At 45.5% G+C, this 55008-nt stretch carries 66 protein-coding genes, 11 tRNA genes, 3 rRNA genes and 1 other annotated feature (1 of these 81 only partly in view); of the genes, 77 read left to right on the plus strand and 3 right to left on the minus strand.

Translation table 11 applies throughout. The annotated features are described in order from the left end of the window. From cysS to CEF21_RS02505, 60 genes are all read left to right on the plus strand, one after another. Window positions 1-522 carry the 3' portion of a cysteine--tRNA ligase gene (gene cysS, locus CEF21_RS02210; protein ID WP_123913205.1) on the plus strand. It extends 876 nt beyond the left edge of the window, so only the last 522 of its 1398 coding nucleotides appear in the window; its start codon lies off the left edge, out of view; it ends in the stop codon at window positions 520-522. Between the two features lie 4 nt (window positions 523-526). After that, window positions 527-946, plus strand: a complete 420-nt coding sequence (locus CEF21_RS02215) for a Mini-ribonuclease 3 (protein WP_123913206.1) — start codon at window positions 527-529, stop codon at window positions 944-946. After that, window positions 943-1689 carry a 23S rRNA (guanosine(2251)-2'-O)-methyltransferase RlmB gene (rlmB, locus tag CEF21_RS02220; protein WP_123913207.1) on the plus strand — a complete coding sequence of 249 codons (747 nt, stop codon included), beginning with the start codon at window positions 943-945 and terminating at the stop codon, window positions 1687-1689. The genes CEF21_RS02215 and rlmB overlap by 4 nt, the downstream gene beginning before the upstream one ends. Window positions 1690-1694: 5 nt before the next feature. Continuing rightward, complete coding sequence (locus CEF21_RS02225) at window positions 1695-2204, plus strand: NYN domain-containing protein (RefSeq protein ID WP_123913208.1); 510 nt, start codon at window positions 1695-1697, stop codon at window positions 2202-2204. Window positions 2205-2270: 66 nt separating this feature from the next. After that, on the plus strand, window positions 2271-2927 hold the full coding sequence (sigH, locus tag CEF21_RS02230) for an RNA polymerase sporulation sigma factor SigH (protein ID WP_123913209.1): 657 nt from the start codon (window positions 2271-2273) through the stop codon (window positions 2925-2927). 82 nt (window positions 2928-3009) lie between these two features. Beyond that, a complete protein-coding gene (gene rpmG / locus CEF21_RS02235; protein ID WP_123913210.1) occupies window positions 3010-3159 on the plus strand; it encodes a 50S ribosomal protein L33 in 150 nt (49 codons plus the stop codon). A gap of 153 nt (window positions 3160-3312) precedes the next feature. After that, window positions 3313-3495: a preprotein translocase subunit SecE gene (gene secE, locus CEF21_RS02240; RefSeq protein ID WP_123913211.1), complete on the plus strand. Its 183-nt coding sequence runs from the start codon at window positions 3313-3315 to the stop codon at window positions 3493-3495. Between the two features lie 179 nt (window positions 3496-3674). After that, window positions 3675-4208: a transcription termination/antitermination protein NusG gene (nusG, locus tag CEF21_RS02245; protein ID WP_123913212.1), complete on the plus strand. Its 534-nt coding sequence runs from the start codon at window positions 3675-3677 to the stop codon at window positions 4206-4208. A 176-nt stretch (window positions 4209-4384) separates the two neighbouring features. After that, complete coding sequence (rplK, locus tag CEF21_RS02250; protein ID WP_035406751.1) at window positions 4385-4810, plus strand: 50S ribosomal protein L11; 426 nt, start codon at window positions 4385-4387, stop codon at window positions 4808-4810. A gap of 194 nt (window positions 4811-5004) precedes the next feature. Next, window positions 5005-5703 (plus strand): 50S ribosomal protein L1, encoded by a 699-nt coding sequence (rplA, locus tag CEF21_RS02255; protein ID WP_123913213.1) that lies wholly within the window; start codon window positions 5005-5007, stop codon window positions 5701-5703. A gap of 55 nt (window positions 5704-5758) precedes the next feature. Beyond that, window positions 5759-5906, plus strand: a sequence feature (ribosomal protein L10 leader region). Between the two features lie 40 nt (window positions 5907-5946). Beyond that, window positions 5947-6447 (plus strand): 50S ribosomal protein L10, encoded by a 501-nt coding sequence (gene rplJ / locus CEF21_RS02260; RefSeq protein ID WP_123913214.1) that lies wholly within the window; start codon window positions 5947-5949, stop codon window positions 6445-6447. 49 nt (window positions 6448-6496) lie between these two features. Then, window positions 6497-6862 carry a 50S ribosomal protein L7/L12 gene (gene rplL / locus CEF21_RS02265; protein WP_123913215.1) on the plus strand — a complete coding sequence of 122 codons (366 nt, stop codon included), beginning with the start codon at window positions 6497-6499 and terminating at the stop codon, window positions 6860-6862. A gap of 153 nt (window positions 6863-7015) precedes the next feature. Continuing rightward, entirely contained in the window at window positions 7016-7618 is a 603-nt protein-coding gene (locus CEF21_RS02270) for a class I SAM-dependent methyltransferase (protein WP_123913216.1), read from the plus strand. Between the two features lie 253 nt (window positions 7619-7871). Beyond that, a complete protein-coding gene (gene rpoB, locus CEF21_RS02275) occupies window positions 7872-11453 on the plus strand; it encodes a DNA-directed RNA polymerase subunit beta (RefSeq protein WP_123913217.1) in 3582 nt (1193 codons plus the stop codon). Window positions 11454-11634: 181 nt separating this feature from the next. After that, a complete protein-coding gene (gene rpoC / locus CEF21_RS02280; protein ID WP_123913218.1) occupies window positions 11635-15234 on the plus strand; it encodes a DNA-directed RNA polymerase subunit beta' in 3600 nt (1199 codons plus the stop codon). A 117-nt stretch (window positions 15235-15351) separates the two neighbouring features. After that, window positions 15352-15597: a 50S ribosomal protein L7ae-like protein gene (locus tag CEF21_RS02285; RefSeq protein WP_123913219.1), complete on the plus strand. Its 246-nt coding sequence runs from the start codon at window positions 15352-15354 to the stop codon at window positions 15595-15597. Between the two features lie 108 nt (window positions 15598-15705). Next, window positions 15706-16128: a 30S ribosomal protein S12 gene (rpsL, locus tag CEF21_RS02290; RefSeq protein WP_123913220.1), complete on the plus strand. Its 423-nt coding sequence runs from the start codon at window positions 15706-15708 to the stop codon at window positions 16126-16128. A 40-nt stretch (window positions 16129-16168) separates the two neighbouring features. After that, window positions 16169-16639 carry a 30S ribosomal protein S7 gene (gene rpsG, locus CEF21_RS02295; RefSeq protein WP_123913221.1) on the plus strand — a complete coding sequence of 157 codons (471 nt, stop codon included), beginning with the start codon at window positions 16169-16171 and terminating at the stop codon, window positions 16637-16639. A 53-nt stretch (window positions 16640-16692) separates the two neighbouring features. After that, window positions 16693-18771 carry an elongation factor G gene (gene fusA, locus CEF21_RS02300; RefSeq protein WP_123913222.1) on the plus strand — a complete coding sequence of 693 codons (2079 nt, stop codon included), beginning with the start codon at window positions 16693-16695 and terminating at the stop codon, window positions 18769-18771. 113 nt (window positions 18772-18884) lie between these two features. Then, complete coding sequence (gene tuf, locus CEF21_RS02305; protein ID WP_123913223.1) at window positions 18885-20075, plus strand: elongation factor Tu; 1191 nt, start codon at window positions 18885-18887, stop codon at window positions 20073-20075. Window positions 20076-20487: 412 nt separating this feature from the next. Beyond that, window positions 20488-20796, plus strand: a complete 309-nt coding sequence (gene rpsJ / locus CEF21_RS02310; RefSeq protein WP_029282834.1) for a 30S ribosomal protein S10 — start codon at window positions 20488-20490, stop codon at window positions 20794-20796. Between the two features lie 41 nt (window positions 20797-20837). Further along, a complete protein-coding gene (gene rplC, locus CEF21_RS02315) occupies window positions 20838-21467 on the plus strand; it encodes a 50S ribosomal protein L3 (protein ID WP_123913224.1) in 630 nt (209 codons plus the stop codon). A 27-nt stretch (window positions 21468-21494) separates the two neighbouring features. Beyond that, entirely contained in the window at window positions 21495-22118 is a 624-nt protein-coding gene (gene rplD / locus CEF21_RS02320; RefSeq protein WP_123913225.1) for a 50S ribosomal protein L4, read from the plus strand. After that, a complete protein-coding gene (rplW, locus tag CEF21_RS02325) occupies window positions 22118-22405 on the plus strand; it encodes a 50S ribosomal protein L23 (protein WP_035406795.1) in 288 nt (95 codons plus the stop codon). Before rplD ends, rplW begins: the two co-directional genes overlap by 1 nt. A 26-nt stretch (window positions 22406-22431) precedes the next feature. Then, window positions 22432-23262, plus strand: a complete 831-nt coding sequence (gene rplB, locus CEF21_RS02330; RefSeq protein WP_035406798.1) for a 50S ribosomal protein L2 — start codon at window positions 22432-22434, stop codon at window positions 23260-23262. Window positions 23263-23319: 57 nt separating this feature from the next. Continuing rightward, the gene (rpsS, locus tag CEF21_RS02335; protein WP_035406800.1) at window positions 23320-23598 is read left to right on the plus strand and encodes a 30S ribosomal protein S19; all 279 of its coding nucleotides are present in this window, start codon (window positions 23320-23322) and stop codon (window positions 23596-23598) included. A 17-nt stretch (window positions 23599-23615) separates the two neighbouring features. Next, complete coding sequence (rplV, locus tag CEF21_RS02340; RefSeq protein ID WP_123913226.1) at window positions 23616-23957, plus strand: 50S ribosomal protein L22; 342 nt, start codon at window positions 23616-23618, stop codon at window positions 23955-23957. 3 nt (window positions 23958-23960) lie between these two features. Next, entirely contained in the window at window positions 23961-24617 is a 657-nt protein-coding gene (gene rpsC / locus CEF21_RS02345) for a 30S ribosomal protein S3 (protein WP_123913227.1), read from the plus strand. A 1-nt stretch (window position 24618) separates the two neighbouring features. Beyond that, on the plus strand, window positions 24619-25053 hold the full coding sequence (gene rplP, locus CEF21_RS02350) for a 50S ribosomal protein L16 (protein ID WP_035406810.1): 435 nt from the start codon (window positions 24619-24621) through the stop codon (window positions 25051-25053). Then, on the plus strand, window positions 25043-25246 hold the full coding sequence (gene rpmC, locus CEF21_RS02355; RefSeq protein ID WP_035406812.1) for a 50S ribosomal protein L29: 204 nt from the start codon (window positions 25043-25045) through the stop codon (window positions 25244-25246). The genes rplP and rpmC overlap by 11 nt, the downstream gene beginning before the upstream one ends. A gap of 21 nt (window positions 25247-25267) precedes the next feature. Continuing rightward, window positions 25268-25531 (plus strand): 30S ribosomal protein S17, encoded by a 264-nt coding sequence (gene rpsQ, locus CEF21_RS02360; protein ID WP_035406815.1) that lies wholly within the window; start codon window positions 25268-25270, stop codon window positions 25529-25531. A 40-nt stretch (window positions 25532-25571) separates the two neighbouring features. Continuing rightward, window positions 25572-25940: a 50S ribosomal protein L14 gene (rplN, locus tag CEF21_RS02365; protein ID WP_035406818.1), complete on the plus strand. Its 369-nt coding sequence runs from the start codon at window positions 25572-25574 to the stop codon at window positions 25938-25940. Between the two features lie 39 nt (window positions 25941-25979). Beyond that, a complete protein-coding gene (rplX, locus tag CEF21_RS02370) occupies window positions 25980-26291 on the plus strand; it encodes a 50S ribosomal protein L24 (protein WP_123913228.1) in 312 nt (103 codons plus the stop codon). Window positions 26292-26316: 25 nt separating this feature from the next. Continuing rightward, window positions 26317-26856, plus strand: a complete 540-nt coding sequence (gene rplE / locus CEF21_RS02375; protein ID WP_123913229.1) for a 50S ribosomal protein L5 — start codon at window positions 26317-26319, stop codon at window positions 26854-26856. Window positions 26857-26876: 20 nt separating this feature from the next. Continuing rightward, on the plus strand, window positions 26877-27062 hold the full coding sequence (locus CEF21_RS02380; RefSeq protein ID WP_082883739.1) for a type Z 30S ribosomal protein S14: 186 nt from the start codon (window positions 26877-26879) through the stop codon (window positions 27060-27062). 31 nt (window positions 27063-27093) lie between these two features. Beyond that, the gene (gene rpsH / locus CEF21_RS02385; RefSeq protein WP_123913230.1) at window positions 27094-27492 is read left to right on the plus strand and encodes a 30S ribosomal protein S8; all 399 of its coding nucleotides are present in this window, start codon (window positions 27094-27096) and stop codon (window positions 27490-27492) included. A gap of 28 nt (window positions 27493-27520) precedes the next feature. After that, complete coding sequence (rplF, locus tag CEF21_RS02390; protein ID WP_123913231.1) at window positions 27521-28057, plus strand: 50S ribosomal protein L6; 537 nt, start codon at window positions 27521-27523, stop codon at window positions 28055-28057. Window positions 28058-28091: 34 nt separating this feature from the next. Next, window positions 28092-28454 (plus strand): 50S ribosomal protein L18, encoded by a 363-nt coding sequence (rplR, locus tag CEF21_RS02395; RefSeq protein ID WP_035406832.1) that lies wholly within the window; start codon window positions 28092-28094, stop codon window positions 28452-28454. Window positions 28455-28477: 23 nt separating this feature from the next. Then, the gene (gene rpsE, locus CEF21_RS02400; protein WP_035406835.1) at window positions 28478-28978 is read left to right on the plus strand and encodes a 30S ribosomal protein S5; all 501 of its coding nucleotides are present in this window, start codon (window positions 28478-28480) and stop codon (window positions 28976-28978) included. A 13-nt stretch (window positions 28979-28991) separates the two neighbouring features. After that, the gene (rpmD, locus tag CEF21_RS02405) at window positions 28992-29174 is read left to right on the plus strand and encodes a 50S ribosomal protein L30 (protein WP_035406839.1); all 183 of its coding nucleotides are present in this window, start codon (window positions 28992-28994) and stop codon (window positions 29172-29174) included. A gap of 32 nt (window positions 29175-29206) precedes the next feature. Further along, window positions 29207-29647 carry a 50S ribosomal protein L15 gene (rplO, locus tag CEF21_RS02410; RefSeq protein WP_123913232.1) on the plus strand — a complete coding sequence of 147 codons (441 nt, stop codon included), beginning with the start codon at window positions 29207-29209 and terminating at the stop codon, window positions 29645-29647. Continuing rightward, complete coding sequence (gene secY, locus CEF21_RS02415) at window positions 29647-30948, plus strand: preprotein translocase subunit SecY (RefSeq protein WP_123913233.1); 1302 nt, start codon at window positions 29647-29649, stop codon at window positions 30946-30948. Before rplO ends, secY begins: the two co-directional genes overlap by 1 nt. Window positions 30949-31005: 57 nt before the next feature. After that, window positions 31006-31659 (plus strand): adenylate kinase, encoded by a 654-nt coding sequence (locus CEF21_RS02420; RefSeq protein WP_123913234.1) that lies wholly within the window; start codon window positions 31006-31008, stop codon window positions 31657-31659. Next, entirely contained in the window at window positions 31656-32402 is a 747-nt protein-coding gene (gene map / locus CEF21_RS02425) for a type I methionyl aminopeptidase (protein ID WP_123913235.1), read from the plus strand. Before CEF21_RS02420 ends, map begins: the two co-directional genes overlap by 4 nt. Before the next feature lie 249 nt (window positions 32403-32651). Next, a complete protein-coding gene (gene infA / locus CEF21_RS02430; RefSeq protein WP_028390440.1) occupies window positions 32652-32870 on the plus strand; it encodes a translation initiation factor IF-1 in 219 nt (72 codons plus the stop codon). A 35-nt stretch (window positions 32871-32905) separates the two neighbouring features. Then, window positions 32906-33019 carry a 50S ribosomal protein L36 gene (gene rpmJ, locus CEF21_RS02435; protein WP_000868344.1) on the plus strand — a complete coding sequence of 38 codons (114 nt, stop codon included), beginning with the start codon at window positions 32906-32908 and terminating at the stop codon, window positions 33017-33019. A 23-nt stretch (window positions 33020-33042) separates the two neighbouring features. Further along, window positions 33043-33408, plus strand: a complete 366-nt coding sequence (gene rpsM / locus CEF21_RS02440; RefSeq protein WP_123913236.1) for a 30S ribosomal protein S13 — start codon at window positions 33043-33045, stop codon at window positions 33406-33408. A gap of 21 nt (window positions 33409-33429) precedes the next feature. Then, complete coding sequence (rpsK, locus tag CEF21_RS02445; protein ID WP_035406857.1) at window positions 33430-33822, plus strand: 30S ribosomal protein S11; 393 nt, start codon at window positions 33430-33432, stop codon at window positions 33820-33822. A gap of 179 nt (window positions 33823-34001) precedes the next feature. Further along, window positions 34002-34946, plus strand: coding sequence for a DNA-directed RNA polymerase subunit alpha (locus CEF21_RS02450; RefSeq protein ID WP_123913237.1), 945 nt, complete (start codon window positions 34002-34004; stop codon window positions 34944-34946). Window positions 34947-35009: 63 nt separating this feature from the next. Next, window positions 35010-35408 (plus strand): 50S ribosomal protein L17, encoded by a 399-nt coding sequence (gene rplQ, locus CEF21_RS02455; RefSeq protein WP_123913238.1) that lies wholly within the window; start codon window positions 35010-35012, stop codon window positions 35406-35408. A gap of 220 nt (window positions 35409-35628) precedes the next feature. Further along, on the plus strand, window positions 35629-36468 hold the full coding sequence (locus CEF21_RS02460) for an energy-coupling factor ABC transporter ATP-binding protein (RefSeq protein ID WP_123913239.1): 840 nt from the start codon (window positions 35629-35631) through the stop codon (window positions 36466-36468). Further along, window positions 36444-37313 carry an energy-coupling factor ABC transporter ATP-binding protein gene (locus CEF21_RS02465; RefSeq protein ID WP_123913240.1) on the plus strand — a complete coding sequence of 290 codons (870 nt, stop codon included), beginning with the start codon at window positions 36444-36446 and terminating at the stop codon, window positions 37311-37313. The genes CEF21_RS02460 and CEF21_RS02465 overlap by 25 nt, the downstream gene beginning before the upstream one ends. After that, window positions 37310-38104, plus strand: coding sequence for an energy-coupling factor transporter transmembrane component T family protein (locus CEF21_RS02470; RefSeq protein WP_123913241.1), 795 nt, complete (start codon window positions 37310-37312; stop codon window positions 38102-38104). Before CEF21_RS02465 ends, CEF21_RS02470 begins: the two co-directional genes overlap by 4 nt. Before the next feature lie 8 nt (window positions 38105-38112). Next, complete coding sequence (gene truA, locus CEF21_RS02475; protein WP_123913242.1) at window positions 38113-38853, plus strand: tRNA pseudouridine(38-40) synthase TruA; 741 nt, start codon at window positions 38113-38115, stop codon at window positions 38851-38853. Window positions 38854-39008: 155 nt separating this feature from the next. Next, on the plus strand, window positions 39009-39446 hold the full coding sequence (gene rplM / locus CEF21_RS02480) for a 50S ribosomal protein L13 (RefSeq protein WP_123913243.1): 438 nt from the start codon (window positions 39009-39011) through the stop codon (window positions 39444-39446). Between the two features lie 20 nt (window positions 39447-39466). Next, entirely contained in the window at window positions 39467-39859 is a 393-nt protein-coding gene (rpsI, locus tag CEF21_RS02485) for a 30S ribosomal protein S9 (RefSeq protein WP_123913244.1), read from the plus strand. Window positions 39860-39992: 133 nt separating this feature from the next. Beyond that, on the plus strand, window positions 39993-40775 hold the full coding sequence (locus CEF21_RS02490; RefSeq protein WP_123913245.1) for a putative hydro-lyase: 783 nt from the start codon (window positions 39993-39995) through the stop codon (window positions 40773-40775). A gap of 83 nt (window positions 40776-40858) precedes the next feature. Continuing rightward, window positions 40859-41302, plus strand: a complete 444-nt coding sequence (locus CEF21_RS02495) for a DUF2521 family protein (RefSeq protein WP_123913246.1) — start codon at window positions 40859-40861, stop codon at window positions 41300-41302. A 61-nt stretch (window positions 41303-41363) separates the two neighbouring features. Continuing rightward, window positions 41364-42074, plus strand: coding sequence for an N-acetylmuramoyl-L-alanine amidase CwlD (gene cwlD, locus CEF21_RS02500; RefSeq protein ID WP_123913247.1), 711 nt, complete (start codon window positions 41364-41366; stop codon window positions 42072-42074). Between the two features lie 90 nt (window positions 42075-42164). Continuing rightward, a complete protein-coding gene (locus tag CEF21_RS02505) occupies window positions 42165-43226 on the plus strand; it encodes an Mrp/NBP35 family ATP-binding protein (RefSeq protein WP_123913248.1) in 1062 nt (353 codons plus the stop codon). A 34-nt stretch (window positions 43227-43260) separates the two neighbouring features. On the opposite strand, the gene gerD is transcribed toward CEF21_RS02505, so the two are convergent. Beyond that, entirely contained in the window at window positions 43261-43902 is a 642-nt protein-coding gene (gene gerD, locus CEF21_RS02510) for a spore germination lipoprotein GerD (protein ID WP_123913249.1), read from the minus strand. A gap of 138 nt (window positions 43903-44040) precedes the next feature. On the opposite strand from gerD, the gene CEF21_RS02515 reads away from it, so the two are divergent. Next, complete coding sequence (locus CEF21_RS02515; RefSeq protein ID WP_123913250.1) at window positions 44041-44667, plus strand: KinB-signaling pathway activation protein; 627 nt, start codon at window positions 44041-44043, stop codon at window positions 44665-44667. A 44-nt stretch (window positions 44668-44711) separates the two neighbouring features. Here CEF21_RS02515 and CEF21_RS02520 read toward each other — a convergent pair whose 3' ends face one another. After that, a complete protein-coding gene (locus CEF21_RS02520) occupies window positions 44712-45914 on the minus strand; it encodes an NAD(P)/FAD-dependent oxidoreductase (protein ID WP_241156749.1) in 1203 nt (400 codons plus the stop codon). A 131-nt stretch (window positions 45915-46045) separates the two neighbouring features. On the opposite strand from CEF21_RS02520, the gene CEF21_RS02525 reads away from it, so the two are divergent. Further along, window positions 46046-46780: an MBL fold metallo-hydrolase gene (locus CEF21_RS02525; RefSeq protein ID WP_123913251.1), complete on the plus strand. Its 735-nt coding sequence runs from the start codon at window positions 46046-46048 to the stop codon at window positions 46778-46780. Between the two features lie 35 nt (window positions 46781-46815). On the opposite strand, the gene pdaB is transcribed toward CEF21_RS02525, so the two are convergent. After that, window positions 46816-47580 carry a polysaccharide deacetylase family sporulation protein PdaB gene (pdaB, locus tag CEF21_RS02530; RefSeq protein ID WP_123913252.1) on the minus strand — a complete coding sequence of 255 codons (765 nt, stop codon included), beginning with the start codon at window positions 47578-47580 and terminating at the stop codon, window positions 46816-46818. A 113-nt stretch (window positions 47581-47693) separates the two neighbouring features. Between pdaB and CEF21_RS02535 the strand changes: the two genes are divergently transcribed. From CEF21_RS02535 to CEF21_RS02605, 15 genes are all read left to right on the plus strand, one after another. Continuing rightward, window positions 47694-48563, plus strand: coding sequence for an aminoglycoside 6-adenylyltransferase (locus CEF21_RS02535; protein WP_123913253.1), 870 nt, complete (start codon window positions 47694-47696; stop codon window positions 48561-48563). Between the two features lie 345 nt (window positions 48564-48908). After that, a 16S ribosomal RNA gene (locus CEF21_RS02540) occupies window positions 48909-50447 on the plus strand. 242 nt (window positions 50448-50689) lie between these two features. Continuing rightward, a 23S ribosomal RNA gene (locus CEF21_RS02545) occupies window positions 50690-53617 on the plus strand. A 75-nt stretch (window positions 53618-53692) separates the two neighbouring features. After that, window positions 53693-53808 (plus strand): 5S ribosomal RNA (gene rrf, locus CEF21_RS02550). Together the 16S, 23S and 5S rRNA genes with 11 tRNA genes alongside form the textbook arrangement of a ribosomal RNA operon. 8 nt (window positions 53809-53816) lie before the next feature. Continuing rightward, window positions 53817-53891 (plus strand) — tRNA-Asn (locus CEF21_RS02555). 1 nt (window position 53892) lies between these two features. Next, window positions 53893-53965: transfer RNA gene (locus CEF21_RS02560), tRNA-Thr, on the plus strand. 14 nt (window positions 53966-53979) lie between these two features. Beyond that, window positions 53980-54054, plus strand: a tRNA-Glu gene (locus tag CEF21_RS02565). Between the two features lie 76 nt (window positions 54055-54130). Continuing rightward, window positions 54131-54206, plus strand: a tRNA-Val gene (locus tag CEF21_RS02570). Between the two features lie 29 nt (window positions 54207-54235). Beyond that, a tRNA-Thr gene (locus tag CEF21_RS02575) sits at window positions 54236-54308 on the plus strand. Window positions 54309-54324: 16 nt separating this feature from the next. Then, window positions 54325-54408, plus strand: a tRNA-Tyr gene (locus CEF21_RS02580). Window positions 54409-54483: 75 nt separating this feature from the next. After that, window positions 54484-54558, plus strand: a tRNA-Gln gene (locus tag CEF21_RS02585). 3 nt (window positions 54559-54561) lie between these two features. Further along, window positions 54562-54637, plus strand: a tRNA-Lys gene (locus CEF21_RS02590). A 13-nt stretch (window positions 54638-54650) separates the two neighbouring features. Next, window positions 54651-54732: transfer RNA gene (locus CEF21_RS02595), tRNA-Leu, on the plus strand. 40 nt (window positions 54733-54772) lie between these two features. Continuing rightward, window positions 54773-54847, plus strand: a tRNA-Gly gene (locus CEF21_RS02600). A gap of 9 nt (window positions 54848-54856) precedes the next feature. Then, a tRNA-Ala gene (locus tag CEF21_RS02605) sits at window positions 54857-54932 on the plus strand. Window positions 54933-55008 lie beyond the last annotated feature (76 nt).

Consider the following 55008-nt stretch of genomic DNA (forward strand, 5'->3'; position numbering starts at 1 on the left):
ATGCTGTCGGTTCACTACCGTCACCCGATTAATTATTCCGAGGAACTGCTTGAGAATACGAAAAACGCATTTGAACGGCTGAAGACATCTCACTCCAACCTGAAGCACCGCAGAGAGAGCAGTGCCAATTTGACGGGAGACAGCAGCGGATGGATTGGGAAAATAAAAGACCTCCGCGATACGTTCATTAAGGAAATGGACGATGATTTCAATACGGCTAACGGCATTTCTGTATTATTTGATTTAGCTAAGCTTGCCAACCTCTATCTTAAGGAAACCAATACATCAGAGGAAGTCATTGACGCGTTTCTGATGGAGTTTGATGCTTTGGCAGGAGTACTGGGTCTTTCCTTCGGAGAACAGGGACTTCTGGATGAGGAAATTGATGCGCTGATTCAAAAGCGGATTCAGGCACGTGCTGACCGTGATTTTGCCTTATCCGATCAAATCCGGGATCAGCTGAAAGAAATGAACATCATTTTGGAAGATACAGCCCAGGGAACGAGATGGAAAAGAGGATAACAGTATGATTGATCTGAAGACGATTAAAAATGCGAAACAGCTGAACAGTCTTGCCCTTGCCTATATGGGAGATGCCGTGTATGAAGTGTATATACGGCATCACCTTCTTGCAAAAGGGCTGGGCCGTCCCAACGATTTGCACCGCTACGCCAAAGCTTTCGTATCAGCCAAAGCCCAGGCCGAAGCATTAAAAGCGATGAGTGAAGCGGGATTTTTTTCCGAGGAAGAGCTTGATGTACTGCGGAGAGGGAGGAACGCCAAGTCGGGAACCGTTCCGAAAAACACGGATATGATCACATACAAATACAGTACTTCGTTTGAGGCGCTGATTGGCTTTCTGTTTTTAGAGAAAAAAGAAGACAGGCTTCATGAGATTGCCGCGGAAGCCATTTCGTTATTGGAAGAAAGGAGGCAGAACGGATGAACCAGGAAGAATACATTATCGGGAGAAACCCTGTACTTGAAGCATTAAGGTCAGAGAGAGACATCAATAAATTGTGGATGGCAGAGAACTCTGTGAAAGGATCCGCTCTGCAGATCACAGCGATTGCCAAAGAGAGAGGGATCATCGTTCAGACCGTCCCTAAAAGAAAACTTGATCAGATGGTCGAAGGAAACCACCAGGGGTTTGTTGCACAAGTTGCCGCTTATGAATATGTTCATACGGATGACATTCTCAAGGCAGCAGAGGAAAAAGGAGAAGCCCCGTTTATTTTAATTCTGGACGAGCTTGAGGATCCTCATAATCTCGGATCGATTATGAGAACGGCTGATGCAGTGGGAGCACACGGGATTGTGATTCCGAAGCGGAGAGCTGTCGGTCTGACTGCGACTGTCGCCAAGGCTTCAACGGGTGCCATTGAGTATGTGCCGGTAGCAAGGGTGACGAACCTTGCGAGGACGATTGATGAGCTGAAGGAAAAAGGAGTATGGATCGCCGGGACGGATGCAAAGGGATCCGACGATTACCGGACACTGGACGGTACAATGCCGATTGGACTTGTGATCGGAAGCGAAGGCAAAGGAGTCAGCCGGCTTGTCCGGGATAAGTGTGATTTTCTGATCAACCTTCCGATGGCAGGCCACGTGACTTCGCTGAACGCTTCGGTAGCAGCCAGTCTGCTTATGTATGAGGTCTTCAGGAAGCGCCATCCGCTCGGGAGCTGACGAAAATGAACATTCTGCTCGTCGATGGATACAACATCATTGGTGCATGGCCTGAACTCAGAGTGCTAAAGAAAGATTATTTTGAGCAGGCCAGAGATCTTCTCATTCAAAAAATGGCGGAATACCAGGCTTTTACGAAGTACCGGGTCATCATTGTTTTCGACGCGCATCTTGTTAAAGGAATAGAGAAGAAGCATAGAAATTACCGGGTGGAAGTTATCTTTACGAAAGAAAATGAAACGGCGGATGAACGAATTGAAAAGCTTGCATCTGAACTGAATGACATCCGGACCCAGATTCACGTAGCCACTTCAGACTATACAGAGCAGTGGGCCATTTTCGGTCAGGGGGCATTGCGCAAATCGGCGAGAGAGCTCCTGAACGAAATGGACGCAATTGAAAAAAGCATCAAGAAAAAAGTCAGGCGGATGGAAAACGAACGTCCTTCCTCGAAGATTTCTTTGTCGGAAGATGTCATAAAAACCTTTGAGAAATGGCGGCGCGGAGACCTATAACCATATTGCAGTTCCAAATTTTGTGCTGTATAATATGCCTATCTATGTGCGGTCGGGGGGATCGGCTTGAATACACAAATCAGCAAGGGGTATCTCAGCAAGGAAGAATTTCAGTTTCTGGATGATGAGCAGATTGTAGAGTTAGTTCACAATGGAGACAGTGATGCACTGGACTATTTGATTACGAAGTACCGCAATTTTGTCAGAGCGAAAGCAAGATCTTATTTTTTGATTGGAGCTGACAGGGAGGATATTGTTCAAGAAGGCATGATCGGTTTATACAAGGCCATTCGTGACTTCAGAGAGGACAAGCTAACCTCATTCAAAGCTTTTGCAGAACTATGCATTACCCGCCAGATTATTACCGCTATCAAAACAGCAACCCGCCAAAAACATATTCCGCTTAACTCTTACGTTTCTCTGGACAAGCCTATTTATGACGATGAATCGGACCGGACATTGATGGATGTCATTTCCGGTGCGAAAATTATGGATCCCGAAGAACTCTTTATTAATCAGGAAGAGTTTGATGATATTGAAGTAAAGATGGCTGAGCTTTTAAGCGATCTTGAAAGAAAAGTGCTTTCTCTCTATTTGGATGGAAGGTCCTATCAGGAAATTTCCGAAGAATTGAACCGTCACGTGAAGTCAATTGACAATGCCCTGCAGCGGGTAAAAAGAAAGCTTGAAAGATACCTGGAACTCCGCGAATTAAGCATGTGACAAATTCGATCCTTTATTGACAGGAAAAACCACGCTATGATACATTTTGTAAGAATATGAAACATGGCGGAAGGTGTCCAGCATGCGTAAAAAAGTAGTTTTGGGCTGTACAGAATGCGGTAGCCGCAACTATACAACCATGAAAAGCACTTCGAACACAACAGAGCGCTTGGAAATGAAGAAATTCTGCGGTGTATGCAATGCGCATACCAATCACCGCGAGACGAAATAGGACTTATATCACTCATTATGAAAGCTTTGCCCGCATCCATGATGGACGCAGCTACAAATCGAAGGTCCGACCGGAGCCTGCCATCCTCTTTCAAACGAGAAAGAAAGCCGGAAAGGCCATTTGAGCATTTTCTTTATTTTTGGAGGTAACGAAATGGGACGTATTTCTAAGTTTTTTGGGGATGTCGGTCGTGAAATGAAAAAAGTAAGCTGGCCAAAAGGCAAAGAGCTTACTAGATATACGATTACTGTTATTGCAACAGTCGTCTTTGCAGCTGTGTTTTTTGCAGTCGTAGACTTGGGCATTTCTGAACTAGTTCGGTTAATTGTTGAATAAAATTGGATTTTCCGTGTTATAATAAATGATAATCCACAGCTTTGTTCGAAAAGACCCGTTCAGCGGGTTTTTTAATTTGCAAAAAAGCTGCACGGCCTGCTTACATAGGGGACAAGCGCAGCAGATTCATTATATAAAACTGATAAATGCGGGGAGGGAAGGACAAAGGTCCTGACTGTATGGAGAAAAATTGGTATGTGGTTCACACGTATTCCGGTTACGAGAATAAAGTAAAAGCGAACCTTGAAAAGCGTGTTGAATCAATGGCGATGCAAGACAAGATTTTCAGAGTCGTAGTTCCTGAAGAGGAAGAAACAGACATCAAAAACGGAAAAAAGAAAGTAGTAAAGAAAAAGGTGTTCCCCGGGTACGTACTCGTTGAAATTGTCATGACGGATGATTCCTGGTATGTTGTACGGAATACACCGGGTGTAACAGGATTTGTCGGCTCAGCCGGTTCGGGTTCAAAACCAACAGCTCTTTTGCCGGAAGAAGTAGAAGTCATCCTTAAACGGATGGGGATGGATGAGCGCCGTGTTGAAGTGGACTTCGAGCTGAAAGAGACAGTCAGAGTAATTGAGGGTCCGTTTGCAGACTTTACAGGGGTTATTGAAGACATCGATCACGACAAGCAAAAAGTCAAAGTGCTAGTGAACATGTTCGGACGCGAAACACCTGTTGAACTTGAATTCTCGCAAGTCGATAAATTATAATCAGAAAAGAACTTGAAATAGATTGGGAAAAGTGATAATATTTCATAAGTCAGTGTGTCTCACTCAAAGTGGGACAGATAACTTGATTTTTTCCTAATCATTCACATAAAGAATGAGGTTATGAGTGGGAGGGCAAGGCCCTATTACCACATCACGGACTTAAGGAGGTGTGTCTCGTGGCTAAAAAAGTAATTAAAATGGTTAAATTGCAAATCCCTGCCGGCAAAGCGAATCCGGCTCCTCCAGTAGGACCTGCATTGGGTCAAGCTGGTGTGAACATCATGGGATTCTGTAAGGAATTTAACGCACGCACAGCTGAACAAGCTGGGTTGATTATCCCAGTAGAAATCACTGTTTTTGAAGATCGTTCCTTCACATTTATTACGAAAACTCCGCCTGCTGCTGTATTGCTTAAAAAAGCAGCTGGAATTGAGTCTGGTTCTGGTGAACCAAACCGTAATAAAGTGGCTACTGTAAAGCGTGACAAAGTACGTGAAATCGCTGAAACAAAAATGCCTGACTTAAACGCAGCAAGCGTTGAAGCGGCTATGTTGATGGTTGAAGGTACTGCGCGCAGTATGGGAATTGTGATCGAAGACTAATTGATGATGCTTAAGGGTTGCGGGTTTGGATTAACAAGTTCGCAACCTTTATTCTCGTTTACAGATTTGTGACCTGGATGGATCGGCATAAGATTCAGCCCCATCCGAACGCTCCGCCCGGATGATTCCGGACAGATGCGCTTTTACCTGTGGGAGGTTATTTCCGCTAAAACCACATAAGGAGGACATTTAAAATGGCAAAAAAAGGCAAGAAGTATGTAGAAGCTGCGAAGCTTGTAGACCGTTCTAAAACATACCCTGTAACAGAGGCTGTTGAACTGGTTAAAAAAACAAACACTGCTAAGTTTGATGCAACAGTTGAGGTTGCTTTCCGTCTTGGAGTAGACCCTCGTAAAAACGACCAGCAAATCCGCGGAGCAGTTGTGCTTCCAAACGGAACTGGTAAAACTCAAAAAGTTTTGGTTTTCGCTAAAGGCGAAAAAGCAAAAGAAGCAGAAGCTGCAGGAGCAGATTATGTAGGAGATTCCGAATTCATCACGAAAATTCAGCAAGGCTGGTTTGAGTTTGATGTAATCGTTGCAACTCCTGACATGATGGGTGAAGTTGGTAAACTTGGGCGCGTATTGGGGCCAAAAGGACTTATGCCAAACCCGAAAACTGGTACTGTAACATTTGAAGTTGAAAGAGCTGTAAATGAAATCAAAGCTGGTAAAGTAGAGTACCGTGTTGATAAAGCCGGTATCATCCACGTTCCAATCGGCAAAGTTTCATTTGAAGACAACAAGCTTGTTGAAAACTTCAAAACCATCTTTGACACATTGCTTAAAGCAAAACCAGCGGCTGCAAAAGGCACTTACATGAAGAGTGTTGCAGTAACATCAACAATGGGCCCTGGAGTTAAAGTTGACTCTGCTAGCTTCTCTGTAAAATAATTATTGACTTCTTATGGAAGTTCGTATATAATTCTTTTTGTTATTAAAACGACAACTCAATAAGAGTATTATACCGCAGACAGCAGGTGCCGCTAATGGCTTAATTTCCTGCCGAGGTGTGACCATATTGTACAGATCAGCATTCTATGCTCATGTATAAACGGCGCCTCCATGTCTAGCATGGAGGCTTTTTCATGCGAACACGAACGGTATAATGTCAATCATTCTACAGGAGGTGTAACAATGAGCAGCATTATCGAATCTAAGAAACAAATCGTTGAAGAAATCACAACGAAATTCCGCGAAAGCAAATCTACAATCGTAGTTGACTACCGCGGACTTACAGTAGCTCAAGTGACTGAACTTCGTAAATCTCTTCGTGAAGCTGGCGTAGAATTCAAAGTTTACAAAAACACGATGACTCGCCGTGCTGTTGAAGCAGCTGAACTTACAGGTCTTAACGACGCTCTAACTGGACCGAATGCGATCGCATTCAGCACAGAAGACGTAGTAGCCCCTGCTAAAGTTTTGAATGAATTCGCGAAAAAGAACGAAGCTTTGGAAATCAAAGCTGGTGTAATCGAAGGCAACATTGCATCTGTTGAGGAAATTAAAGCTCTTGCTGATCTTCCTTCACGCGAAGGCTTGCTTTCTATGTTGCTTAGCGTTCTTCAAGCTCCAATCCGCAACTTTGCTCTTGTCAACAAAGCAGTTGCTGATCAAAAAGAAGAACAAGGCGCATAATCCCGTATTACTATTAAAAACTTGATTGAAAAATAAGGAGGAAAATATAATGTCTAAAGAACAAATCATTGAAGCTGTCAAGAATATGACAGTTCTAGAACTAAACGATCTTGTTAAAGCTATCGAAGAAGAATTTGGTGTTACTGCTGCTGCTCCTGTTGCTATGATGGGTGGAGCTGGCGCTGGCGAAGCTGCTGCTGAGCAAACTGAATTCGATCTTATCCTTGCATCTGCTGGATCTCAAAAAATCAAAGTTATCAAAGTGGTTCGTGAAATCACTGGTCTTGGGCTTAAAGAAGCAAAAGAATTGGTTGATAACACTCCAAAAGCAATCAAAGAAGGTATTGCTAAAGAAGAAGCTGAAGAGCTTAAAGCTAAACTTGAAGAAGTTGGCGCTGGCGTAGAAGTTAAGTAATTCCTTTCTATATAAGAAAAAGCCCGCTGCTTGAAGCGGGCTTTTTTCTTCCTGAGAAAGAAACTTCCCTATTAGAGCGCGGGCTGAACATGGCAAGCAGCTTCCCCTAAATGATAGAATATACTCTCAAAGCTCCTGCAAGGAGGTAAAACGATGAGTGATCATTACTACTCTGAGAATCCTACTGTTCAAAGCAATAAGAAAAGCTGGTCATTTGATCTGGCTGGCCATTCTTTCACATTTCGAAGTGATTCGGGCGTTTTTTCAAAAAATGAAGTCGATTTCGGTTCAAGAGTTCTGATTGAATCATTTGAAATGCCTGAAGTTCCGGGGAACATCCTGGATATGGGCTGCGGATATGGGCCGATTGGGCTTTCTCTTGCGAAGAAGTGGCCGGAGCGGAACGTGGATATGGCAGATATTAATTCCAGAGCGGTTGAACTTGCGAAAGAAAACGCAGAATTCAATGGAATACAAAATGCAGCCATTTTCCAAAGTGATTTATTTAGCAAGGTGGCAGATAAAGCCTATGCGGCCATTCTGACAAACCCGCCGATCCGGGCAGGCAAGAAAGTCGTACATGAGATTTTAGAAAAGAGCTTCGAACATTTGTGCAGCGGCGGGGAATTATGGGCAGTCATTCAAAAAAAGCAAGGCGCTCCATCTGCTGTCGCTAAACTGGAAGAGCATTTTGATGAGGTAGACGTGGTTCAGAAGAAAAAAGGCTACTATATTATTAGGGCTAAAAAAGATTGACTCGTATTTTTTGGCATGTTAATATTATAAAATGCCAATGTTTAAATTTCTGCAAATGCCTAAAATACATAATAAATGTATAAATTTAGCATATGTGGGAAAACTTATAGAATCTGTTCGTTCAAAAAAATGTGGTTTTCTTAACAGAAACCCTTTTTTGTTTTGTTATTTACTTGTAGAAGCATGAGTTGCTAGGGTGACTAGTTTAATGCTTTTTACAGATCCAATATGCATGAACTGAGGGGTGAATCAGTTGACAGGTCAACTAGTTCAGTATGGACGGCACCGCCAACGCAGAAGTTATGCACGCATTAGCGAAGTATTAGAATTGCCGAATCTTATTGAGATTCAGACAGCTTCTTATCAGTGGTTTCTTGATGAGGGTCTCAGAGAGATGTTTTATGATATCTCTCCAATTGAGGATTTCACTGGCAACCTCTCGCTAGAGTTTATTGATTACAGCCTTGGTGAGCCGAAGTATTCCGTAGAGGAATCTAAGGAACGCGATGTAACCTATTCTGCTCCGCTGCGCGTAAAAGTCCGTTTGATCAACAAAGAAACAGGCGAAGTGAAGGACCAGGATGTTTTCATGGGGGATTTCCCTCTGATGACAGAAACCGGAACGTTCGTAATCAATGGAGCTGAGCGTGTTATCGTATCTCAGCTAGTACGTTCGCCAAGTGTATATTTCAGCGGTAAAGTCGACAAAAATGGTAAAAGAGGCTTTACAGCAACAGTCATTCCAAACCGTGGTGCTTGGCTGGAGTATGAAACCGATGCAAAGGATGTCGCATATGTACGGATAGATCGTACTCGGAAACTGCCAGTTACGGTTCTTTTGCGTGCCTTAGGGTTTGGCTCTGATCAAGAAATCACTGATTTATTCGGTGAGAATGAGTATTTGCGCAATACACTTGAAAAAGACAACACGGAAACTACGGAAAAAGCGCTTCTTGAAATCTATGAGCGTCTTCGTCCAGGAGAGCCTCCAACTGTCGAAAATGCGAAGAGCCTTCTAGAGTCCCGCTTCTTTGATCCGAAGCGCTATGACCTTGCAAGTGTTGGACGCTATAAAATAAATAAAAAGCTTCATATAAAAAACCGCCTTTTCAATCAGCGTCTTGCAGAATCATTGGCAGATCCTGAAACAGGCGAAATCATTGCTGAAAAGGGTACGATTATTGACCGCAGAACCCTGGACCGCATTATTCCGAACCTTGAGAGCGGAGTAGGCTTCAGATCTGTGAATCCTTCAGGCGGAGTTGTGACGGAAGAAACAACTCTTCAATCTATTAAAATTTACTCTCCAAATGATCCGGAAGGCGAGCACGTGATCAACGTGATCGGAAATGCTTATGTAGAAGAAGCTGTGAAGAACATTACAGCTGCAGATATTCTTTCTTCCATCAGCTATTTCTTTAACCTTCTTCACGGAGTAGGCGACACAGATGATATCGATCACCTTGGTAACCGCCGCCTGCGTTCAGTAGGGGAATTGCTGCAAAACCAGTTCCGTATCGGTCTTTCCCGTATGGAGCGTGTCGTTCGTGAGCGTATGTCCATCCAGGATACAAATACAATCACTCCTCAGCAGCTGATTAACATTCGTCCTGTTATTGCGAGCATTAAAGAGTTCTTTGGAAGCTCTCAGCTCTCTCAGTTCATGGACCAGACGAATCCTCTTGCTGAGCTTACGCATAAGCGCCGTTTATCTGCATTAGGACCCGGTGGTTTGACTCGTGAGCGTGCAGGCTTTGAAGTTCGTGACGTTCACTATTCTCACTACGGCCGTATGTGTCCGATTGAAACCCCTGAGGGACCGAATATCGGGCTGATCAACTCCTTGTCCAGTTATGCAAAGGTAAACCGTTTCGGATTTATCGAAACACCTTACCGCCGTGTAGACCCGGATACAGGAAAAGTAACAGCACGCATTGATTATCTGACTGCAGATGAAGAGGATAACTATGTAGTGGCACAGGCGAATGCCCGTCTGGATGACGATGGTACATTCCTTGATGATGGAATCGTAGCACGTTTCCGCGGTGAGAATACCGTGGTTGCGCGTGACCGTGTTGATTACATGGACGTATCTCCTAAACAGGTTGTATCTGCTGCGACAGCATGTATTCCTTTCCTTGAAAACGATGACTCCAACCGTGCCCTTATGGGAGCGAACATGCAGCGTCAGGCTGTGCCTTTGATGCAGCCGGAAGCTCCGATTGTCGGAACAGGAATGGAGTACGTTTCAGGTAAAGATTCAGGTGCTGCTGTCATCTGTAAACATCCTGGTATCGTTGAAAAAGTCGAAGCGAAAAACGTTTACGTTCGCCGCTATGAAGAAGTAGAAGGCAAAAAAGTAAAGGGTAACCTTGATAAATACAGCATGCTGAAATTTATCCGTTCCAATCAGGGAACTTGCTATAATCAGCGTCCGATTGTAAGTGAAGGCGATGAAGTAGTAAAAGGTGAAATTCTTGCTGACGGACCATCTATGGAAAAAGGCGAACTGGCTCTTGGCCGCAACGTTATGGTTGCGTTCATGACATGGGATGGCTACAACTATGAGGATGCCATCATCATGAGTGAGCGTCTTGTAAAAGACGATGTCTACACTTCGATTCATATTGAAGAATACGAGTCCGAAGCACGTGATACGAAGCTTGGGCCTGAAGAAATCACTAGAGATATTCCAAACGTCGGGGAAGATGCACTCCGCAACCTTGATGAACGCGGAATCATCCGTGTCGGTGCAGAAGTTAAAGACGGCGACTTGCTTGTCGGTAAAGTAACTCCTAAGGGAGTAACAGAGCTGACAGCTGAAGAAAGACTTCTTCACGCAATCTTTGGCGAGAAAGCACGCGAGGTTCGTGATACCTCTCTGAGAGTACCTCACGGCGGAGGCGGAATCATCCTTGATGTTAAAGTCTTCAACCGTGAAGACGGAGACGAATTGCCGCCGGGTGTTAACCAGCTCGTACGCGCTTATATCGTTCAGAAGCGTAAAATTTCTGAAGGAGATAAAATGGCCGGACGACATGGTAACAAAGGGGTAATTTCCCGAATCCTTCCGGAAGAAGATATGCCTTATCTTCCAGACGGCACTCCGGTTGATATCATGCTTAACCCATTGGGTGTACCATCCCGTATGAACATCGGGCAAGTGCTCGAGCTTCACCTGGGAATGGCTGCACGCTACCTTGGCATCCATGTTGCATCACCGGTATTCGATGGTGCGCGTGAAGAAGATGTATGGTCTACGCTTGAAGAAGCAGGAATGGCGAGAGACGCTAAAACAGTCCTATATGATGGACGTTCAGGCGAACCGTTTGATAACCGTGTATCAGTCGGGATCATGTACATGATCAAACTGGCCCACATGGTTGATGACAAACTCCATGCCCGTTCTACCGGACCATACTCACTCGTTACACAGCAGCCTCTTGGAGGTAAAGCTCAATTCGGCGGACAGCGTTTTGGGGAGATGGAGGTTTGGGCGCTTGAAGCTTATGGAGCAGCCTATACTCTTCAGGAAATCCTGACGGTTAAGTCGGATGACGTCGTTGGACGTGTGAAAACATACGAGGCCATTGTTAAAGGGGAAAATGTACCAGAACCGGGAGTTCCGGAATCATTCAAAGTATTGATCAAAGAACTTCAAAGTTTGGGTATGGATGTCAAAATCCTCTCCGGCGACGAAAAAGAAATTGAAATGAGAGATCTTGAAGATGATGAAGATCCTCAAAACTCCGAAAGCCTGTCTTTAGGAGAAGAAATGGAAGAAGAAGCAGCTGTCGCGACTGAAAAAGAGAAGGACGCTGTTGTGAAAGAATAGATGATGGAATGGCTGCAAAGCAGCAGGCGCGAAAGACACCTGCAGCCTTAGGGTTTAGAACCGGGCTTTAGCGTCCGGTCTCTACACTTGAGGCGGATGCTAAAGCCTTTAATTTTTGCTTTTAATGTAACTCTCCAGGATATAAGGGTATAACCTGAAGATGAAAAGGGAGGTAGGCCCCTTGCTAGATGTTAATAATTTTGAGTATATGAACATCGGACTTGCATCACCTGATAAGATCCGTTCCTGGTCTTTCGGGGAAGTGAAGAAGCCGGAAACAATCAACTACCGTACACTTAAGCCTGAAAAAGACGGTTTGTTCTGCGAACGTATTTTCGGACCTCAAAAGGACTGGGAGTGCCACTGCGGCAAATACAAGCGTGTCCGTTATAAAGGTGTCGTATGTGACCGATGCGGAGTTGAAGTAACCCGCGCGAAAGTCCGCCGCGAGCGTATGGGACACATTGAGCTTGCTGCTCCAGTTTCCCACATTTGGTATTTCAAAGGAATTCCGAGCCGTATGGGTCTTGTTCTAGATATGTCCCCGCGTGCTCTTGAAGAGGTAATCTATTTTGCATCTTATGTTGTAACGGAAACCGGGGACACTCCTCTTGAAAAGAAACAGCTTCTTTCCGAGAAAGAGTACCGTGCATACCGTGATAAATACGGCAGTACATTCCAGGCGTCCATGGGTGCTGAAGCAATCAAAAAGCTTCTTATGGATATTGATCCTGACAAAGATGTAGAACAGCTGAAGGAAGATTTGAAAACAGCACAAGGACAGCGCCGCACACGTGCGATTAAGCGCTTGGAAGTACTTGAAGCTTTCCGTGGTTCAGGAAACAATCCTTCATGGATGATTCTTGATGTCCTTCCGGTTATTCCTCCTGAACTTCGCCCGATGGTTCAGCTGGATGGCGGACGTTTCGCGACATCTGACTTGAACGACCTTTACCGCCGTGTAATCAACCGGAACAACCGTCTGAAGCGTTTGCTTGATCTTGGAGCTCCAAGCATCATCGTTCAAAACGAAAAGCGTATGCTTCAGGAAGCAGTAGATGCACTGATTGATAACGGCCGACGCGGCCGTCCTGTAACAGGTCCTGGTAACCGTCCGCTAAAATCCCTTTCTCATATGCTTAAAGGGAAACAAGGGCGTTTCCGTCAAAATCTTCTTGGTAAACGTGTTGACTATTCAGGCCGTTCCGTAATCGTTGTAGGTCCGAACCTGAAAATGTACCAATGCGGTCTGCCGAAAGAAATGGCGCTAGAGCTATTCAAACCATTTGTCATGAAAGAGCTCGTTGAAAAAGGTCTTGCACATAATATTAAAAGTGCGAAACGTAAAATTGAACGCGTTCAGCCGGAAGTCTGGGACGTTCTTGAGTCAGTAATCAGGGAGCATCCTGTTCTTCTGAACCGTGCCCCTACACTTCACAGACTTGGTATTCAGGCTTTTGAACCGACTCTTGTAGAAGGCCGCGCAATCCGCCTGCATCCGCTTGTATGTACAGCGTATAACGCAGACTTTGACGGAGACCAAATGGCTGTTCACGTACCGCTTTCAGCTGAAGCTCAAGCAGAAGCACGTATTCTCATGCTTGCAGCTCAGAACATCCTGAACCCTAAGGATGGAAAACCGGTTGTTACACCATCCCAGGATATGGTTCTTGGGAACTATTACCTCACAATGGAGCGTGTAGGCGCTGTTGGGGAAGGTATGATCTTTAAAGATACAAATGAAGCCCTTATTGCTTACCAAAACGGATATGTACATCTTCATACCCGTGTGGCAGTAGCCGCTTCATCTCTGGATAACGAAACTTTCACTGATGCTCAGAAGAAACAGCTTCTGATCACAACAGTAGGAAAGCTTGTCTTTAATGAAATCCTTCCGGCTTCATTCCCTTATATGAATGAGCCGACAAAAGGAAACATCGAAGAAAAGACTCCTGAGAAGTACTTCGTGGATCCAACAGTCAATGTGAAAGAGCATATTGCTAAACAAGAACAGGTTCCTCCGTTCAAAAAAGGCATTCTCGGAAGCATTATCGCTGAAATCTTTAAAAAGTTCCAAATCACTGAGACGTCCAAAATGCTGGACCGTTTGAAGGATCTTGGATTCAGATACTCTACAAAAGCCGGAATCACGGTTGGTGTAGCGGATATCGTCGTATTGCGTGAGAAAGAAGAAATCCTGACTGAAGCCCAGGCGAAAGTCGATAACGTTCTTAAACAGTTCCGCCGCGGTCTGATTACAGAAGAAGAGCGCTATGAGCGCGTTATTTCTGTATGGAGTGCTGCGAAGGATACGATTCAGGGCAAATTGATGAAAACGCTGGATACGCGCAACCCGATCTTCATGATGAGTGACTCTGGAGCCCGTGGTAACGCATCTAACTTTACACAGCTTGCCGGAATGCGCGGACTCATGGCCAACCCGGCCGGACGAATCATCGAACTTCCGATTAAGTCCAGTTTCCGTGAAGGTCTGACCGTATTGGAATACTTTATTTCTACACATGGAGCGCGTAAAGGTCTTGCCGATACAGCCCTTAAAACAGCCGACTCAGGTTACCTGACACGCCGACTTGTTGATGTTGCTCAAGATGTTATCATTCGTGATGACGACTGCGGAACAGACCGCGGACTTCTTGCAGAAGCAATCAAAGAAGGCACAGAGGTTATTGAGAAGCTTGAAGAGCGTCTGATTGGACGTTACGCACGCAGAAACATTCTGCATCCAGAAACAGAAGAAATTCTTGTAGAAGAAAACGAACTGATTACAGAAGACCTGGCCCTTCAAATTGTCGAGTCCGGTATTGAATCTGTTTGGATCCGTTCTGCCTTTACATGTAATACACGCCACGGCGTATGTAAACGATGCTACGGCCGCAACCTGGCCACTGGTTCTGATGTTGAAGTGGGTGAAGCAGTTGGAATCATCGCTGCCCAATCCATTGGAGAACCGGGAACACAGCTTACTATGCGTACGTTCCATACAGGCGGAGTTGCAGGGGACGATATCACCCAAGGTTTGCCTCGTATCCAGGAGCTATTTGAAGCACGTAATCCTAAAGGTCAGGCAACGATCTCCGAAATTGACGGTATCGTAACAGAAGTAAATGAAGTTCGTGAAAAACAGCAGGAAATCGTTGTGCAGGGTGACGTTGAATCCCGTACGTACACAGCTCCTTACAACGCCCGCCTGAAAGTAGTAGAGGGCGATAAAGTGAAGCGCGGCCAAGAGCTTACAGAAGGTTCCATCGACCCGAAAGAACTTCTGAAAGTGAAAGATACTCAGGCTGTGCAGGAATACCTTCTTCGTGAAGTGCAAAAAGTATACCGTATGCAAGGGGTAGAAATTGGCGATAAGCACGTTGAAGTTATGGTTCGTCAAATGCTCCGCAAAATCAGAGTAATTGAAGCTGGGGACACGGATGTACTGCCGGGAACACTTCTCGACATCCATCAGTTCACAGATGCGAACAGAAAAGTCTTGATCGAAGGAAAACGACCTGCTACAGGCCGTCCAGTTCTTCTGGGTATTACGAAAGCATCTCTTGAAACGGATTCCTTCTTATCTGCCGCATCCTTCCAGGAAACGACTCGTGTCCTGACAGATGCAGCGATTAAAGGAAAACGTGACGAGCTTCTCGGACTGAAAGAGAATGTCATCATCGGTAAGCTGGTTCCAGCCGGTACAGGTATGAACCGCTACCGTAAAGTACAGCCAATCTCACAAGTTCAATCGAGCCCGGACACGGTTACCGTAGATTAATATGAGAGATGGATGTCTTCATAGGTTTCTTTTGAAACCGTGTTGACATCCATCTCTTCCAATGTTAAGATATTCAAGGTGCTCGATTCTACCTGTTGCTTTGGAGGATATACTTCAATGTCTTATGAAAAAGTATCACAGGCAGCAAACATTATTGTTGGTACGAAGCAAACGCTGAAGGCACTTCAGCAAGGTTCCGTCAAGGAGCTTCTCATTGCAGAGGACGCTGATCCCCGAATTACATCTGCCGTTGCTCAGATGGCTAAGGAAAAGAAAGTCCCTGTAACTGAAGTAGATTCTATGAAAAAGCTTGGAAAAGCTTGCGGAATTGAAGTTGGCGCCGCAGCCGTAGCCATTACCTAATAAAAGCAAACGCGTTTTTACCTGAGTAATCAAGTAAAGACTTTGTTTTTGCCCAAATATGAACCACCTGGATGTGTGGGTTTAGAATTTGAGAAGGGAGGAAAAAACATGCCTACTATTAATCAGTTAGTTCGCAAGGGACGCGTTAGCAAGATTGAAAAATCTAAGTCTCCTGCATTGAACAAAGGTTACAACAGTTTCAAAAAAGAGCACACTAATGTGTCTTCACCTCAAAAACGCGGTGTTTGCACACGTGTTGGTACTATGACTCCGAAGAAGCCGAACTCCGCGCTTCGTAAATATGCCCGTGTACGCTTGACAAACCAAATCGAGGTTACAGCTTACATTCCTGGTATCGGACATAACCTGCAAGAGCACAGTGTTGTTCTTATCCGTGGCGGACGTGTAAAGGATTTACCAGGGGTACGTTATCACATCGTTCGCGGTGCGCTTGATACTGCTGGTGTTGACGGCCGTATGCAAGGACGTTCCAAATACGGAACAAAACGCCCTAAAGCTCCAAAAAAATAATTGAACAAAATAGAATCACTTCGTGAAAGGAGGAAAAAACATGCCTCGTAAAGGTCCTGTTACAAAAAGAGACGTATTGCCAGATCCACTTTACAATTCCAAATTGGTTACTCGTTTGGTAAACCGCATTATGGTTGACGGTAAAAGAGGAAAAGCACAAACCATTCTTTATTCTGCACTTGATACAATCAAGGAGCGCAGCGGTAAAGAGCCAATGGAAGTGTTCGAACAAGCGCTTAAAAATATCATGCCAGTTCTAGAAGTTAAAGCTCGCCGTGTAGGTGGAGCAAACTACCAAGTACCAGTAGAGGTGCGTCCTGACCGCCGTACTACACTTGGACTTCGCTGGTTAGTAAACTACGCTCGTCTTCGTGGTGAGAAAACCATGGAAGAGCGTCTAGCTAACGAGATTCTTGACGCAGCCAACAACACTGGTGCAGCAGTTAAGAAACGTGAAGACACGCACAAAATGGCAGAAGCGAACAAAGCATTCGCTCACTACCGCTGGTAAGATCGAAATTAAAAACCCACTAATCCTCTTTATAGGAAGGAGAAGTTACTAAGATGGCAAGAGAGTTCTCCTTAGACAAAACTCGTAATATCGGGATCATGGCTCACATCGACGCTGGTAAAACAACGACGACAGAACGGATCTTGTTCTACACTGGACGTATTCATAAAATTGGTGAAACGCACGAAGGTGCTTCACAAATGGACTGGATGGAACAGGAACAAGAGCGCGGAATCACCATTACATCTGCAGCAACAACTGCATCATGGAAAGGTTACCGCGTAAACATCATCGATACACCAGGACACGTAGACTTCACTGTTGAAGTTGAACGTTCCCTGCGTGTATTGGATGGTGCTGTAGCTGTACTTGATGCACAATCCGGCGTTGAGCCTCAAACTGAAACAGTTTGGCGCCAGGCTACTACTTACGGCGTGCCTCGTGTAGTTTTCGTCAACAAAATGGATAAAATCGGTGCGGATTTCCTTTATTCCGTAAAAACGATGCATGACCGCCTTCAGGCTAATGCTCACCCGATCCAGCTTCCTATCGGTGCTGAAGACAACTTCGAAGGAATTATCGATCTAGTAGAAAACGTTGCATACTTCTACGAAGATGACTTGGGAACTCGTTCCGAAGCAAAAGAAATTCCTGAAGATTATCAAGAACTTGCTGAAGAATGGCGCAGCAAGCTAATTGAAGCAGTAGCAGAGCTTGACGAAGAATTAATGATGAAATATCTTGACGGTGAAGAGCTTACGGTTGATGAAATCAAAGCTGCAATCCGCAAAGGTACTTGCGACGTTGAATTCTATCCTGTTATCTGTGGTTCTGCCTTCAAAAACAAAGGTGTACAATTGATGCTGGATGCGGTACTTGATTACCTTCCTGCACCAACTGATGTACCGGCGATCAAAGGAATTCTTCCGGATTCCGAAGAAGAAGTTCTTCGTAAATCCAGTGACGATGAGCCGTTCGCTGCTCTTGCGTTCAAAGTAATGACAGATCCATATGTAGGGAAGCTTACTTTCTTCCGTGTGTACTCTGGCGTGCTTAACTCTGGTTCTTACGTACAAAACTCCACGAAAGGTAAGCGTGAGCGCGTAGGACGTATCCTGCAAATGCATGCTAACTCCCGTGAAGAGATCTCTACTGTATACTCAGGCGATATCGCTGCTGCAGTAGGATTGAAAGATACAACAACTGGTGATACTCTATGTGATGAAAAGAGCCTTGTAATCTTAGAATCCATGGAATTCCCAGAGCCGGTTATCTCTCTATCTGTTGAGCCTAAATCAAAAGCTGACCAAGACAAAATGTCTACAGCTCTGACTAAGCTTTCTGAAGAGGATCCGACATTCCGTGCTCATACTGATCCAGAGACTGGACAAACCATTATCTCCGGTATGGGTGAGCTTCACCTTGATATCATCGTTGACCGTATGCGTCGCGAATTCAAAGTTGAAGCAAACGTAGGGGCTCCTCAAGTAGCCTACCGCGAAACTTTCCGTGCTGCTGCTAAGGTAGAAGGTAAGTTTGCCCGCCAATCCGGTGGACGCGGTCAATTCGGACACGTTTGGATCGAATTCGAGCCAAACGAAGAAGGAAAAGGCTTTGAGTTCCAAAACAAAATCGTCGGTGGGGTTGTTCCTCGTGAATATGTACCAGCTGTACAAGCAGGTCTAGAGGATTCAATGAAAAACGGTGTCCTTGCAGGATATCCGCTAATCGATGTAAAAGCTGCACTTGTTGATGGTTCTTACCATGATGTCGACTCCAGTGAGATGGCATTTAAAGTAGCAGCATCCCTAGCGCTTAAAAACGCTATCTCCAAATGTAGCCCGGTTATCCTTGAGCCTGTTATGAAGGTTGAAGTTGTTATTCCGGATGAGTACATGGGAGATATCATGGGTGATATCACTTCTCGCCGTGGACGCGTAGAAGGTATGGATGCACGCGGTAACGCTCAAGTTGTCCGTGCAATGGTTCCACTTTCTGAAATGTTCGGATATGCAACTGCGTTGCGTTCCAACACTCAAGGACGCGGAGTATTCTCCATGCACTTCGATCACTACGAAGAAGTTCCAAAATCGATTTCTGAAGAAATCATCAAAAAAAATAAAGGCGAGTAATTGATTTTACCACTTTATTAAAGTATAACTACTTATGTAACCTCAGAAGGCAGGTACAATCCTGCTTTCTGAATCAAAATAACTAACTCAATTATCTAAGGGAGGCATTTCGAATGGGTAAAGAAAAATTCGACCGTTCCAAAACACATGCCAATATCGGTACAATTGGACACGTTGACCACGGTAAAACAACTCTAACAGCTGCAATCACTACTGTACTTGCTAAACGCAGCGGTAAAGGTGCAGCGATGGCTTATGATATGATCGATGCTGCTCCAGAAGAGCGCGAGCGCGGAATCACAATCTCAACTGCACACGTTGAGTACGAAACTGAAACACGCCACTATGCACACGTTGACTGCCCAGGACATGCTGACTATGTTAAAAACATGATCACTGGTGCTGCTCAAATGGACGGCGGAATCCTAGTAGTATCTGCTGCTGACGGCCCAATGCCGCAAACTCGTGAGCACATCCTTCTTTCTCGTCAAGTAGGTGTTCCTTACCTAGTTGTATTCATGAACAAATGTGACATGGTAGACGACGAAGAATTGCTAGAACTAGTTGAAATGGAAGTTCGTGACCTTCTTTCTGAGTACGATTTCCCTGGCGACGACATTCCAGTAATCAAAGGTTCTGCTCTTAAAGCTCTTGAAGGAGAAGCTGAGTGGGAAGAGAAAATCGTTGAACTAATGAACGCAGTTGACGAATACATCCCAACTCCAGAGCGCGACATCGAAAAACCATTCATGATGCCTGTTGAGGACGTATTCTCAATCACTGGCCGTGGAACAGTTGCAACTGGACGTGTTGAGCGTGGACAAGTTAAAGTCGGTGACGTAATCGAAATCATCGGTCTTGCTGAAGAGCCAAAATCGACAACTGTAACAGGTGTTGAAATGTTCCGTAAACTTCTTGACTATGCTGAAGCTGGAGACAACATCGGTGCACTTCTTCGTGGAGTAGCTCGTGAAGATATCCAACGTGGACAAGTTCTTGCTAAGCCAGGAACAATCACTCCACACACAAAGTTCAAAGCAGAAGTTTATGTACTATCTAAAGAAGAGGGTGGACGTCACACTCCATTCTTCACTAACTACCGTCCTCAGTTCTACTTCCGTACAACTGACGTAACTGGTATCTGCAACCTTCCTGAAGGTGTAGAAATGGTTATGCCTGGCGACAACATCGAAATGACGGTTGAGCTTATCGCTCCAATCGCGATCGAAGAAGGTACTAAATTCTCTATCCGTGAGGGTGGACGTACTGTAGGCGCTGGAGTAGTTGCTACAATCACTGAGTAATCAGTATTGAAAAAACGAGCGAGTCATCGCTCGTTTTTTCTTATTTCTACTATATAATAGGTTTTCCTTGAGGCTCTTCCATCTGCATATGGGAGAGCCTTTCATTTTGTATCGGCAGGGCAGGCACGCAGCATGATGCAAGAGTAAAATTGTCCGTCATAAACAATTATCTGGCGGGGACTTGAAATCCCGCCTAAAAAAAGGTATAATATCTGAGGTGCGTAAAAGACAAAGAAATATTTATTTCTTCTTGCAACTGACGCTCTTTTTTTATATAATAGTGAATGTTGGTCTTTGACTGCGATGATGTGAGAGGTTGCTGACACACCCGGCCGCTTTGCCATGGCGAGTGTGTGAGGGAAATTCTCACTGAGAACTGTCTATATTAAGTAGGCGAAAAGGAGGGAAAATAATGGCAAAACAAAAAATTCGTATTCGTTTGAAAGCTTATGATCACAGAATTCTTGATCAATCTGCCGAGAAAATCGTAGAAACAGCGAAACGTTCAGGTGCTAACGTATCCGGTCCGATCCCGCTTCCGACTGAAAAGTCTATCTACACAATTCTTCGTGCGGTGCATAAGTACAAAGACTCTCGTGAGCAATTTGAGATGCGTACACACAAACGTCTAATCGATATCATTAACCCAACACCACAAACTGTTGATGCGTTAATGCGTCTGGATTTACCATCCGGTGTCGACATCGAAATCAAACTTTAATGTTCATTATTATATAGCAGAAAAAATAGGAGGTGTGACGAATGACCAAAGGAATCTTAGGTAGAAAAATCGGTATGACGCAAGTATTTGCTGAAAACGGCGATCTTATCCCAGTTACAGTTGTAGAAGCTGCTCCAAACGTAGTTCTTCAAGTGAAAACGGCTGAAATCGACGGTTACGAAGCAGTTCAGGTTGGTTTTGATGACAAACGTGAAAAACTTGCAAACAAACCGTCTAAAGGTCACGTTGCAAAAGCAAACACTGCGCCTAAGCGCTTCATTAAGGAATTTCGTGGAGTAAGCGCAGCAGACTACGAAGTTGGTCAGGAAGTCAAAGTAGAAGTATTCTCCGCTGGAGATACAGTAGATGTAACAGGAACTTCAAAAGGTAAAGGATTCCAAGGTTCTATTAAACGCCACGGACAATCCCGCGGACCAATGTCCCACGGTTCACGCTACCACCGCCGCCCAGGTTCAATGGGTCCTGTTGCTCCAAACCGCGTATTCAAAAACAAACTTCTCCCTGGACGTATGGGTGGAGAGCGCGTAACAGTACAAAACCTTGAGATCGTGAAAGTAGACGCAGAGCGTAACCTTCTTTTGATCAAAGGTAACGTACCTGGTCCAAGAAAATCTCTAGTTACTGTAAAATCTGCAGTAAAATCCAAATAACTTTTCCGAGAAAGGAGGAAATGGATTATGCCAAAAGTTACTATGTTAAACCAAAGCGGAGCTAACGCTGGTGAAATCGAACTGAACGATTCTATCTTCGGTATCGAGCCAAACCAAGCTGTTCTTTTCGAAGCGGTTATCATGCAAAGAGCTTCCTTAAGACAAGGAAACGCTAAAGTAAAAAATCGTTCTGAAGTTCGTGGCGGAGGACGCAAACCTTGGCGCCAAAAAGGAACTGGACGTGCTCGTCAAGGATCTATCCGTTCACCGCAATGGCGCGGAGGAGGAGTAGTTTTCGGACCGACACCTCGTTCTTATGCTTACAAACTACCTAAAAAAGTACGCCGTCTGGCTATCAAATCTGCTTTGTCATCCAAAGTACAAGACAGCAAATTTGTTGTTCTTGAGGATCTGACACTGGATGCTGTAAAAACAAAGGAAATGGCTTCTATCCTAAAAGCTATTTCAGTTGAGAAAAAAGCATTGATCGTTACTGCTGATGTTAACGAGAAAGTATCCCTTTCTGCACGTAACATCCAGGGCATCACTGTTGTTGCAGCTGACGGTATCAACGTTCTTGACGTACTGAACCATGAAAAGCTAATTATGACGAAAGCTGCGGTGCAAAAAGTAGAGGAGGTGCTTGCATAATGAAAGATCCTCGTGATATTATTAAGCGCCCCGTGATCACTGAAAATTCTACTGACATTATGGCTGACAGAAAATATACGTTTGAAGTAGACGTAAGAGCTAACAAAACGGAAGTTAAAGATGCTGTAGAAGCAATTTTCGGTGTGAAAGTAGCGAAAGTCAACGTTATGAATTACAAAGGTAAATTCAGACGCGTCGGCCGTTACAGCGGACTTACAAATCGCAGAAGAAAAGCAATCATTACATTGACTGCTGACTCTAAAGAAATCGAACTTTTTGAAGTTTAATATATAAGTGAAGGAGGGAAATTGAGATGGCGATTAAAAAATACAAACCGACCTCCAACGGTCGTCGTGGTATGACAGTATCTGATTTTGCAGAAATCACTACTGATAAGCCGGAAAAATCCTTGCTTGCTCCGTTAAGCAAAAAAGCTGGACGTAACAACCAAGGTAAAATCACGGTTCGTCATCAAGGCGGAGGCCATAAGCGCCAGTATCGTATTATCGATTTTAAACGCGACAAAGATGGTATACCAGGACGCGTTGCTACAATCGAGTACGATCCAAACCGCTCTGCAAACATTGCGTTGATTCATTACGCTGATGGAGAAAAGAGATACATTCTTGCTCCTAAAAACCTTAAAGTTGATTTGGAAATTATGTCAGGAGCAGAAGCTGACATTAAAGTGGGTAACGCCCTTCCACTTCAAAACATCCCAGTTGGTACAGTAGTACACAACATTGAACTTAAACCTGGTAAAGGCGGACAGCTTGTACGTTCTGCAGGAACATCTGCACAAGTCCTTGGTAAAGAAGGCAAATACGTACTAGTTCGTTTGAATTCCGGAGAGGTTCGCATGATCCTTGCTACTTGCCGCGCTACAATCGGTCAAGTCGGCAATGAGCAGCACGAACTGATCAACATCGGTAAAGCAGGACGTTCACGCTGGTTAGGCAAACGCCCAACAGTTCGTGGTTCTGTAATGAACCCTAACGATCACCCGCACGGTGGTGGTGAAGGACGCTCACCTATCGGTCGTAAATCACCTATGTCTCCATGGGGCAAACCGACTCTTGGTGCTAAAACACGTAAGAAAACGAATAAATCCGATAAATTTATCGTACGTCGTCGTAAAAAATAACGTGACTGAACTACGGTTCATCCGAACCGTAGCGCAATCACGAAGGGAGGTACTCGCATGGGTCGCAGCTTGAAAAAAGGACCTTTCGTGGATGATCATTTGATGGTTAAAGTGGAAAAATTGAATGAAACTGAAAAGAAGCAAGTAATTAAAACTTGGTCTCGCCGTTCTACAATTTTCCCTCAATTCATCGGTCACACGATCGCTGTATATGATGGACGCAAACACGTTCCTGTATATGTTACGGAAGACATGGTTGGCCACAAGTTAGGTGAATTTGCACCTTCTCGTACTTACAAAGGCCACGGTAACGATGATAAAAAAACAAGACGCTAATGAGAGGAGGCATTTAAATGCAAGCTAAAGCTGTCGCTAGAACAGTTCGTATTGCTCCTCGTAAAGCACGTTTGGTAATGGACTTAATTCGAGGAAAGCAAGTCGGTGAAGCAGTTGCAATCCTTCGTCTAACTCCGAAGGCAGCTTCTCCAATTATCGAGAAAGTACTAAACTCTGCAGTTGCAAACGCTGAGCATAACTATGAAATGGACATCAACAGCCTGGTTATTTCTGAAGGATTCGTTGACGAAGGTCCAACACTTAAAAGATTCCGTCCGCGCGCAATGGGACGTGCAAGTGCAATCAACAAACGCACAAGCCATATCACAATTATCGTATCAGAAAAGAAGGAGGGATAAGCTGTGGGTCAAAAGGTAAATCCAGTCGGTCTTCGTATCGGTGTGATTCGTGATTGGGAATCAAAATGGTACGCAGGCAAAGACTACGCTGATCTTTTACACGAAGATTTAAAAGTTCGTGAATACATCAACAAACGCCTGAATGATGCATCTGTTTCCAAAGTGGAAATTGAGCGTGCTGCAAACCGCATCAACGTAACTGTCCACACTGCTAAACCAGGAATGGTTATCGGTAAAGGTGGTACAGAAGTTGAAGCGCTTCGTAAAGCTCTTAACACACTAACTGGTAAACGCGTGCACATCAATATTCTAGAAATCAAAAGAGCAGATCTTGATGCTAAATTAGTAGCTGACAACATCGCTCGCCAGCTTGAAAACCGTATTTCTTTCCGCCGTGCTCAAAAGCAGGCACTTCAACGCACAATGCGTGCCGGTGCACAAGGAATTAAAACAATGGTTTCCGGTCGTCTTGGCGGAGCTGATATCGCTCGTTCTGAACATTACAGTGAAGGAACTGTTCCACTTCACACACTTCGCGCTGACATCGATTACGGTACAGCAGAAGCAGACACTACTTACGGTAAACTAGGTGTCAAAGTATGGATCTATCGTGGAGAAGTTCTTCCTGTTAAGAAGAAATCCGAGGAAGGAGGAAAATAATATGTTATTGCCTAAACGTGTTAAGTATCGCAGAGAGCATCGCGGAAAAATGCGCGGCCGTGCAAAAGGCGGTGCGGAAGTACACTTTGGTGAATACGGCATTCAAGCTTTGGAAGCATCTTGGATCACAAACCGTCAAATCGAGGCAGCTCGTATTGCGATGACTCGTTACATGAAACGTGGCGGTAAAGTATGGATCAAAATTTTCCCTTCCAAACCTTACACTGCTAAGCCTCTAGAAGTCCGAATGGGTTCCGGTAAAGGTGCTCCTGAAGGATGGGTAGCTGTAGTAAAACCTGGTAAAGTATTGTTTGAGATTGCGGGTGTATCTGAAGAAGTTGCTCGTGAAGCTTTGCGTCTTGCATCTCACAAACTGCCAATTAAAACGAAATTCGTGAAGCGCGAGGAAATTGGTGGTGAATCAAATGAAAGCTAATGAAATCCGTGATCTTACCACTGCCGAAATCGAACAAAAAGTAAAATCCCTTAAAGAAGAGCTTTTCAACCTTCGTTTCCAGCTTGCTACAGGCCAGCTTGAAAACACTGCTCGCATCCGCGAAGTACGCAAAGCAATCGCTCGTATGAAGACTGTAATCCGTCAAAGAGAGATCGCTGCTAATAATCGATAAACCTGAGAGGAGGTTTGCAAAATGAGTGAACGCAACCAGCGTAAGGTATATACTGGCCGTGTTGTATCCGACAAAATGGATAAAACAATCACAGTACTAGTTGAGACTTACAAAACTCATTCTCTATACGGCAAACGCGTAAAGTACTCTAAGAAGTTCAAAGCGCATGACGAAGAAAACCAAGCTAAAATTGGCGATATCGTAAGAATCATGGAAACTCGTCCGCAATCTGCGACAAAACGTTTCCGTCTTGTAGAAATCGTTGAAGAAGCTGTTATTATCTAATAAATGTTCGGATAGTTAATTCCGAAGGGAGGTAACGTGAATGATTCAACAAGAATCTCGCTTAAAAGTTGCTGACAACTCTGGTGCTCGTGAAGTACTGACTATTAAAGTCCTTGGCGGATCCGGACGTAAAACAGCTAACATTGGTGATGTAATCGTGTGTACGGTTAAACAAGCAACACCAGGAGGCGTTGTTAAAAAAGGAGACGTAGTTAAGGCTGTTATCGTTCGTACGAAGAGCGGTGCACGCCGTACTGACGGTTCTTACATTCGTTTCGACGAAAATGCTTGTGTAATCATCCGTGATGACAAAAGCCCGCGCGGTACGCGTATTTTCGGACCTGTTGCTCGTGAGCTTCGCGAAAACAATTTCATGAAAATTGTTTCTCTAGCTCCAGAAGTTCTTTAATTTTAAAAATGATTGCCTTACTAAGGAGGTGCGGACAAGATGCATGTTAAAAAAGGTGATAATGTAATGGTTATCTCTGGTAAGGATAAAGGCAAGCAAGGAAAAGTGCTTGAAGCTTACCCTAAGAAAGACCGTGTGCTAGTTGAAGGTGTGAACGTTGTTAAAAAACACTCTAAACCAACACAAGCAAACACTCAAGGTGGAATCGTCAGCCAAGAGTCGCCAATCCATGTATCCAACGTAATGCTGATCGACCCTAAAAGCGGCGAGCCAACTCGTATCGGCTATAAAACGGTTGACGGCAAAAAAGTACGTGTTGCAAACAAATCTGGTGAATCTCTAGATAAATAGTAACTAAGGAAGGGAGGTCTATCATATGAACCGCCTTAAAGAAAAGTTTGTAAAAGAAACGACACCTGCTCTAATGAGCAAGTTCAACTATAAATCCGTAATGCAAGTACCAAAGCTTGAAAAAATCGTGATCAATATGGGTGTGGGCGATGCAGTAGCAAACTCAAAGTCTCTTGACAACGCTGTTGAAGAGCTGACTGCAATTGCTGGTCAAAAACCAGTTATCACACGCGCTAAAAAATCAATCGCCGGTTTCCGTCTTCGTGAAGGCATGCCGATCGGTGCGAAAGTTACACTTCGCGGCGAGCGCATGTACGAATTCCTAGACAAATTGGTTTCTGTTTCTTTACCACGTGTACGTGACTTCCGCGGAATCTCCAAGAAAGCATTTGACGGACGCGGTAACTACACTCTAGGTGTTAAAGAGCAATTGATCTTCCCTGAGATTGATTACGATCAAGTTACAAAGGTTCGCGGTATGGATATCGTTATCGTTACAACTGCTAATACAGACGAAGAAGCTCGTGAACTACTTACTCAGTTTGGAATGCCATTCCAAAAATAATCGTAAAGGGAGGCGAAATCGTGGCAAAAAAATCTATGATCGCGAAACAAAAACGCTCTCCAAAGTTTAATGTTCAAGCATATACTCGATGCGAACGCTGCGGACGTCCACATTCTGTGATTCGCAAATTTAAACTTTGCCGTATTTGTTTCCGTGAACTTGCTTATAAAGGTCAAATTCCTGGCGTTAAGAAAGCTAGCTGGTAATACCCCATAACGGGAAGGAGGTTATTTAACAATGGTTATGACAGATCCGATTGCAGATTTGCTTACTCGCATCCGTAATGCGAATATGGTACGTCATGAGAAGCTGGAAGTTCCTGCTTCTAAAATCAAAAAAGAGATTGCTGAAATCTTGAAACGCGAAGGTTTCGTTCGTGACGTTGAATACGTTGAGGACAACAAACAAGGTGTGATCCGCATCTTCCTTAAATACGGTTCAAACAACGAGCGTGTTATTACTGGTCTTAAACGCATCAGTAAGCCTGGTCTTCGTGTTTATGCGAAAGCTACTGAAGTACCTCGCGTACTTAACGGTCTAGGAATCGCAATTATCTCAACTTCTCAAGGTGTCATCACTGACAAAGAAGCCCGCGCGAAACAAGCTGGCGGAGAAGTATTAGCATACGTTTGGTAATAAGTTAAAAAGAATGGAGGTGTAAATTATGTCTCGTGTCGGTAAAAAACTGCTTGAGATTCCATCTGATGTTACAATCAAAATGAACGAGAACACGGTTACGGTTAAAGGTCCTAAAGGGGAATTGACTCGTACATTCCACCCGGACATTACGATTTCCATTGAGGAAAACATTCTAACTGTATCACGTCCTTCCGATCATAAAGATCACCGTGCTCTTCACGGTACAACTCGCAGCATTCTTGGAAACATGGTTGAAGGTGTTTCTAAAGGCTTCGAAAAAGGATTAGAACTAGTTGGTGTAGGTTACCGTGCTACTAAATCCGGAAACAAACTGATTCTAAACGTTGGTTACTCTCACCCTGTTGAGATCACACCGGAACAAGGAATCGAAATTGAAGTGCCTTCACAAACGAAAATCATCGTTAAAGGTACTGATAAAGAGCGCGTTGGAGCGATTGCTTCCAACATCCGTGCGACTCGCCCGCCTGAGCCTTATAAAGGTAAAGGAGTTCGCTATGAAGGTGAATTTGTACGCCGTAAAGAAGGTAAAACTGCGAAGTAATGCCGCTTAATGGCCTAAGAAAGGAGTGACCCTGATGATCACAAAAGCTAGCAAAAATTCTGTGCGTAAAAGAAGACATGCTCGTGTACGTGCGAAACTCTTCGGAACGGCTGAAAGACCTCGTCTAAACGTGTTCCGTTCTAATAAACACATTTATGCTCAACTGATCGACGATACAAACGGTGTAACAATCGTAAGTGCTTCTTCCATGGAGAAAGATTTAAATCTTGATTCTACTGCGAACCTTGAAGCAGCTCAGAAAGTTGGAGAGCTTGTTGCAAAACGTGCCGTTGATAAAGGTCATAAATCTATCGTATTTGATCGTGGAGGATACCTGTACCACGGTCGTATCAAAGCTCTTGCTGACGCTGCCCGCGAAGCTGGACTTGAATTTTAATCGGAAAAGGAGGGAAACACAGTATGCGTCGTAATGACTCAGTTAAATCAGAGTTTGAAGAACGTGTAGTTACCGTTAACCGCGTTGCTAAGGTTGTTAAAGGTGGTCGTCGCTTCCGTTTTGCTGCACTTGTTGTCGTAGGCGACAAGAATGGCCGAGTTGGTTTCGGTACAGGTAAAGCGCAAGAGGTGCCTGAAGCAATCCGTAAAGCAATCGAAGATGCGAAAAAGAATCTTGTAACAGTACCAATGGTTGGTACAACAATTCCACACGAAGTGATCGGACGATTCGGTGCTGGAAACATTCTTCTGAAGCCAGCTTCAGAGGGTACCGGAGTAATCGCCGGCGGACCAGTACGTGCGGTACTTGAACTTGCAGGTGTAGGTGACATCCTATCTAAATCCCTTGGTTCAAACACACCAATCAACATGGTTCGTGCAACACTTGAAGGCTTAAAGCAGCTTAAGAAAGCTGAGCAAGTTGCTAAGCTTCGTGGAAAATCTGTAGAAGAACTGTTAGGATAAGGGGGGAAAGATAATGGCAAACAAATTAGCGATCACCCTTACTCGCAGTGTTATCGGCCGTCCGGAAACCCAGCGTGTAACAGTTAAAACACTTGGTTTGCGCAAAATGCACCAAACCGTTGTTCACGAAGACAATGCTGCTATTCGCGGAATGATTAACAAAGTATCACATTTGGTTAAAGTAGAAGAACAATAATTCGTTTGTTCTATAAATAAGGAGGTGTCCTGATGAAACTTCATGAATTGAAACCGGCAGAAGGTTCCCGCCGCGAGCGCAACCGTTTGGGCCGTGGTATCGGATCTGGTAACGGTAAAACAGCTGGTAAAGGTCATAAAGGTCAAAACGCCCGTTCTGGCGGAGGTGTTCGTCTTGGATTCGAGGGTGGTCAAACTCCATTATTCAGACGTTTGCCTAAACGCGGATTTACGAACATCAACCGTAAAGAATACGCGGTTGTTAACCTTGAGAGACTGAACCGTTTCGAAGAAGGTACAGAAGTAACTCCTGAGCTTCTTCTAGAAACTGGCGTGCTTAGCAGCACAAAAGCTGGCGTGAAGATTCTTGGCGACGGTAAGATCGAGAAGAAACTCACTGTTAAAGCGAACAAATTCTCATCTTCCGCTAAAGAAGCAATCGAAGCTGCCGGCGGTACAGCTGAGGTGATTTAATGTTTAAGACAATCTCCAATTTCATGCGCGTGAGTGACATAAGAAACAAAATCATATTCACTCTTTTAATGCTTATTGTATTTCGAATCGGCACATTCATCCCTGTTCCGGGCGTCAACACAGAAGTGCTGGCTGCTCAGGATCAGCAGATGAGCGTTTTCGGAGTACTGAACACTTTTGGCGGGGGAGCACTGTTTAATTACTCCATTCTTGCAATGGGTATTATGCCGTACATCACCGCCTCCATTATTGTTCAGCTCCTTCAAATGGACGTTGTACCGAAGTTTACGGAATGGTCTAAGCAGGGTGAAGTTGGAAGACGTAAATTGGCTCAATTTACGAGATATTTCACCATTGTTCTCGGGTTCATTCAGGCAATCGGTATGTCAATCGGGTTTAATAACCTGACAGGCGGTATGCTGATTGAAAATCCTGGTGTGCCTACCTATCTTCTGATTGCAGTGGTCCTGACATCAGGAACTGCTTTCTTAATGTGGCTTGGAGAACAAATTACAGCAAAGGGTGTAGGAAATGGTATTTCCATCATTATCTTTGCGGGGATCGTGGCTGCGATTCCTAAAACCCTCAATCAGATTTATAGCCAGCTATTTACTGATGCGGGAGATCAGCTTTTCATCCGGATTGTCATTGTGATCCTGCTTGCGATTGCTGTTCTGGCTATTGTAGTTGGAACCATCTATGTTCAGCAGGCACTTCGCAAGATTCCGATTCAATATGCTAAAAGGGTATCAGGCTCAGGTCCTCAAGGGGGAGGTCAATCCACCCACTTGCCTCTGAAGGTGAACCCGGCTGGTGTAATTCCTGTAATCTTCGCGGTTTCATTCCTAATCACACCGCCGACGATTGCTAATTTCTTCGGAAAGAACGATGTGACCAATTGGATAACAACCAATCTCACAACGACTCATCCGATTGGAGCTTCCATCTATGTTGCTTTAATTATTGCCTTTACGTATTTCTATGCGTTCGTTCAGGTTAATCCGGAACAAATGGCTGATAACTTAAAGAAACAAGGCGGATATGTTCCAGGGATCCGTCCTGGAAAAAGCACTCAGGAATATTTAACAAAAGTATTGTACCGTTTAACATTTGTAGGCGCCATTTTCCTTGCCATCATTGCTGTTCTTCCTACTCTTTTTATCGCTTTTGCAGGTCTTCCACAATCCGCACAGATTGGCGGAACGAGCTTGCTGATCGTAATCGGGGTAGCGCTTGAAACGATGAAGACACTGGAAAGCCAGCTTGTTAAGCGTCACTACAAAGGCTTTATGAAACAGTAAGGAAATGGGACGCAGCTGCGCCCATTCCCTTTATATAGAGACTGAGGGGGAAATCGGATGAATCTTGTATTAATGGGTCTGCCCGGTGCCGGTAAAGGAACTCAGGCAGAACAAATCAAAGAGGAATATCAAATCCCTCATATCTCGACAGGAGATATGTTTCGAGCAGCTATTAAGGAAGAAACTGAAATGGGACTGCAGGCTAAGTCTTTCATTGATAAAGGCGAACTTGTACCTGATGAAGTAACAATTGGTATTGTCCGCGATCGTTTGGGCAAAGATGATTGTGAAAAAGGGTTCTTGCTTGATGGATTCCCCCGTACTGTTGCACAGGCGGAGGCGCTGGAAACGATTCTTTCTGATCTTGGCAAAAAGCTTGACCATGTCATCAATATTGATGTGGATAAGAGCATTCTAATGGAACGCTTGACTGGACGCCGCATTTGTAAAAATTGCGGAGCTACTTACCACTTAGTCTTCAATCCTCCTGCAAAGGAAGATGTTTGTGACAAATGTGGCGGAGAGCTGTATCAGCGGGCTGACGATAACGAAGAAACGGTTTCCAACCGTTTGGAAGTGAACGTCAAACAAAGCAAGCCGCTTCTTGATTTCTATAGCGAAAAAGGCTATGTAAGAGAGATAGACGGCCAGCAGGATATCCGCAAAGTTTTTGCTGATATCAAAGCATTGCTTGGAGGATCAGCTGAATGATCATCTGCAAGACTCCGCGTGAGATTGAAATCATGAGGGAAGCTGGCCGGATCGTTGCACTGACCCACCAGGAATTAAAGAAACATGTCCAGCCCGGTATTACAACGAAAGAATTGGATAGTATTGCCGAAAAGTTTATACGCATGCATGATGCAATTCCTTCCTTCAAAGGGTATAATGGATTCCGCGGAAGCATATGTGCTTCTGTCAACGAAGAGCTCGTTCATGGCATTCCGGGTGACCGGGTGTTAAATGAAGGGGACATTATCAGCATCGATATCGGTGCAAAGTATAATGGCTATCACGGTGACTCAGCCTGGACATATCCGGTAGGCGCCATTTCCGAAGAAACGCAAAAGCTGCTGGACGTTACAGAAGAGTCTTTATATAGAGGGCTGAATGAAGCCAAGCCGGGAGATCGGCTTTCAAACATCTCCCACGCTATCCAGCTCTATGCAGAAGGCGAAGGATTTTCGATCGTCAGAGAATATGTTGGGCACGGTGTAGGGCAGGAACTTCATGAAGATCCGCAAATTCCTCACTTTGGACCGCCTGGCAAAGGGCCAAGGCTTAAACCCGGCATGGTTCTGGCAATTGAACCAATGGTCAACGCTGGAACACGTTATGTTAGAACCTTACAGGATAACTGGACGGTTGTAACAGTGGATGGCAAAATGTGTGCTCACTTTGAACACACCATTGCAATCACGGATACCGGTTTTGAGATTCTTACAAAAGCTTAAATGCAGAAGAAGGCAATGACGCTTTAACAGACTGCAGACGGATGCAGAACTCCGGAAGTTTGAGTCTCGTTATAGTGGCAGATGGAGACAAACGGACGTTTCATTCTCCCCAGAACACATCCACCACTTTAAGTTCTTTAATTGCGTATCTCCGGAAGTTCAGAGCAGTGTATAGAATGATATAGCTCTCAGCTATATAGGGTTTGCCAATACGGCAAATTGCTGATTTGATGAAGGGAGAACAACTTAATGGCTAAAGATGATGTAATTGAAGTTGAAGGTACCGTTCAAGAGACGCTGCCTAATGCGATGTTTAAAGTTGAACTTGAAAACGGTCATACAGTCCTGGCGCATGTTTCAGGAAAGATCCGCATGCATTTCATTCGTATTTTACCTGGAGACAAAGTTACGGTAGAATTATCTCCGTACGATTTGACTCGCGGAAGAATAACGTACCGTTTCAAATAAAAGCACTCCGAACTATCAAGGAGGTTGGAAAACACATGAAGGTTAGACCGTCCGTGAAACCGATTTGCGAAAAATGTAAAGTTATTCGCAGAAGAGGAAAAGTCATGGTTATTTGTGAGAATCCAAAGCATAAACAAAAACAAGGATAAAACATAAGGAGGTGCACTGACAAATGGCTCGTATTGCTGGTGTAGATATTCCACGCGAAAAACGCGTTGTAATTTCATTGACTTACATTTTCGGAATTGGCCGTACAACTTCTCAAAAAATTCTTGCTGAAGCAGGAGTTTCTGAAGACACTCGTGTACGCGATCTTACCGAAGAAGAACTAGGAAAAATCCGTGATGTTATCGATAAGCTAAAAGTTGAAGGAGACCTTCGTCGTGAGATTTCCCTTAACATCAAACGTCTAATCGAAATCGGAAGCTTCCGTGGTCTTCGCCACCGCCGCGGCTTACCTGTTCGCGGACAAAACACTAAAAACAATGCTCGTACACGTAAAGGCCCACGCCGTACTGTTGCGAACAAAAAGAAATAAGGTAAAGGAGGTTAAAGCTCTATGGCACAACGTAAAACAAACACTCGTAAACGCCGTGTGAAAAAGAACATTGAAGCTGGTATTGCGCATATCCGCTCCACTTTTAACAATACAATCGTTACGATCACTGATACTCACGGAAACGCAGTATCTTGGTCAAGCGCAGGTGCTTTAGGATTCAGAGGTTCTCGTAAATCTACTCCTTTTGCTGCGCAAATGGCTGCTGAAACTGCAGCAAAAACTTCCATCGAACATGGTTTGAAAACTTTGGAAGTAACAGTTAAAGGTCCTGGTGCTGGCCGTGAAGCTGCTATTCGTGCTCTTCAAGCTGCTGGTCTAGAAGTAACGGCTATCAGAGATGTTACTCCAGTTCCTCATAATGGCTGCCGCCCGCCAAAACGTCGTCGTGTGTAAATTTTCTGTATAGATTTCGTATCCCTGTCTATAATGGGTTATGATACAGTATATAATTAAAAGCAGAATTTCCCAATTCTGCTGGTATGCACAATCGGGACATTACAATGGGGAATTTCGGTTGATTTAGGTTGCTAGATCTGCCGGGGTTTCGACGTTTTGAAGGAGGGTTTTATTGAATGATTGAGATTGAAAAACCAAAAATCGAAACGGTTGAAATCAGCGAAGATGCCAAATACGGCAAATTCGTCGTCGAACCACTCGAGCGCGGATATGGTACTACTTTGGGTAACTCCTTACGCCGTATTCTATTATCCTCACTCCCGGGTGCAGCTGTAACATCGATCCAAATTGACGGTGTTCTGCATGAATTTTCGACGATTGAAGGCGTCGTAGAAGATGTTACATCCATAATTTTAAACGTTAAGAAGCTTGCTCTTAAAATCTATTCAGAAGAAGAAAAAACTCTTGAGATTGATATTCAAGGAGAAGGTGCTGTTACGGCAGCCGATATCACTCATGACAGTGATATTGAAATCCTGAACCCTGATCTTCACATCGCAACGCTGGCGAAAGATGCCACGCTTCGAATGAGATTGACAGCAAGAAGAGGACGCGGATACACTCCAGCTGATGCGAACAAACGTGAAGATCAGCCAATCGGAGTCATCCCGATCGATTCTATCTATACACCTGTTGCCCGCGTATCCTATCAAGTGGAAAATACACGTGTAGGACAAGTGGCTAACTTTGATAAGCTTACTCTTGACGTCTGGACTGACGGAAGCAACGGACCTAAAGAGGCTGTTGCCCTGGGTGCTAAAATTTTGACTGAACATCTTAACATTTTTGTTGGCTTAACTGATGAAGCCCAAAATGCTGAGATTATGGTTGAAAAAGAAGAAGATCAAAAAGAGAAAGTATTAGAGATGACAATTGAAGAATTGGATCTCTCCGTACGTTCTTACAACTGTCTGAAACGTGCTGGAATCAATACGGTTCAGGAACTTGCGAACAAAACAGAGGAAGATATGATGAAAGTTCGCAACCTTGGACGCAAATCTCTTGAAGAAGTTAAAGCGAAACTAGATGAACTTGGATTAGGTCTGCGCAAAGACGACTGACCGGTTCGCTAGTCATTTGTGTGTAGAACACACGCAAAGCCTATTCAAAGGAGGGGACATCACATGTCATACAGAAAATTGGGCCGTACTAGCTCACAACGTAAAGCAATGCTTCGTGACTTGGCTACTGATCTAATCATCAACGAGCGTATCGAAACTACTGAAGCCCGTGCGAAAGAGCTTCGTTCCGTTGTTGATAAAATGATTACTCTAGGGAAACGCGGAGATCTTCATGCTCGCCGTCAAGCTGCAGCATTCGTTCGTAACGAAGTGGCTGAAATGGTAGTAGTAGGTCAAGATAAAAACGGAAAAGACAAAGAAAAAGCGAAATACGCTTTGGAAAAACTTTTCACTGATATCGCAGGCCGTTATGGAGAGCGCCAAGGCGGATACACTCGTATCATGAAACTTGGACCTCGTCGCGGAGACGGAGCTCCAATGGTTATCATTGAGCTTGTGTAAGTAATGTAAAGAGGGTGGACAGCTTTAAGCTGATTTACCCTTTTTTACGATGGGGACCGTTAAGCAGCATGGTCCTCATAGGCGGATAGACAATGGAAACGTTGTAAGGAGCCGAATACGACTGAGAACATGGCGGGCAGATTCTGTCCGCCAATCCCAGTTAGTAGAGTTTTTTTTTATTTTCAGAGATGTTTTGAGTGTGAGAGGAGAAGAGCAGGCTATGCGAAAAGAAATAGCACGAGTAGAGAATGTTACCTTTTCCTATCCGGATCGAGAAAAACCAGCCCTGGATGATGTAAGCTTCAGCATCTATGAGGGGGAATGGCTTGCCATTGTCGGTCATAATGGTTCTGGAAAATCAACGCTTGCCCGAATTTTGAACGGTCTTCTTTTGCCGGCGAAAGGAAAGGTCAGCCTTGCAGGGACGGAGCTCTCAGAGGAGACAATCTGGGATGTCCGCAAAAAGGTGGGAATGGTATTCCAAAATCCTGATAATCAGTTTGTTGGAACGACAGTTAAGGATGATGTGGCTTTTGGTCTGGAAAACAACGGAATCCCCCGCGACGAAATGCTGAAACGGGTGGATTGGGCGACAAAGCAAGTTAAGATGGATGCTTTTCTCGATCAAGAGCCGCACCATCTGTCAGGCGGCCAAAAACAGCGTGTTGCCATCGCTGGCGTGCTGGCCGTCAAGCCTCAAATTATGATTCTCGACGAAGCAACATCCATGCTCGATCCAGCCGGCAGAAGTGATGTAATGGATACTGTTCGGCTGTTGAATGATCAGGGCGCTGTCACCGTCATATCCATCACACATGATCTTGAAGAAGCATCTAAGGCCGATCGGATCATTGTGATGAACAAAGGGAAAAAACTGAAGGAAGGAAAGCCGGAGCTGATCTTCTCAATGGGAGAGGAATTAACAAGAATTGGACTGGATCTTCCGTTTTCGTATAAGCTCAGTCAGGAGCTCCGAAAGGCAGGCATTCCTCTTCAGAAGAATCACTTAACAGAACAAGGATTGGTGGATGAGCTATGGATATTACAGCAAAAGGCCTAGAGCATACGTACAATCCGCGCACACCCTTTGAGAAACGAGCCATCTACAATATGGATCTTTCTATTCAGTCTGGTTCCTACACAGCGATTATCGGCCATACCGGCTCCGGGAAATCCACTCTTCTTCAGCATTTAAATGGCTTGCTCAAGCCCACATCGGGATGGATCACAATCGGTGATCGAACGATAAAAGCAAAAGAAAAGGCCAAACATTTAAAAACGGTGCGAAAAAAAGTGGGAATCGTTTTTCAGTTTCCGGAGCATCAGCTCTTTGAGGAGACGGTGGAGAAGGATATTATGTTTGGACCGATGAATTTTGGTGTTCCGGAAAAAGAGGCACGTCAGAGAGCAAGGGAAATGACGGAATTAGTTGGACTGCCGTCAGAGGTTCTGGAGCGTTCTCCATTTGACTTAAGCGGAGGGCAAATGAGAAGGGTAGCCATTGCGGGTGTCCTAGCCATGGAACCTGAAGTCATTGTGCTGGACGAGCCTACAGCCGGTCTTGATCCGAAGGGCCGCCGTGACATCATGGAGCTCTTTTATCAGCTGCATAAGGAAAAAGGACTGACAACGATTCTTGTTACGCACAGCATGGAAGATGCAGCCAGATATGCAGAAGAACTGATCGTGCTCCATCAAGGAACGATTCAGCTGAAAGGACGGCCAGAGGAGGTTTTTTCTGCACCTGAAAAAATTGCGGAAGCAGGCCTCAGACTTCCTGAAACCGTTCAGTTCAAGCATGCTCTTGAGGAAAAGCTCGGCATCCGCATACAGGGAGCGCCTCTTACAATTGATGAGACGGTTCGATCGCTCAAATCCTTATATAAAAAGGGGGGAGCTGAATGAACGGAATCATCATCGGAAAATATGTACCAGGGCATTCTTTTGTTCATAAGCTTGATCCGAGAGCCAAGCTTCTTCTCGTCTTCTTTTTTGTCTTTATCGTCTTTCTGGCAAATAATACGATCACTTATACGGTCCTGGGACTATTTACAATTTTCATTGTCTCGCTTACAAAGCTTCCCCCGAGATTTCTCGTTTCGGGTTTGAAGCCGATTCTGTGGATTATTCTGTTCACCTTTATTCTGCATATTCTCGTCACTAAGCAAGGACCGGTTCTATTTCAGTTTTCATTCATATCGGTTCATGAAGAAGGACTGAGGCAGGGGATCTTTATCTCGCTGCGTTTCCTGTATCTGATTCTGATCACTACCCTGCTTACCTTGACCACTACGCCGATTGAAGTAACGGACGGAATGGAGAATTTGCTTCATCCCTTTAAAAAGCTGGGTCTCCCTGTTCATGAGCTTGCCTTAATGATGTCGATTGCCTTAAGGTTTATTCCGACACTGACTGACGAAACCGATAAGATTATGAAGGCGCAAATGGCCAGGGGAGTCGACTTCTCTTCAGGGCCCCTGACAAAGCGTGTCCAGTCGATTGTCCCCTTGCTTGTCCCGCTGTTTATCAGCGCGTTTAAACGGGCTGAGGAGCTTGCTACAGCGATGGAGGCAAGAGGCTATCAAGGCGGAGAAGGAAGAACGAAATACAGACAGCTTAAATGGGATTCCAGGGATTCAGCGATGATGATCATGCTCCTCGTTTTAACCATTCTGCTTCTGTTCCTTCGTTCGTAGGAGCCGCTATGAGAATAAAAATGATTATTTCCTATGACGGGACTGACTTCAGCGGATACCAGATTCAGCCGGATGCACGAACGGTTCAGGAGGAACTGGAGACGGCTTTGTCCAGGCTGCATAAGGGAAGACAGGTTAAAGTCACAGCCTCCGGAAGAACAGATGCTAAAGTGCACGCACGAGGTCAGGTGCTCCATTTTGACACTCCTCTGGGCATTCCAATGGACCGATGGCCTAAAGCTCTGAATGCGCTGCTTCCGAAGGATATTAAGGTGCTGGAAGCTGCTGAGGCGGCAAAAGACTTTCACGCCCGTTTTGATGCGTGCGGAAAGGAATACCGGTATGTGATAGACCGTTCCCCGGTACAGGATGTATTTCTCAGAAACTATGCCTATCATTATCCGTATGCGTTAAACTTGGAAGCCATGAAGAGCGCTTCGGAGCAATTTATTGGAACTCATGATTTTACCGCGTTTTGCTCAGCAAAAACCGAGGTAGAGGACCGTGTCCGGACCATCCATTCCATCAGGTTTATTGAAGAGGGCGAAAGAATGACGATGTGCATTCAGGGCAGCGGCTTCTTGTACAATATGGTCCGGATTATCATGGGGACTCTTTTAAATGCCGGCATTGGATTGACGAAGCCGGAAGAAATTTCTGAAATGATTTTGTCCATGGACCGGACGAAAACTGGAAAAACCGCGCCTGGACACGGCTTGTATCTATGGAAAGTTTTCTATGACAACTAAACCAGGTGTAACATTGTCTTGACATTGCGGTATTACTGAGATAAACTATCACATGGTATGTATTTCATCCCCACGATTAAGCCCCGGAAAGCTCGTCGTGTTTTGAAATAAAAATGGAACTAACGTTTATGGAAAGATATTAGGAGGGAAAATCAATGCGTACAACGTATATGGCGAAAGCTAGCGAAGTTGACCGTAAATGGTACGTTGTGGATGCAGCAGGCAAGACACTAGGTCGTCTTTCTACTGAAGTAGCATCTATTCTTCGCGGCAAACACAAGCCGACTTTTACACCACATGTAGACACTGGAGATCACGTAATCATCATCAACGCTGAGAAAATTGAACTGACTGGTAAGAAATTAACTGATAAAATTTACTACCGTCACAGCCAATTCCCAGGCGGACTTAAATCCAGAACAGCTCTTGAAATGCGTACAAACTACGCTGAAAAAATGCTTGAGCTAGCGATCAAAGGAATGCTTCCTAAGAATTCCCTTGGCCGTCAAATCTTCAAAAAATTGCACGTATACGCGGGTGCTGAGCATCCACACCAAGCACAACAGCCTGAAGTTTACGAACTTCGCGGTTAATTATTAAGGAGGTTATCAATTTGGCACAGGTTCAATATTACGGTACTGGCCGCCGCAAGAGCTCCGTTGCTCGTGTACGCCTAATTCCAGGCGAAGGCAAGATCGTTGTTAATAAACGCGACATTAAAGATTACATCCCATTCGCAGCTCTAATCGAGGACGTAAAACAGCCGCTTAACTTGACTGAAACTGGTTCTTCTTACGATGTACTAGTAAACGTTAGCGGCGGTGGATTTGCAGGTCAAGCCGGCGCAATCCGCCACGGTATCTCTCGTGCACTGCTTCAAGCAGATCCTGAGTTCCGTACAACTCTTAAACGCGCTGGTCTATTGACTCGTGACGCTCGTATGAAAGAGCGTAAAAAATACGGACTTAAAGGCGCACGCCGTGCACCTCAGTTCTCAAAACGTTAATTTGCGTTTTCAAAAGACTTTCAAAGCCTTTGCTTTGGAGGTCTTTTTTTGTGCAGCCATGCGGCTCTATGGATTCCTTCCATTGGCTGATTGAGGAAGCCCGTCCTATTCTTTAGAGTAGAAGATGAGGTGAATGGCAATGGGAGAATCGCTGAAATCTATTCGAAAATCAATCCGTGAGAACAAATGGACAACTTCTACCGCAGGGCATGCAGAAGGGTACGTGCAAACGAATCTGGTCATTCTGAAAAAAGAGCTTGCTTATGACTTCCTGTTATTTTGCCAAAGAAATGAAAAGGCCTGTCCGCTTCTTGAGGTCACAGATACAGGGTCGTTTGTTCCTGTCCTGAGTGCTCCGCAGGCAGATCTAAGAACGGATGTCCCAAAGTATAGGGTTTATCGTTATGGAAAGCTTGTTTCTGAACAGGAGGATATTAAAGATCTTTGGGAAGAGGATTTCGTTGCTTTCCTTCTTGGATGCAGCTTTACTTTCGAAAAAGCACTGCTGGAATATGGAGTCCCTGTCCGGCACATAGAGGAAAAACGAAATGTACCAATGTATAACTCCAGTCTCCCTCTTCATGAGAGCGGGGTTTTCAAAGGGACGATGGTTGTCAGCATGAGGCCGATCCCCGCCAAAGACATTGCAAAAGCAGTGCAAGTGACAGCCCGGTCGCCGAAGTCCCACGGGGCTCCTGTTCACATAGGGAACCCTGAAGAAATCGGGATTGCGAATCTTGCCGCTCCTGACTTTGGAGATGCCGTGACGGTCAAAGAAGGTGAGGTCCCTGTGTTTTGGGCGTGCGGAGTGACTCCTCAGGCTGCTGCGGTCGCCTCGAAACCGGATTTAATGATTACTCATGCACCTGGTCATATGTTTATAACGGACTTGAAAGATACCGATGTAAGCTTATAAATGAACCGGTGATCATGAGCACTTTTTTTATCGTTTTTTTCCCCTGAGAATAGCAGATACTATCTGCAAAGGGGGTCCGTAAAATGGGCACAATGGTTTTTCTTAAGGATTTGCGAAGAGAAAAGCAGATGAAATATGAACGAAGCATGCTGAGAGAAGTGTCGATCAAGGAAATTAAAAAAGGAATTCATCTTCACTTTGCCTCATTTTTTCATTACGGACTTTTATCGAAATGGAGCATAGAAGAAGGCTGTGCGGATTTTGCCATTGAAGCGTTCCTCTTGGGTGCGAAGTACAGCAAGTTCGGTTACAAGGGAGAATCGATGGTAAATGTCCAAAACCGGTCGGGTAAAGAGGAAAAGCGGCTCACTGCCGATTTTTACGATTACTTGATCAGCTGGGGATGTCCGAGTGAGAGCTCGGTTTGCCATGAATCTCTGTTCATGGCTTCGGAATGCTTTATGCAGCACTGGTGGAAGGAAGGATTCCTGAGAGGGCAGAAGCGCTATAAATTACGCCTGAATTAATCATAAACCCTCAACCTGTCCCATATATTGAACTAGATATGGGCGGCAGGGGGGAACAGGTGTGAAGAAGTTTAAATGGATCGCTTTCGCAGCAGGCTTTATTCTTTTATTGCTGCTGTTTAAATTTCAGTTTTCAAATAACGATTCCTGGGAATCATGGAATTTGCCCCTGGCAGGGAAGGTTATTTATCTCGATCCCGGACATGGCGGTCCCGATGGCGGAGCAGTGGGAACGAAGCTGCTTGAGAAGGATGTGACTCTTGAAATCACAAAAAGAGTCAGAGATTATTTGCAGGAGCAGGGAGCGCTTGTGCTTCTGACAAGGGAAAAGGATATTGATCTCTCCTCCATGGGAACGAAAGGATACAGCCGGAAAAAAGCAGAAGACTTGCGCAACCGGGTGGAAATGATTAACTCCTCATCTGCAGATATGTACTTGAGCCTGCATTTGAATGCTCTGCCGCAGCGGCAGTGGAGAGGGGCCCAGACTTTTTATGACGGGAAATTCGAAGAAAATGCGAAAATGGCCAAATTCATTCAGGATGAGCTTAGGAAAAATCTTGAGAATACCGACCGGAAAGCGAAGCCGATCCATGGAATTTATTTAGTCAAATATACAAATAAGCCCGGTGCCTTAGTTGAGGTAGGGTTCTTATCAAATGGCGAAGAAGAGAAACTTTTCACCGATCCAACCTATTTAGATAAAGTTGCGGGTTCTGTATATAAAGGAATTCTGCGATACTATACCGATAAGAGCAAGCCTCCTGAATGATAGACAGGAGGCCTTCTCTATGCATTTATTCCAATCATTCTTATTGGATATGGTATACTGATGTAAACGAATTCAAAAAGGGTGAAGAGCATGCTGCAGGAAGAAACGTTAAGAAAGATTGCTGAAGAAATCCAAGAACCTTTTTTACATATACCATTGAAAGATGTAAATGGGATTAAGGAAGTAAAAGTAAAGCCTGAAAAAAATCATGTAAGTCTGAAAGTGGCGATTGCAAAATTGAATACCCCTGAACAAATGAAGCTTCAGCAGGAGCTTGTCGCGAAGCTGAAAGAAGCTGGAGCTGAAACGGTGGGACTGCGGTTTGAAGAGCTGCCGTCAGATGTGGTCGCCTCTCTTCAGCCTAAGCAGGAATCGTCTTCCGGACTTATGTCAGGCGGAACGGAACCGACTTATATCGCGATCGCGAGCGGCAAAGGGGGAGTCGGTAAATCGACTGTTTCGGTTAACCTGGCTGTAGCGCTTGCCCGTATGGGGAAAAAAGTGGGACTCATTGACGCTGACATTTATGGCTTCAGCGTACCGGACATGATGGGGATCACGAATCGCCCCGTTCTTCAGGGGGATGCGATTATTCCGGTAGAACGATTTGGAGTCAAGGTCATTTCCATGGGCTTTTTTGTCGAAGACAACGCCCCTGTGATATGGAGAGGGCCGATGCTTGGAAAAATGCTGAACAACTTCTTCCAGGAAGTTGAATGGGGAGATCTCGATTACCTGCTCCTTGATCTGCCTCCGGGTACGGGGGACGTGGCGCTCGATGTGCACTCCATGCTTCCTGCGTGCAAAGAAATTATTGTGTCCACTCCGCATCCAACCGCTGCTTTTGTGGCAGCGAGAGCGGGAGCAATGGCCCTTCGGACAGACCACGAAGTAATAGGTGTGGTTGAAAATATGGCTTACTTCGAAAGTCAGGCAACAGGAGAAAAAGAATATGTATTCGGTAAAGGCGGAGGAGACAAGCTTGCAGAGGAATTGAACGTACCGATCCTTGGCCGGATTCCGCTCCGTCAGCCAGATTGGAATGAACAGGAGTTTGCTCCTTCCGTATACGCTGAAGATCATCCGACAGGCAAAATTTACGGAGAAATGGCAGCGAAGGTTGCAAGTCTTGTTCCATCCAGCATTAGCTAACAGAAAAAAAGCGCCCAGGTTGGCGCTTTTTTTGTTATTGTCCTCCTGAACCGCCGCCGCTTTCGGAGCTTCCGCCGCTTTCTGAGCCTCCGGCACCGCCTTGCTGCTGTCCTCCGCCTTCTGACTGCTGCCCCATTTGCTGGGCTGCTTTCAGCAAGGCTTCTTGCATTTTCATTTTGTATAAAGGACTTGTCAAGGTTTCGGTAATCACTTCCTGTATATATTTGCGGGATTCCTGGCTTTTAATGACCGTACCGATCTCTTTCTCCATTTCAGGATTCTGAAGGATTTCAATCATCATTTTTTGGTAATCGGGATCTGCCATGAGCTGTTTAATAACCTTTTCATGTTCCTTTTGAAGACTCTGTGCAAAGGCTTCGGAAAATTTAGGATCCTCAAAAATTTTTGTCCAAAATTGAATCCCCTGTTTGGATGTGAGCGTTTTTGTAATGGTTTCGGATACCATCTTTTGATCCATGACAAGATTCTGTTTCATTTGATCTTCCTTCAATACTTCCTGCAAAGCCGTTTTGCCTTCGTCGGTTTTTAATATATCCACAACCATTTTTTTGGTCTTTTCGTAGTCCATTTCACTTGCGCCCTCGGCTTTAGGAGCACAGCCATTCATTCCGATAGCAAGCGCACTAATTATGAGGAGCGGTATAAGTTGTTTCATGGGCTAAGGCTCCTTTCACAAGTTCCTATTCTTAATATGAAATCCTGGGCCGTTTTTATAACTGAAAAATATTCCCTGTATAGCAATTTTCAAGGAGGCTTGGTAAAATCAAAGCAGATAAAGGATGGGGGAAGATAGATGAAAAGCAGGGATTGGGTAAAGTTTTTCTTTTCCAGCTTGCTCGTCGGTGCCGCTGCTGCCATCGCGTCGGGCTTTATTTTAAACTGGGATCAGCAGGCAGGGGCGTTTGCAGAATTTCAAGTCGATGAAATTTTTGCATCGTTGATTTGGTTTATAGGGGTAGGCCTGATGTTCAGTGTGATCAGTCAAATGGGTTTTTTTGCATATCTGACCCTTCACAGGTTCGGCATGGGGATTTTTGGTTCCGTATGGAATGCTGTTCAGCTCCTGTTAATTGCATTTGTTCTTTTTGATCTTGTGTATTTCCGCTATCAAATTTTTGGAGATTCCGGTTCCGTCCTTCCCTACATATGGCCAGCTGCCGGTTTTTTTGCTGCCAGCCTCATCACGGCCTATTTGAAGCAAAGGGATACAAATAAAGGGGCTTTTATTCCCGCTTTATTCTTTATGTTTGTCGGCACAGCAATTGAATGGTTTCCGGCGCTGAGAGAAAATGATCCAAACTGGCTTTATTTCATGCTGATTTCTTTATTATGCTGCAATGCGTATCAGCTTATTATGCTTCCGAGGTTCAGCAGGTCCTCCCGCAGAAAAATCGGGCAGCAGAAAACCGCACAGGGATAGCGTGCAAAAAAGATCTGGCCCTCATTTGCAGGGCCAGATCTTTTTTAGCGGTCCAATTTTACCAATTCAGCATCTGGATTTGGTTTATTCAAAATCAGATCCTTTAAAATATGGGAGCCAAGCATACTGTAGACCGTTCCATTTCCGCCGTATCCCAATAAATAATACTGGCGGTTGTTATGGGGATGCTTCCCGATAAATGGAAGGTTATCAAGCGACTCTCCAAAACTTGCCCCCCAGGAATAGGCAATCTTCAGCGGGAGCTCAGGAAAAAGCTTTCGAAGTTCATGAAGAAGGCGATTAGCCCGGTTTTCAATCCATTCTTCACTTTGGGGTGCTTCCGGTTTGTCTTCATCTAATCCTCCTGCAATAATCCGGTTATCGTCGGTTGTGCGGAGATAAAGATACGGCCGTTTCGTTTCCCAAATCATTGCCCGGTCCTCCCACGAAGATAAATCTTCAATCGGCTCGGTTGCAATGGCGTAGGAGCGATTAATATCGGCCCCGATTTTTTCATCAATCGGAGGAGAATCATATCCTGTAGCAAAAATAATATGAGAAGCGGAAAAAGCCCCTTTTGAGGTATTCAGGGTCAGGTGATCCGGATGCTCCTCAATTTCCTTAGCTTCAGTATGTTCAAACAAATGAACATTTTGCTCTTCAAGATAGGCTAAAATGCCATGGATAAACCGGTACGGATTGACCTCTGCATCTCCATATGTAATTAAAGCTGCGTGTTTTTTAAATGGCATATGCTGCGCCACTTCTTCCTCTGTCCAGTAATCTACCGGAAACCCGTGTCTTTTTAACACTTCATATTCTTTCTCTAGCTTCGGCACATCATCCTTTGTACTCGCATAACAAATGCTCTTTCTGCGGAATAAATCCGCATCCTGCGGAAGTGTTTTCGCAACTTGCTCAAGCTGATCCACTGCAGTCTGACAAAGCTTATAAAACTGAACGGCCTTTTCTTCCCCAATTTGGTCCATCAGTTCATGAAGCATAATGTCATTCGAAAATTGGAGCAGGCCGGTATTGGCTGACGAACTTCCTGCTGCCATCTCCCGTTTATCCAGGACAGCGATTTTCAGCCCTTCCTGTGAAAGGGTATAAGCGGTTAATGCGCCTGACATCCCTCCTCCTACAATTAGAACATCATAGTGCGGAGTCCTTTCCTGTTCACGTTTTCTTTTTTTATGATTAAGGGTTGTTGGCCAGAAAAGTGTACCATTATGCAAGTCCATCATCGATCCTCCTGAATGATTATTCCATTTGTACTACTTTTACCCTCGCTGCGGAAAATATTAAACGCAGGATGTGCAAATACAAGAAGACCCGGGGTAAAATGAAATAAAAACAGTGAGAAGAGGTGGCTATTATGTCTAATGTCCACATCCTGAATATTTCATTAGAGAGCAGCGGAGAAGCGAGAACCATATACCCTGTGCTGCTCCATGATCAAGAAAATACGGTTCTGGTGGATTGCGGATATCCGGGCTGTTCATTTTATTTGAAAGAGGCGGCAAGAAAAACCGGCGTTCCCCTGGACTCCATTACAAAAATAATCATCACTCATCATGATGTCGATCATATGGGTTCTTTAGCAGCATTGAAAAGGGAGTATCCCGAAATGAAAATTGCATCTCTGGAAGAGGAAGCACCCTATATCAGCGGGACAAAAAAATCGCTGCGGCTTGAACAGGCAGAGACCACTTATGCAGACTTGCCTGAAGAAGAGAAGGCAGGCGCTGACCAATTCATCTCACTGCTGAAATCCATCGAGCCGGCTCCAGTGGATATCTTATTTTCAGCCGGCGAAGTCCTGCCATGGTGCGGCGAGATTGAAGTGATTCATACTCCGGGCCATTTGCCTGGACATATTTCTTTGTATCTCCGGCGCGAAAAAACGCTGATTGCGGGTGATGCTCTTGTGGCAGAGGGAAACAGGCTTGAGATTGCGAACCCACAATTCACATTGGATATGGAGGAAGCGCTGCGGTCCGTTGAGCGCCTGATGGACTATGAGATTGAAAAGGTTATCTGCTACCATGGCGGATTATATACCGGGGATGTGAAAGAAGCGCTCCGTCAGCTTCTTGAATTATATAAATAAGCCTGCTTTCCTTTCAGCAGGCTTTTAAACCGTTTCTATTTTACTTCCTTTGAGCGGGCATCTGTATTGGCAACGAGTTCCTTAACGGTTACATTCCGGAGCCCTTTTTTGTTGATCTCTTTGATGATTTTAGGAAGGGCATCTTTCGTTTGTTTGGCTGAGTCTGAAGCATGAAGGAGAATTATATCTCCCCCTCCTGTCTGCCTGGTCGCGTTTTTGACTATTTTTTCTACACCCGGATTCGTCCAGTCATTCGTATTCACGCTGTAATGAACTAAAGAGAGTCCATACATGGAAGCGATATCCAGCACTTGCTTATTGAATTGCCCGGTTGGGGTCCGGAGGTATTGGATCTTTTTTAGCTTCATCTCATCAAACGTTTTTTGGGCGAGCATTAAATCCCGTTTGATTTCTTCGGGCTTCATGGTGGTATAGTTTTTATAGGCGTATCCCATGCTGCCGATCTGATGTCCGTCCTGAACGATTCTTTTCACGATCGCAGGGTGCCGTTCAGCCCAAGAGGCAGATATAAAAAAGGTAGCGTTGGAAATTTGGTTCCTTTTCAGCGTGTCGAGAATCGGCAAAGCCTTTTCATCTCCCCAGCTTATGTCAAACGTTAGAGAGACTTTGTTCCCCTTTGATTCGCCTTTATAGATTGCTTTAGGTCCGGAGATAGCGGAGAAGACGGGGTATTGAACCACATTCTCTACATATAGAATGCCGGCTGTGAATAGAGCGGCAATAGCTACAATAAGTGTCTGTTTGATTTTTTTTGCATGAATAACATAGATACGGTTCAAATCAGAATGCCTCCTTGTCCATGATCGGTCTTGTCTTATAGGTATGCTGGAAAGGGAGCTTCCATGAATCCAAGAAACAAATTGTTTCATTGATATTTAGGAGGTTGGGTGAAATGCGCTCCGAAATAGAAATGCTGAATCTAATCCGGAAGACGGCTGAAGACGATCCAAGAGTAAGAGCAGTGGCAATGAACGGATCCCGAACGAACAGGAATGTCCGGAAAGATCCCTTTATGGACTTTGATGCTGTATACCTTGTAGAGGAGATGGATTCATTTTTAGCCGATGCGGACTGGATTGATGTCTTTGGGGAGAGAATTATGATGCAGACGCCGGAAGACACGGCCTTGTTTCAGTCTGAAAATAACGGAAGGTTTACTTATTTAATGCTGTTTGAGGATGGGAACAGAATCGATTTAAAGCTTATTCCGATCGAACAGGCAGATGCGTACTCCCAGGAAGACAGCCTTACCATGATTCTCTTAGACAAGGACGGATGCCTTCCCGAGCTGTCTCCGCCTTCAGACCGGAAATATTGGGTGCAAAAACCGTCAGCAGCCTTTTATGCGGACTGCTGCAATGAATTTTGGTGGGTATCCGCTTATGTAGCGAAGGGATTGTGGAGAAGGGAAATTCTTTATGCGCTGGATCATTTAGCGGTCATCAGATCGATGCTGATTAAAATGATGGAATGGAAAGCGGCAGCACCATTCGATTTTTCAGTCAGTACCGGGAAGAGCAGTAAATATTTAGAACGGTATATTTGTAAAGATCAATGGAGAAAACTAATGCTTTCTTTTCCTGAAGCGGACTATGAGCGGGTATGGGACGCCTTGTTCGTTATGATTGAATTATTTGAGGAAGCGGCACGGGAAACGGCAGAGGAGCTTTGTTTTTCTTATCCAGCCGAAGAGGCAGGAAGAATGAAGAAGTATCTCGGGCAAGTCAAGCTTCTTCCTGAGAATGCAACGGAAATCGGGTAGGGTTTTCGGAAGGGGGCATTGTCTTGGCTGCTAAGTGAATAGCTTAAATGCCCGCAGGAGAAATGAGCTTCCCAATTTGACGAAGCTGAATGAAAAAATGTCTGAAGAAAAATTGAAAAAGAGTATTGACCTGTTTATATACTGCGTGGTATATTTATTTGCGTCGCTGTTAGCAGCCAAATATGTTTGAAAAAAACATTTAAAGAAGTTGTTGACTAAGATGGAACATCATGTTATATTATTAAAGCCGCTAACGAAGCGGATGAAAAAATGATCTTTGAAAACTAAACAAATCGAAGTGCCAACGTTAATTCTAGAGCAACAAACAAGAGCTAGTCAAACTACTTTTTGGAGAGTTTGATCCTGGCTCAGGACGAACGCTGGCGGCGTGCCTAATACATGCAAGTCGAGCGGATCTCTTCGGAGATCAGCGGCGGACGGGTGAGTAACACGTGGGCAACCTGCCTGTAAGACTGGGATAACTCCGGGAAACCGGAGCTAATACCGGATAACCTTTCGAACCGCATGGTTCGGAATTGAAAGACGGTTATGCTGTCACTTACAGATGGGCCCGCGGCGCATTAGCTAGTTGGTGAGGTAATGGCTCACCAAGGCGACGATGCGTAGCCGACCTGAGAGGGTGATCGGCCACACTGGGACTGAGACACGGCCCAGACTCCTACGGGAGGCAGCAGTAGGGAATCTTCCGCAATGGACGAAAGTCTGACGGAGCAACGCCGCGTGAGTGATGAAGGTTTTCGGATCGTAAAGCTCTGTTGTTAGGGAAGAACAAGTGCGGGAGTCACTGCCCGCGCCTTGACGGTACCTAACCAGAAAGCCACGGCTAACTACGTGCCAGCAGCCGCGGTAATACGTAGGTGGCAAGCGTTGTCCGGAATTATTGGGCGTAAAGCGCGCGCAGGCGGTCTTTTAAGTCTGATGTGAAAGCCCCCGGCTCAACCGGGGAGGGTCATTGGAAACTGGAGGACTTGAGTGCAGAAGAGGAGAGTGGAATTCCACGTGTAGCGGTGAAATGCGTAGAGATGTGGAGGAACACCAGTGGCGAAGGCGACTCTCTGGTCTGTAACTGACGCTGAGGCGCGAAAGCGTGGGGAGCGAACAGGATTAGATACCCTGGTAGTCCACGCCGTAAACGATGAGTGCTAAGTGTTAGAGGGTTTCCGCCCTTTAGTGCTGCAGCTAACGCATTAAGCACTCCGCCTGGGGAGTACGGTCGCAAGACTGAAACTCAAAGGAATTGACGGGGGCCCGCACAAGCGGTGGAGCATGTGGTTTAATTCGAAGCAACGCGAAGAACCTTACCAGGTCTTGACATCCTCTGCCACTTCTAGAGATAGAAGGTTCCCCTTCGGGGGACAGAGTGACAGGTGGTGCATGGTTGTCGTCAGCTCGTGTCGTGAGATGTTGGGTTAAGTCCCGCAACGAGCGCAACCCTTGATCTTAGTTGCCAGCATTCAGTTGGGCACTCTAAGGTGACTGCCGGTGACAAACCGGAGGAAGGTGGGGATGACGTCAAATCATCATGCCCCTTATGACCTGGGCTACACACGTGCTACAATGGATGGTACAAAGGGCAGCGAAACCGCGAGGTTCAGCGAATCCCATAAAACCATTCTCAGTTCGGATTGCAGGCTGCAACTCGCCTGCATGAAGCCGGAATCGCTAGTAATCGCGGATCAGCATGCCGCGGTGAATACGTTCCCGGGCCTTGTACACACCGCCCGTCACACCACGAGAGTTTGCAACACCCGAAGTCGGTGGGGTAACCCGTAAGGGAGCCAGCCGCCTAAGGTGGGGCAGATGATTGGGGTGAAGTCGTAACAAGGTAGCCGTATCGGAAGGTGCGGCTGGATCACCTCCTTTCTAAGGAAGAATTATCAGCACCCATGCGGTGCAGCGATTAACGGACGCACTTCGAATTTGTTTAGTTTTGAGAGATCATTCTCTCTTAACTTGTTCTTTGAAAACTAGATAACGATATGAATGTCAAACATTCACACGAGTAAGAAAGAACCTTACGATTTTCTTCTGCGTCTATCGCAGAATGAAATGAAAAGTCTGAAGACATCTGTTTTCAGCTTCTAACGAAGATAACTCCGTTATCAGGTTAAGTTAGAAAGGGCGCACGGTGGATGCCTTGGCACTAGGAGCCGATGAAGGACGGTACGAACACCGATATGCTTCGGGGAGCTGTAAGTAAGCGTTGATCCGGAGATTTCCGAATGGGGAAACCCGCTGCTCGTAATGGAGCAGCATCCTGACTTGAATACATAGAGTCTGGAAGGCATACCCGGGGAACTGAAACATCTAAGTACCCGGAGGAAGAGAAAGCAAATGCGATTCCCTGAGTAGCGGCGAGCGAAACGGGATCAGCCCAAACCAGAAGGCTTGCCTTCTGGGGTTGTAGGACACTCAACACGGAGTTACAAAGGAACGGGGTAGGCGAAGCGGTCTGGAAAGGCCCGCCAGAGAAGGTAACAGCCCTGTAATCGAAACTTCGTTCCCTCCTGAGTGGATCCTGAGTACGGCGGGACACGAGAAATCCCGTCGGAATCCGGGAGGACCATCTCCCAAGGCTAAATACTCCCTAGTGACCGATAGTGAACCAGTACCGTGAGGGAAAGGTGAAAAGCACCCCGGAAGGGGAGTGAAACAGATCCTGAAACCGTGTGCCTACAAGTAGTCAGAGCCCGTTAACGGGTGATGGCGTGCCTTTTGTAGAATGAACCGGCGAGTTACGATTACGTGCAAGGTTAAGTTGAAGAGACGGAGCCGCAGCGAAAGCGAGTCTGAATAGGGCGAATGAGTACGTGGTCGTAGACCCGAAACCAGGTGATCTACCCATGTCCAGGGTGAAGTTCAGGTAACACTGAATGGAGGCCCGAACCCACGCACGTTGAAAAGTGCGGGGATGAGGTGTGGGTAGCGGAGAAATTCCAATCGAACCTGGAGATAGCTGGTTCTCTCCGAAATAGCTTTAGGGCTAGCCTCATAGCAAGAGTCTTGGAGGTAGAGCACTGATTGGACTAGGGGCCCTCATCGGGTTACCGAATTCAGTCAAACTCCGAATGCCAAAGACTTATCTATGGGAGTCAGACTGCGAGTGATAAGATCCGTAGTCAAAAGGGAAACAGCCCAGACCACCAGCTAAGGTCCCCAAGTATCCGTTAAGTGGAAAAGGATGTGGGGTTGCTTAGACAACCAGGATGTTGGCTTAGAAGCAGCCACCATTTAAAGAGTGCGTAATAGCTCACTGGTCGAGTGACCCTGCGCCGAAAATGTACCGGGGCTAAACGGATCACCGAAGCTGTGGACTGTTCTTTCAGAACAGTGGTAGGAGAGCGTTCTAAGGGCTGTGAAGCCAGACCGGAAGGACTGGTGGAGCGCTTAGAAGTGAGAATGCCGGTATGAGTAGCGAAAGAGGGGTGAGAATCCCCTCCACCGAATGCCTAAGGTTTCCTGAGGAAGGCTCGTCCGCTCAGGGTTAGTCGGGACCTAAGCCGAGGCCGAAAGGCGTAGGCGATGGACAACAGGTTGAGATTCCTGTACCACCTCTTTTCCGTTTGAGCAATGGAGGGACGCAGGAGGATAGGGTAAGCGCGCTGTTGGATATGCGCGTCCAAGCAGGTAGGCTCAAGGGATAGGCAAATCCGTCCCTTGGTTAAGGCTGAGCTGTGATGGCGAGGGAAATGAAGTACCGAAGTTCCTGATTCCACACTGCCTAGAAAAGCTTCTAGCGAGGAAAATGGTGCCCGTACCGCAAACCGACACAGGTAGGCGAGGAGAGAATCCTAAGGTGATCGAGAGAACTCTCGTTAAGGAACTCGGCAAAATGACCCCGTAACTTCGGGAGAAGGGGTGCTCTTTAGGGTGAATAGCCTTGAAGAGCCGCAGTGAATAGGCCCAGGCGACTGTTTAGCAAAAACACAGGTCTCTGCGAAGCCGCAAGGCGAAGTATAGGGGCTGACGCCTGCCCGGTGCTGGAAGGTTAAGAGGAGAGGTTAGCGCAAGCGAAGCTTTGAATTGAAGCCCCAGTAAACGGCGGCCGTAACTATAACGGTCCTAAGGTAGCGAAATTCCTTGTCGGGTAAGTTCCGACCCGCACGAAAGGCGTAACGATCTGGGCACTGTCTCAACGAGAGACTCGGTGAAATTATAGTACCTGTGAAGATGCAGGTTACCCGCGACAGGACGGAAAGACCCCGTGGAGCTTTACTGCAGCCTGATATTGAATTTTGGCACAGCTTGTACAGGATAGGTAGGAGCCTTGGAAACCGGAGCGCCAGCTTCGGTGGAGGCATCGGTGGGATACTACCCTGGCTGTGTTGAACTTCTAACCCGCGGCCCTGATCGGGCCGGGAGACAGTGTCAGGCGGGCAGTTTGACTGGGGCGGTCGCCTCCTAAAATGTAACGGAGGCGCCCAAAGGTTCCCTCAGAATGGTTGGAAATCATTCGCAGAGTGTAAAGGCACAAGGGAGCTTGACTGCGAGACCTACAAGTCGAGCAGGGACGAAAGTCGGGCTTAGTGATCCGGTGGTTCCGCATGGAAGGGCCATCGCTCAACGGATAAAAGCTACCCCGGGGATAACAGGCTTATCTCCCCCAAGAGTCCACATCGACGGGGAGGTTTGGCACCTCGATGTCGGCTCATCGCATCCTGGGGCTGTAGTCGGTCCCAAGGGTTGGGCTGTTCGCCCATTAAAGCGGTACGCGAGCTGGGTTCAGAACGTCGTGAGACAGTTCGGTCCCTATCCGTCGCGGGCGCAGGAAATTTGAGAGGAGCTGTCCTTAGTACGAGAGGACCGGGATGGACGCACCGCTGGTGTACCAGTTGTCTTGCCAAAGGCATCGCTGGGTAGCTATGTGCGGACGGGATAAGTGCTGAAAGCATCTAAGCATGAAGCCCCCCTCAAGATGAGATTTCCCATCATTTGAGTAAGACCCCTGAAAGATGATCAGGTTGATAGGTTCGAGGTGGAAGCGTGGCGACACGTGCAGCTGACGAATACTAATCGGTCGAGGACTTAACCTTTATTCAAGTAAGGCTTCCATTACTCGTGAAGCACATCGTTATCTAGTTTTGAAAGAGCAATCTTTCAACCTTATATCTGGTAATTATGGCAAAGAGGTCACACCCGTTCCCATACCGAACACGGAAGTTAAGCTCTTTAGCGCCGATGGTAGTTGGGGGTTTCCCCCTGTGAGAGTAGGACATTGCCAGGTTATATTGTTCCGCAGTAGCTCAGTGGTAGAGCTATCGGCTGTTAACCGATCGGTCGCAGGTTCGAGTCCTGCCTGCGGAGCCATGCTTCCATAGCTCAGTAGGTAGAGTGCTTCCATGGTAAGGAAGAGGTCACCGGTTCGAGCCCGGTTGGAAGCTTACTTAAAGTCTGCGGCCCGTTGGTCAAGCGGTTAAGACACCGCCCTTTCACGGCGGTAACACGGGTTCGAATCCCGTACGGGTCACCATCATTTTTACATGGACAAGCTATGTGAGAGAAGGCAGCAGCGCAATGCGCCGCTTATCACAAGCCTAAAAATACATGGAGGATTAGCTCAGCTGGGAGAGCATCTGCCTTACAAGCAGAGGGTCGGCGGTTCGATCCCGTCATCCTCCACCATTACATATCAAATATTATAAACATTATATGCCGGTGTAGCTCAATTGGTAGAGCAACTGACTTGTAATCAGTAGGTTGGGGGTTCAAGTCCTCTTGCCGGCACTGTCTTCACTGATGTGGAGGGGTAGCGAAGTGGCTAAACGCGGCGGACTGTAAATCCGCTCCTTAGGGTTCGGCAGTTCGAATCTGCCCCCCTCCACCATTTTATTTATATCATGTTTAAAACCCGCTGGGTTGGACATGTTAATAGAGTACGAATGAATGATACTAATCATATTGGGCTATAGCCAAGCGGTAAGGCAACGGACTTTGACTCCGTCATGCGTTGGTTCGAATCCAGCTAGCCCAGCCATCCGAGCCATTAGCTCAGTCGGTAGAGCATCTGACTTTTAATCAGAGGGTCGAAGGTTCGAGTCCTTCATGGCTCACCATTTATTTTCATATGCGGGTGTGGCGGAACTGGCAGACGCACTAGACTTAGGATCTAGCGCCTTCGGGCGTGGGGGTTCGACTCCCTTCACCCGCATTATCTTTATCATCCGGAGACATCCATACCCTGATAACTAGCGGAAGTAGTTCAGTGGTAGAACACCACCTTGCCAAGGTGGGGGTCGCGGGTTCGAATCCCGTCTTCCGCTCCAATACAATGAGGGGCCTTAGCTCAGCTGGGAGAGCGCCTGCCTTGCACGCAGGAGGTCAGCGGTTCGATCCCGCTAGGCTCCACCATATATTTTCTGTAATGTCTTTCACATCGTGATAGGCTTTTTTTGTGTTTTCTTTTTGCGTTATATGCGAGAATTTT

The organism is Bacillus sp. FJAT-42376 (assembly GCF_003816055.1).
Taxonomy (GTDB): domain Bacteria; phylum Bacillota; class Bacilli; order Bacillales; family Bacillaceae; genus Metabacillus_B.

What these genes read in the sequence shown, in the direction of transcription:
- rplN (WP_035406818.1), top strand. Translation starts at nt 25,572, where the DNA reads ATGATTCAACAAGAATCTCGCTTAAAAGTTGCTGACAACTCTGGTGCT.
- truA (WP_123913242.1), top strand. Translation starts at nt 38,113, where the DNA reads ATGAGAATAAAAATGATTATTTCCTATGACGGGACTGACTTCAGCGGA.
- rpsS (WP_035406800.1), top strand. Translation starts at nt 23,320, where the DNA reads ATGGGTCGCAGCTTGAAAAAAGGACCTTTCGTGGATGATCATTTGATG.
- rplQ (WP_123913238.1), top strand. Translation starts at nt 35,010, where the DNA reads ATGTCATACAGAAAATTGGGCCGTACTAGCTCACAACGTAAAGCAATG.
- CEF21_RS02495 (WP_123913246.1), top strand. Translation starts at nt 40,859, where the DNA reads ATGGGCACAATGGTTTTTCTTAAGGATTTGCGAAGAGAAAAGCAGATG.
- rplO (WP_123913232.1), top strand. Translation starts at nt 29,207, where the DNA reads ATGAAACTTCATGAATTGAAACCGGCAGAAGGTTCCCGCCGCGAGCGC.
- secE (WP_123913211.1), top strand. Translation starts at nt 3,313, where the DNA reads ATGGGACGTATTTCTAAGTTTTTTGGGGATGTCGGTCGTGAAATGAAA.
- rplW (WP_035406795.1), top strand. Translation starts at nt 22,118, where the DNA reads ATGAAAGATCCTCGTGATATTATTAAGCGCCCCGTGATCACTGAAAAT.
- rplM (WP_123913243.1), top strand. Translation starts at nt 39,009, where the DNA reads ATGCGTACAACGTATATGGCGAAAGCTAGCGAAGTTGACCGTAAATGG.
- rpsQ (WP_035406815.1), top strand. Translation starts at nt 25,268, where the DNA reads ATGAGTGAACGCAACCAGCGTAAGGTATATACTGGCCGTGTTGTATCC.
- rpmJ (WP_000868344.1), top strand. Translation starts at nt 32,906, where the DNA reads ATGAAGGTTAGACCGTCCGTGAAACCGATTTGCGAAAAATGTAAAGTT.
- fusA (WP_123913222.1), top strand. Translation starts at nt 16,693, where the DNA reads ATGGCAAGAGAGTTCTCCTTAGACAAAACTCGTAATATCGGGATCATG.
- CEF21_RS02515 (WP_123913250.1), top strand. Translation starts at nt 44,041, where the DNA reads ATGAAAAGCAGGGATTGGGTAAAGTTTTTCTTTTCCAGCTTGCTCGTC.
- CEF21_RS02420 (WP_123913234.1), top strand. Translation starts at nt 31,006, where the DNA reads ATGAATCTTGTATTAATGGGTCTGCCCGGTGCCGGTAAAGGAACTCAG.
- tuf (WP_123913223.1), top strand. Translation starts at nt 18,885, where the DNA reads ATGGGTAAAGAAAAATTCGACCGTTCCAAAACACATGCCAATATCGGT.
- rplJ (WP_123913214.1), top strand. Translation starts at nt 5,947, where the DNA reads ATGAGCAGCATTATCGAATCTAAGAAACAAATCGTTGAAGAAATCACA.
- rpsJ (WP_029282834.1), top strand. Translation starts at nt 20,488, where the DNA reads ATGGCAAAACAAAAAATTCGTATTCGTTTGAAAGCTTATGATCACAGA.
- rpmG (WP_123913210.1), top strand. Translation starts at nt 3,010, where the DNA reads ATGCGTAAAAAAGTAGTTTTGGGCTGTACAGAATGCGGTAGCCGCAAC.
- CEF21_RS02465 (WP_123913240.1), top strand. Translation starts at nt 36,444, where the DNA reads ATGGATATTACAGCAAAAGGCCTAGAGCATACGTACAATCCGCGCACA.
- rplB (WP_035406798.1), top strand. Translation starts at nt 22,432, where the DNA reads ATGGCGATTAAAAAATACAAACCGACCTCCAACGGTCGTCGTGGTATG.
- rplE (WP_123913229.1), top strand. Translation starts at nt 26,317, where the DNA reads ATGAACCGCCTTAAAGAAAAGTTTGTAAAAGAAACGACACCTGCTCTA.
- rpsH (WP_123913230.1), top strand. Translation starts at nt 27,094, where the DNA reads ATGGTTATGACAGATCCGATTGCAGATTTGCTTACTCGCATCCGTAAT.
- rplF (WP_123913231.1), top strand. Translation starts at nt 27,521, where the DNA reads ATGTCTCGTGTCGGTAAAAAACTGCTTGAGATTCCATCTGATGTTACA.
- nusG (WP_123913212.1), top strand. Translation starts at nt 3,675, where the DNA reads ATGGAGAAAAATTGGTATGTGGTTCACACGTATTCCGGTTACGAGAAT.
- CEF21_RS02470 (WP_123913241.1), top strand. Translation starts at nt 37,310, where the DNA reads ATGAACGGAATCATCATCGGAAAATATGTACCAGGGCATTCTTTTGTT.
- rplX (WP_123913228.1), top strand. Translation starts at nt 25,980, where the DNA reads ATGCATGTTAAAAAAGGTGATAATGTAATGGTTATCTCTGGTAAGGAT.
- rpsM (WP_123913236.1), top strand. Translation starts at nt 33,043, where the DNA reads ATGGCTCGTATTGCTGGTGTAGATATTCCACGCGAAAAACGCGTTGTA.
- rplP (WP_035406810.1), top strand. Translation starts at nt 24,619, where the DNA reads ATGTTATTGCCTAAACGTGTTAAGTATCGCAGAGAGCATCGCGGAAAA.
- rpsL (WP_123913220.1), top strand. Translation starts at nt 15,706, where the DNA reads ATGCCTACTATTAATCAGTTAGTTCGCAAGGGACGCGTTAGCAAGATT.
- CEF21_RS02270 (WP_123913216.1), top strand. Translation starts at nt 7,016, where the DNA reads ATGAGTGATCATTACTACTCTGAGAATCCTACTGTTCAAAGCAATAAG.
- rpsK (WP_035406857.1), top strand. Translation starts at nt 33,430, where the DNA reads ATGGCACAACGTAAAACAAACACTCGTAAACGCCGTGTGAAAAAGAAC.
- CEF21_RS02450 (WP_123913237.1), top strand. Translation starts at nt 34,002, where the DNA reads ATGATTGAGATTGAAAAACCAAAAATCGAAACGGTTGAAATCAGCGAA.
- rpsG (WP_123913221.1), top strand. Translation starts at nt 16,169, where the DNA reads ATGCCTCGTAAAGGTCCTGTTACAAAAAGAGACGTATTGCCAGATCCA.
- CEF21_RS02535 (WP_123913253.1), top strand. Translation starts at nt 47,694, where the DNA reads ATGCGCTCCGAAATAGAAATGCTGAATCTAATCCGGAAGACGGCTGAA.
- CEF21_RS02215 (WP_123913206.1), top strand. Translation starts at nt 527, where the DNA reads ATGATTGATCTGAAGACGATTAAAAATGCGAAACAGCTGAACAGTCTT.
- rpsE (WP_035406835.1), top strand. Translation starts at nt 28,478, where the DNA reads ATGCGTCGTAATGACTCAGTTAAATCAGAGTTTGAAGAACGTGTAGTT.
- CEF21_RS02225 (WP_123913208.1), top strand. Translation starts at nt 1,695, where the DNA reads ATGAACATTCTGCTCGTCGATGGATACAACATCATTGGTGCATGGCCT.
- rpmD (WP_035406839.1), top strand. Translation starts at nt 28,992, where the DNA reads ATGGCAAACAAATTAGCGATCACCCTTACTCGCAGTGTTATCGGCCGT.
- secY (WP_123913233.1), top strand. Translation starts at nt 29,647, where the DNA reads ATGTTTAAGACAATCTCCAATTTCATGCGCGTGAGTGACATAAGAAAC.
- rplD (WP_123913225.1), top strand. Translation starts at nt 21,495, where the DNA reads ATGCCAAAAGTTACTATGTTAAACCAAAGCGGAGCTAACGCTGGTGAA.
- CEF21_RS02285 (WP_123913219.1), top strand. Translation starts at nt 15,352, where the DNA reads ATGTCTTATGAAAAAGTATCACAGGCAGCAAACATTATTGTTGGTACG.
- infA (WP_028390440.1), top strand. Translation starts at nt 32,652, where the DNA reads ATGGCTAAAGATGATGTAATTGAAGTTGAAGGTACCGTTCAAGAGACG.
- rplR (WP_035406832.1), top strand. Translation starts at nt 28,092, where the DNA reads ATGATCACAAAAGCTAGCAAAAATTCTGTGCGTAAAAGAAGACATGCT.
- rplL (WP_123913215.1), top strand. Translation starts at nt 6,497, where the DNA reads ATGTCTAAAGAACAAATCATTGAAGCTGTCAAGAATATGACAGTTCTA.
- map (WP_123913235.1), top strand. Translation starts at nt 31,656, where the DNA reads ATGATCATCTGCAAGACTCCGCGTGAGATTGAAATCATGAGGGAAGCT.
- CEF21_RS02490 (WP_123913245.1), top strand. Translation starts at nt 39,993, where the DNA reads ATGGCAATGGGAGAATCGCTGAAATCTATTCGAAAATCAATCCGTGAG.
- rpmC (WP_035406812.1), top strand. Translation starts at nt 25,043, where the DNA reads ATGAAAGCTAATGAAATCCGTGATCTTACCACTGCCGAAATCGAACAA.
- rlmB (WP_123913207.1), top strand. Translation starts at nt 943, where the DNA reads ATGAACCAGGAAGAATACATTATCGGGAGAAACCCTGTACTTGAAGCA.
- rplV (WP_123913226.1), top strand. Translation starts at nt 23,616, where the DNA reads ATGCAAGCTAAAGCTGTCGCTAGAACAGTTCGTATTGCTCCTCGTAAA.
- CEF21_RS02460 (WP_123913239.1), top strand. Translation starts at nt 35,629, where the DNA reads ATGCGAAAAGAAATAGCACGAGTAGAGAATGTTACCTTTTCCTATCCG.
- rplA (WP_123913213.1), top strand. Translation starts at nt 5,005, where the DNA reads ATGGCAAAAAAAGGCAAGAAGTATGTAGAAGCTGCGAAGCTTGTAGAC.
- gerD (WP_123913249.1), bottom strand. Translation starts at nt 43,902, where the DNA reads ATGAAACAACTTATACCGCTCCTCATAATTAGTGCGCTTGCTATCGGA.
- CEF21_RS02520 (WP_241156749.1), bottom strand. Translation starts at nt 45,914, where the DNA reads ATGATGGACTTGCATAATGGTACACTTTTCTGGCCAACAACCCTTAAT.
- CEF21_RS02505 (WP_123913248.1), top strand. Translation starts at nt 42,165, where the DNA reads ATGCTGCAGGAAGAAACGTTAAGAAAGATTGCTGAAGAAATCCAAGAA.
- rplC (WP_123913224.1), top strand. Translation starts at nt 20,838, where the DNA reads ATGACCAAAGGAATCTTAGGTAGAAAAATCGGTATGACGCAAGTATTT.
- CEF21_RS02525 (WP_123913251.1), top strand. Translation starts at nt 46,046, where the DNA reads ATGTCTAATGTCCACATCCTGAATATTTCATTAGAGAGCAGCGGAGAA.